Here is a 55885-nt window from a genome sequence, read left to right as displayed (position 1 = left end):
ACTCCTCCGTTAGCCATCGGTATGGCGACTTGTTGTTGGCGAGGCGTCGCTTGCAGCATTTCTTCTTGGATAGCCTCCCAGATATACAGGATTTTCCGACGCCCAAAGGGGCGGATGTAATGGGTGCCTTCAATGAGCACGCTGTCTTTGAGTTGCTGGCGGATAGTGCGCGCATCGTATTTGATACGTGAGGCTAGTTCTTCCGTTGTTAGAAAAGTACAGTCCATGAGATTATCTCCTCATGTAGTGATCATTTGATAATATTTTTAATCGCTCGATTAGAAATATATACAATCAAATGATTATTTCAAGTGCTTTTTGATAATTTTTATGATCAATAATAGAGAAGACGATGATTCGGTATCACTTAAAAGAGTTGATTGCAGAGAAGGAATTTGCCGAGCGGCGCAGAATTACGATCGGGGAGATAGCGAAAGAAACGGGCATCAACCGGATGACGTTATCGAAAATTATCAATCACCCAGGCCACAGCACGGTGACAGATAATCTAGATAGGCTTTGCTACTACTTTGATTGTGAGATCGAACAGCTAGTGACTCACATCAAGGATGTCTAGTCCAGAACCTGCACCTCAACTCGGTAGGAAAGAAGAAGATGCTGAATAAATTGTTCGGTACCTGAAGGTCGCCGCCTTTTTCACCTACCGATAGGCATTTTTAAAAATGGGCACGGTGTGGGCACAATTTGGGCACAGCGCTTTTTGGAATGACAGACAACAAAAAAGGCAGATCAGTTAATAACTGATCTGCCTTTCAAAATATTGGTAGCGGGGACCGGATTTGAACCGATGACCTTCGGGTTATGAGCCCGACGAGCTACCAGACTGCTCCACCCCGCATCAACGTGAGGCGTATTCTACGGGTTTTTTTAGATAAGTCAACCCTCGCTAGAAAACTACTCACATAAGACTGATATTCATACTGCTGCAATATACAAAGAGTAAAGCTATGCTTTCAAAAGCCATAACAAAAAGCTTACTGTCAGTAGGTCGTCTGATAGGTAAAGCGACGTGCTGTTAGTGATACAAGCGCTTAGCGCTTATTCGAAATGGTTTGCGACACCATAACAGTGCTTACAGTCCAAGCCATTTGTCATATCAGGGAGGTAGTCAATGGCCAATCAAGCCCCCGTCGCCTGGGTAACTGGTGGAACTGGTGGAATCGGTACGGCAATTTGCCATTCGTTGGCGGATGCGGGTTATTGGGTGGTAGCGGGGTATAACAATCCCGAAAAAGCCAAAACCTGGCTGGAAACCCAGCAAGCTGCCGGTTATGAAAATATTACAACGTTAGGGGTTGATCTATCTGACCATAATGCATGTCTGGAAGCCGCGCGTGAGATCCACGAAAAATACGGCCCTATCAGCGTGTTGGTTAACTGTGCCGGCATTACCCGCGATGGCACAATGAAGAAGATGGCCTACGATCAGTGGTACCAGGTCATCGATACCAATCTTAACAGCGTCTTTAATACCTGCCGCAGCGTGATCGAGATGATGCTCGAAAACGGCCATGGTCGAATCATCAATATCTCGTCTATTAATGGTCGTAAAGGTCAGTTTGGTCAGGTTAACTACGCAGCCGCTAAGGCGGGCATGCACGGCTTAACCATGTCGCTGGCGCAGGAAACTGCGACCAAAGGCATCACGGTAAACACCATATCGCCGGGCTATATTGCGACCGATATGATTATGCAAATTCCAGAAACGGTACGCGAAGCCATTCGCGAAACGATCCCGGTAAAACGCTATGGTAAGCCTGAGGAAATTGGCCGGTTAGTGTCCTTCCTGGCCGATAAAGAGTCTGGATTTATCACTGGCGCCAATATCGATATCAACGGTGGCCAGTTTATGGGATAGGCCATCACGCCTATGGATTTACTGGATAAATGCTTTCTCATAAGGAGAGCATGAAAACGGGAGGCCAATGGCCTCCCGTTGCGCTGTTGCTGAAACACGTCGCTGAATTCTACTTCACGCTAGGGTGGGGGAACCCTCGCCAAGTCACTGAGTAAGTTATCTAGCTCCTTTACTTCGCGCTCCCACTGCTCTGCGGATATCGGCCCAAGCGCAAGTAGTGCTGCAAGCACGTCGATAATTTCTTCTGGGCGACTGCGCTCTTGCCGAATCCCTTCATTTAAACGCTCTACCTGGATCGCCAGGCGCAACGGTTCATCGGTCTGGCGTACGCTGCCGCTGGTTAATAAGGTAAGGTGTACCCGCAGGCGGGAAACCGAGTCCGCCAGCGCCGCTTTATCTTCTGCCGATAACGGTAGGGGGGTTGTATGGCGCTGACGATTGCGGGTGTGGTGTGCCGCGATAAATGCAGCGGGGAGCGGCGTGCTGATCACCTCCGTTGCGTTGACGGTTTCTGCGGCTTCCCCGGCCAGATAGCGCTGGTCGGCTGCCAGGTGAGCATTGACGAGCGGCAGGATCAGATGCCACTGCTCAACCGTGTCGGCAATTTCCAGGCGACTTAAGCGCTCGCGTTTGGCCCGCACGATGCCACTCAAACGTCGCTGCATACCTTCGCTGCGACGGTTTCTTGGCAGCGGTTCAAGTCCGTTGACCTGGCTTAGGAAGTCTTCCAGCACGCTCGCTTCCCGGGCAGTAGTGGGTTGCCAGCTATCCATTTGGTCAATCAGCACCTGCATCGCATCAAGTTGCTGTTGCTGGCGGGCGGCCTGCTCGTTTTTATGTGCATCACGTTGAGCAAATAGCTGATCGCACTCATGCCGAAAGGCTTTCCAAAGCGACTGCTCTGCACCTTTGGGGGCTCTCCCTAACTGGCGCCAGCGTTGCTGTAGCTGCTTGGTTTGGGAAATGCGCTGAGCCAAGGGTTGCTGCTCATCGCTGCGCAAAGCCTTCACTTCTTCAATCAAAGCGTGTTTTTGTGAGGCGATTTGCTCTGCTCGCTGATCGATCAGCGTCTGAAGCTGATGACGAATTTTACCAAACCGCTGGCCTACCGCTTCAGAGCGCTCGCGGGGGACCGGTGAATAGTGACGCCATTGATGACGTGCTTTATCGCGAATTTCACGCAGCACGTCAGGGTCGGCATTCTCGGCCGGTTGAGCAAGCAGGGTTTCAAGCTGTTCGCATAGCTGTTCCCGGGCGCTCAGATTCGCTTCACGCTCCTGGCTAAGCTGATCACGCCACGGACCGAGCCGTTCATGAATACGCTCCGACGCCGCACGAAAGCGTGTTGACTGTTCGCGGTTTGCCGCTGCATCGCCCAGTGATTTCCACTCTTTTACCAACTGGCGGTGGTGGCGGTCCAGCGCGGCTTCAGCCATATGCTGGTCATTAGCCAGTGCATCGATACTGGCGCATAGCTGCTCACGCTTTGGCCCAGCAACAAAACCGCGCCAATCGCGTAGTTCGGCCAGGCGCGCACCCAGTTGTTTCAGTCGTGCTTTCAGCGGCTTGGCATCGGCTGTTTTCAAACCTTCAATTTGCGGCTTTAAGCGCTGATGAAGCTGGCTGGCGCTTTTAAAGGCTCCCCGCTCCAGCAGGTGCTCAAAGCTATCAAGCTCCGCTTCAAGCGTGCTTAGCGAGACGGAGGCCTGATGGCTGTCGTCAATTTCTTTTGACTCAGTGGCAAGCGTTGCCTGGGCGCGCTGTATGAGTGCAGGCGGCGTAAGCGTTTCAGGCCAGGCGCACGCTTTTAACAAGCGCTTCATGGCGCTGTAGTCGTTATTCGTCAGAGCCTGCTCAAGCGTGACGCTGATATCCTGCCAGCGGTGCCAGGCGTCCAGGCACTGCTCGTACTGAACGATCGCCTGGGTGTAGCGCTGCCGGGCCAGCTCGCTAGGAGTATGCAAATCAGAAAGCGCTTGCCAGCGCTGGCTAAACAGTTGCCGCTGGGCGCGCAGGCTATCGATATCCTGCTCGGTGATTTCCGTTGCGTGGTGTAAGCCTTCAAGCGTCTCCTCCAGCCCATCCAGAAGCTGGTTGCGGGTCCGTTCCGCTTCGTCTCGGCGGGCAAGGCTTTGCTGGCGGGCCTGCTCTTGGGTTTCATGATCATGCAAGGTTCTACGACAGCCCAGCATAGCGTGATGAAAACGCTGCTCCTGCTCGGCGCTAGGTGGGTGCGCAAGGCCCTTCCATTCGCGCTCCAAATGGCGCAGTCGGCCACCGTAAAGCGGCTCCCACGGGACACGCGCCTGCTGCTCAAGCTGCTGAAGTAGCTGTTCACGCTGCTGTTGCTGTTGGGCAAGCCACTCTGCATCGGTGCGCTTCTGGCCGAGCTTTTCACGGGCAAGACGCACGACGTGACGGTCACGGCGAGCCTCTTTGAGCAGGCGCTTTAAGCTCTCTTCGTCTTCTATGCGCTCGGCCGCGCGATGGCGCACGGTGGCTACGCCGTTGTGACACGCCTGGGTAATAAGATCGTTATCATCGGTGAGCCGGGCAAGCGCCGTTAGGCGGAGATTAAGATTATCTCCTTGAAGAGCAATCGCATTCAGCAGTCGCGATTCATCTAACTGCTCTACAAGTGCTTGGCGCTGATGAAGGTCGGTATTACCTTCAAGACCACCGAGCCGCTGGCACATGGCATTAAACCATGCCTCTTGCTGGCGGTGATCGGAGTAAGCATCGAACAGGCCTTGTATGTCATCCAGCGCTAATAGAGCCGCCAGGCGGATGTCGCTTTCGCTATCGTGAGCGAGTGCTTGCAGCGCTTCACGCTGCTCTGTCTGGCTCGGGTCCAGGCGTGCGAGGGCCTGTCGACGTACCTCGGGGTCGGGGTGTTGCCACCGAGGAGCGAACAGGCGTCTTAACAGTCCGTACATGGATCATCCTGCGTAGAGGTGCGTGGCATAAAAAAATCAGCCATTGTTGAACAGGCGGTTGCAGTCACCGGCGCTGTCGCTTAGCTTTGCCTTATCAGGGTGTAATAGAAATTGATTCTTCACACCGAAAGGCGCCAAATTGCGCTACCTTTATCTTACCTGAACATGACATGGAGTTCGGCTATGAGCCTCAACGCCGATAGTGCCAACGTGGCGTTTACCTTTAAAGGCGGCATGCTGCCGATGACCGTCATGGAGCTAAGTAGCGCCGATCCTGAGCATATCCGGCGGCAGCTGGCCGGTAAACTATCTCAATCTCCGGCATTCTTTCAGCATACACCGGTTGTGCTTAGCGTGGAAAAGCTTGATGAACCCCACTTAGCCCTGGAGCGGATATGCGCCGTTTGTCGGGACCACAAGCTTTTGCCGGTAGCCGTACGCGGTGGCTCAGAGCCGGTGCGTCAATCAGCCTGGGCATTGGGTCTTGGCTGGTTCGCGCCCGTAGAAGAGGGGCGGGCTAGATCGCTTGAGAGCGTTAGCCGAACGCCAGAAATGGCGCCTGTCGCTTCCAGCACGCAGCCTGATGTTGAAAATCTGGAAGCGCCTAGCGCTGCCACGCGCCTGTTTCGCGGTACCGTTCGCTCAGGCCAGCAAGTTAGTGCGTCAGACGGGGATTTAGTCGTCATTGGCGCGGTCAATGCGGGCGCTGAGGTATTGGCTGCGGGGAGCATTCATGTTTACGGTGCTTTGCGCGGGCGAGCTTTGGCAGGTATACACGGCAATACTCAGGCGGGTATTTACTGTCGTGAACTTGAAGCCGAGCTGATTTCTGTCGCAGGAAACTATAAACGTCTTGAAGATATTGATTCACAGCTTTTAGGCTGTGCTGCAGAAGTTCATTTTATAAAAGAGCAACTTGAAATTAAGCCGCTAAGTTAATGGCGTAAGCGCGGGGTGTATCCATGCTTAATGCTTAGCGACGCTGCCTTGCCTATCCGTTACAGTATGGCATCCTACATAACATTGACGTTTCCGTTATTCGTTCTGCGTCATGCGCTCGCGATGAACGACTTCAAGAAGGAAGTTAATCTTGGCTAAAATTATTGTTGTGACCTCAGGTAAAGGGGGGGTCGGTAAAACTACCAGCGCTGCGGCAATCTCTACGGGGCTTGCGCTGCGCGGTAAAAAAACCGTAGTTATCGATTTTGATGTGGGGCTGCGTAACCTTGACCTGATCATGGGCTGCGAGCGCCGGGTGGTATATGACCTGGTGAATGTTATCCAGGGGGAAGCAGGCCTCAATCAGGCGCTGATCCGTGATAAGCGCGTTGAGAATTTATATATTTTGCCCGCCTCACAAACCCGCGATAAAGATGCGCTGACCCAGGAAGGGGTGGCGGAAATACTGGACAAGCTCAAAGAAGAGTTCGATTTTATTATCTGTGATTCACCTGCCGGTATTGAGCGTGGTGCGCAGCTTGCCATGTATTTTGCCGACGAAGCGATTGTAGTAACCAATCCTGAAGTCTCCTCGGTGCGTGACTCTGACCGTATCTTGGGACTTTTAGCATCAAAAACCCGGCGTGCTGAGCAAGGCGGCGATCCGATTAAAGAGCATCTGCTCGTTACCCGCTACAACCCCGAGCGCGTGACTACGGGCGATATGCTTACCCTTGAAGATATTCGTGAAATTTTAGCGGTTCATCTGTTGGGCCTTATTCCTGAGTCTGAAGCTGTGCTTCGTGCCTCTAACCAAGGTGTGCCGGTCACTCATGATGCATCAAGCGATGCAGGCCAGGCGTATAGCGATACGGTATCGCGTCTGCTGGGTGAAGAGATTCCGTTACGTTTTCATGAAGTGCAGCGTAAGAGCCTGCTCAGCCGCATGTTTGGAGGTAACCGTCGATGAAACTACTGGAGTTCTTGAAGCGTGAGCGCAAGAAATCCGCCTCGGTGGCCAAAGAACGGTTACAAATCATCGTGGCGCATCAGCGCAGCCAACGTGGTCAACCTGACTACATGCCGTTGCTTGAGCGCGAACTATTAGAAGTTATCCGTCGCTATGTGCATGTAGACGATAACGCTATCCAGATTTCTTTGGATAGCGAAGATAACTGCTCGGTGCTTGAGCTGAACGTAACGTTGCCTAAAAGCTAAGAGCAATCCTGTCGAGAAGAGTCAGCGCCGTGATAGGGGCGAAGGGCGAGATAGGTTTGGTGAGATAGGTTTGGTGAGATAGGTTTGGCGAAATAGGTTAGCGGCGAGATAGGCAAAGGGTGTGCTAGGCTTGGTGTTTTGCCCTGCGGAGTGCTTGTTCATGGCGCCATCCAATGCCGCCCCTGCCAGTTTTTTGTGGCATGACTATGAAACGTTCGGGGCCGATCCACGCCGAGATCGGCCTGCCCAATTTGCTGCGCTGCGTACCGACGCGGACTTAAACGAGATTGGCGAGCCGGTCGAGCTTTACTGTAAGCCGGCAGACGACTATCTGCCGCACCCTGCCGCCTGCCTGATTACCGGTATTACTCCGCAAAAAGCCCAGCGCCACGGCTTGCCTGAAGCGCAGTTCGCCAGTGAAGTGCAGCGCCATATGAGCGAGCCAGGCACCTGTGTCGCGGGCTATAACAGCCTGCGCTTTGATGACGAAGTCTCCCGCCATCTGTTCTATCGTAACCTGATCGATCCTTACGCTCGCGAGTGGCAAAACGGCAATTCCCGCTGGGACTTGATTGATGTCGTGCGGGCGTTTTACGCACTGCGCCCGGACGGCATCGAGTGGCCCCTGCGCGAAGATGGCGCGCCAAGCTTTAAGCTTGAGCACTTGACCAAAGCCAATGGTATTGACCACGAAGGCGCCCACGACGCGGTAGCCGACGTGCGGGCCACTATTGCCCTGGCTCGACTGCTCAAGGAGCGTAATCCCAAGCTGTTTGATTACCTGCTTGGCCTGCGTGGCAAGCGCGCGGTTGCCCAACAGCTAGACCTGCCTAACGCCAAGCCGCTTCTGCATATCTCACGCCGCTACCCGGCCAGCCGTGGTTGCAGTGCCCTGGTGATGCCGCTGGCTGAACATCCCACCAACCCCAATGGGATGATCGTTTACGATTTAAGCGTTGACCCTGGTGATCTTCTAACGCTCAGCGCTGAAGAGATCCGCGAGCGCGTTTTTGTCAGCCAGCAGGATCTTTCGGAAGGCGAGGCGCGTATTCCGCTGAAAGTCATTCATATCAATCGCTGCCCGGTTATCTTTCCGGCCAGCGTGCTTAAAGATATTGATGGGCCGCAAAAGGGGGCTTACGGCGCGATTGTTGAGCGCCTGGGCTTGGATATTGTTACCTGTCGCCAGCACTGGAAAACCCTACGCAGCGCCCAGGGCGTGGCGCAGAAAGTCGCCGATGTATTTAAAGCAGGTTTTGATGAGCCGGTTCAAGACCCTGATTTAATGCTTTATTCAGGCAGCTTCTTTTCCGCCGCTGACCGTCAGCAGATGGAGCGGGTGCGCGAAATGGATCCCTGGGATTTAGTCGGGCAGCGGTTTGCCTTTCAGGACCCGCGCCTGGAAGAAATGCTGTTCCGCTATCGGGCGCGTAGCTACCCCGATACGTTGGAAGGTGAGGAGCGCGAGCAGTGGGAAGCGTTTCGCTGGATGCGTATCAACGATCCGGCCATTTCAGGATTTACACTTAAAGCGTTTGCCCGGGAAATTGAGCGCTATAACCAGCAAACGCTCAGCGACCGTGAGCGGCAGGTGCTGGAGGAGCTGGTAATGTTCGTCGAGGCGATGATGCCCGCCCAGGCCTTTGATGCCTGAGCGGGTCATGTGGCTTACTGCTGGCTTTGTTTGCTAAACGGCGTTAACGCTTCACGATAGGGTGTCACGTCGCTGGGTGTATCGCCTGGGTTGAAGCGTACATCCAGCTGGTGGGTAAGCAGCTCAGGCCATGCGGCCTGTATATCGGCTGGGCTTACCTCAAGTGCCAGATTGGCCAGCTCCTCGCGGCGATCAAAGCGGATTTCATCCAGCGCGGTGGCCTGCCAGTATCGGCTGGCCATACCGCTCAGGCTGGTATCGCGCTGTTTGAGCCGGTCATGAACCGCCTGACGGTAAGGGGCGAGTGTCTCATCGTCTAGTTGCTCAAGCTGCTGGCTGGCGTCATCCAAAAACGTATCCATATGCTCAGCCACGGTTTCGCTGTCCACATCGGGCGATTGAACGAGCAGCGCAATACCGGGCGCTTCAAGCAGCGGCGAATAACCGGCATTTACGATATAGCCTAGCTGCTCCTCGGTACGCAGCTTCTGATAAAACGGCGTTTCCAGCCATTGCGCAATCACGCTGGTTACTGCCTGCTCCTTGGCGGTTTGATTGCGGGCCTGTAAATAGCGCAACACCAACGACTCTTCACGCGTGCTGTGGGGGCGAAGCACGCTGGGCGTCTCGCTGACAGCCTGTGGCGTTAGCTTAGGAATATCGTCACGGGTTAAGCGCGGGCGTAGCTTGTTACGCATTATGTCGGCCTGCTCGCGGGCCAGGTCTGCATCCAGGTTGCCGACCGCCATGGCGTCAGCATAAAGCCCGCCTAAAAAGCGCTTGCGGAAGTTTTCCAGATGGCTGCGTTCCAGGCGCTGACTGGCGGCAAGAAGCTCGGTAGTCGACCATTGAGGGGCTAGCAGCGCCTCACCTAGCGTGCGGCTAGCCTGGCCTGGAAGTGATGACTGCGGCGCATTGCGCCATTCCCGCTGCAGCTGATAGCGTACGCGCTCAAAGGTGCTGTCGCTGATTTCGGCCATTTTAAGCTGATCAATGGCTTGCTCAATGAGCGGCGTCTGGCCATCACGCCAGCCTGAGAACGAAAGCGTCATGCCGCGCGCATGCGGATAGGCGCTAAACGCTTGGCCCGCCAGCCACGCCGGATACAGTGACTCATTGAGGCTGTCGTTTAACCACCCGGCCAGCAGTTGAGTCAGCACCACTTCTTCAGGTGAGTAGCTGGCGTCCGGGTATTGCAGGCTCAGGCGCCACTCAACGCTTGGCGTATTGAACCGGGCATCCTGCATATGCCACGCGTGAAACGAGGGTGTATCGATTAGTATGCTGGGGCGCTCATCCTGACCTTCCAGGAGCGTCAGATCGCTGGCAATAAACGGATTCGGCTCAGGGAGTGTCAGTTCACCCAGTACCTGGCCTGCCTGGGAAGGCTGCTGCTCCCGCCACTGGGTATTGAACCAAGGCGACACGGTGTCACTTTCAATGTCCGGTGCGGAATAAAAGCGCAGCATGTTGTCAGGCGTTAACGCATCTAAATACACCTCTTGGCGTTCAGCGTCCGGCGCATCCATTCGGTAGGCGGCGTACTGTACATCTTCCACCGGATGGCGGGACAGGCTCATTGAAAGACGAGTGGCTTCCTGCTGCGGCGCACCGTGCTGCTGAAAACGAAAGGCCTGCTCGCGAAGGTCGCGTTGCTCTGCGTAGCGCCAGTCGGCGAGCCCCTTGGTACGGATCTTCTCAATGGCGGCAAACAGCGTGGCTTGAATATCATCCAGCCGCTCAGCCCCTGCAGGCGTTAAGCTGATGGATACGGTAAATAAAGCATTCTCGCCATCGCCTCGGCCAACGCCTGCCGACAGTCCATCGGCCAAGCCTGCATCGCGCAGTACGGCTAAAAGACTGCCGTCGCCCTCATCACCTAACAGGTGTGAAATCACCTGGGTGGGTTTGGTGCGATACTCATCGGTGGGATCGGGGATCGGAAAGTAAAAACGCAGCTGGCGACGGTCCTGCAGCGATTGACGCTCGATATAGCGCGGCAGAGTGGACGCATCTACCAGTGGCGCATCAATCGCCGGAACGCTGAGGTCATTGTCGGGGATATCGGCAAAGCGTTCTGCCACCCAGTCTTCGAGAGTATCCAGCGGCTGTGGGGCAACCACGGCCAGGTTCATAACGTTGGCATCGTAATGCTGATGGTAAAAGTCCATCACCCGCTCGCGCAGCGTCGCCTCGCCTTCAGGCGGGTTGGCGAGGGTTTCGCGGCTGCCTACGGCAAAGCTGGTGGTGGCGTTGTCAGGATTCAATAGCTGATTGAGCACGTCGTTTTCACGGCGTGACTCATCGCGAATACGCGCCATGTATTCCGAGTGAACAATATTGCGCTCGCTCGCCAGGTGATCGGCATTAAACAGCGGCGATAAGAAAAACTCGCTAAACCGGTCAAGTGCTTCCGGCAGGGCTGACGGCTCGATATCAAAAAAGTAGTTGGTGTCCTGCTGGCCGGTAAAAGCGTTGTGAGAGCCCGCATGGTCTGAAATAAACCGCTGATAGGCATCTGAAGCGGGGTAGGGCTCAGTGCCCAAGAACAGCATATGCTCAAGAAAGTGAGCAAGCCCCATTAGGTCGTCCGGATCCTGAGCGCTGCCCACTCGAACGTTCATCGAGGCCGCGGCCTTGTCGGCTTCCGGGTCGCTTACCAGCAAAACGTTTAAGCCATTCTCGAGGGTCAATACGCGATAGTCGCGGCTATCGAAAGGGCTGGTGGTGGGTGTTACCACTTCGTCGACCGGATGATCGCTTGCCGCCAGTAAGTGGGGGGAGAACCATAAAGCGCCTAGCATCACAATCAAGCTAATACGCGGATAGGGCACGCGTTCGGGGACTATACTCATCGGCTGTAACATTATGGCTCCTGTGCGGTGGCCCACTGCAGCATTGGCCCTATGGGGTGGGCGCAGACCGCAGATTGATAGGCAGGATTATTAACATGCTTTGATACCGGAAAAGCGCCCAACAGTTCCAAAGGCGCGGGCATTAATAATTCTTTGACGGTGTCGAGAAGGCTGTCTGGGTCAAGCCATGTGTCTAGAGCATGAGGCGGAATAACCACCGGCAGACGGTCGCTCAATGGTGCAAGACACGCATTGGCGGGCACGCTAATCAGCGCGGTTGAGTCGGTAAACGCGCTAAGCGTTGTATGATAACGACACCATAATGCCCCCAGCAGCAGGGGCGCACGGGTTACGTGAGTGACCAAATAGGGCTGTTTGCTTCGCGGCAGCGCTTTCCAGATATAAAAACCGCTTACCGGAATAACGCAGCGCCTGGCCTGAAAAGCCTCATAAAACATGGCCTTTGAGCTAAGGGTCTCGGCCCTGGCGCAGTGGGGAGCGTGATCCAGCACCGTCAGCCACGGCGGCGTAAGCCCCCAGAACAGCGACTCAAGCTGATACTCACCTTGCGCTAAACGAATAGCCGAAACCGGCTGGCGCGGCGCCAGATTGGGCGATTCCACAAGCGCTGAGTGCGCCTTAAGCGAGGGCAAAAGACGCGTAAGCGCTAAGTTTTGCACGTGTAGGCGTCCCGTCATGCCTTTCTCCTTAAGCCAAATCGACGCAATCATGTCATGGGAGAGCGAAAGACGCATAAGAATGCAGTAAATGTAATGTTTTAGTGTCGAAAACAGTGTTCGATGTAAGGTATCCTATATTACCCCTTGCTCACGCTAAAGCGCGGTGAGGCATTCTTATTTGTTTGCCGTTGACCTGAAGAGATCGCCATGGCCCGTCCTAGACAGCATGCGCCCGATGCCCTCCATGCGCAGGTCATGAACGTTTGTGATGAGTGGTTGGCTGAAAAGCCAGTCCATGGTTTGTCACTGCGTGCCCTGGCTAGAGAGGTTGGCTGCGCACCCAGTACGCTGCTCAAACTGTATGGCAGCTTTAACAACTTACTGCAGAACGTCAACGTTGAAACGTTGGCAGGATTGCAGCATACCATTACGTCATTAGCCGAGGACGCCCCCGAGCCGTGGCTGCGTTCGCTTGCTCATGCGTACTGGCATTTCGCCGAGCAGGACTGTTACCGCTGGCAGCTTTTGTTTGATTACCCCTTGGCTCAGGAGGGTGAGCTGGATCAGCGTCAAGGCGCTTTGATTGAAGCGCTGTTTACTCAGGTTGAGTCTGCCCTTAAAAAGTATCAGCCCACGCTTGATGATTTAGAGGCGCGCCGTTTAGGACGCACCCTATGGGGTAGTGTGCACGGACTTGTACAGCTAGGCTTAAATGAGCGGCTAGGTTATTGGCAAGGGCAGCAGCTCAAAGTGGATGAATTACTTGATCAGTTAGTAAGCACCGTACTGTCAGGGCTCCGGCATCGGGGGCCTGCAGCGTGAGATGTTGGATGAACGGTGTTCGCCAGGTATTACGTAGCCTGATCTATCTGGCTATGCGCCTGTGCTACCGTTTGCATGTTCATGGACGCTACCACCTGCCCAGGCAGGGTGGCGCGCTCGTGGTGTGTAATCACGTAAGCTTTATGGACGCTTTGGTGTTGGGCGGCGGCAGCCCTCGGCCGCTGCGGTTCGTCATGGATCAGCCGATTTTCGATTCGCCTTGGCTCAAGTGGTGGTTTCAGCTGGTTGGCGCCATTCCCATTGAATCTGAGCGGCGTAGCCCCGGCGCCTTGCGGCGTACGCTGGATGAAATCAGCCGGGCGCTACATCGTGGTGAAGTGGTCATGGTATTTCCGGAAGGGCGGTTAACTCCCGACGGTGAAATTCATACCTTTCGACGTGGCCTGGAAACCATTTTGGCGCGCGATAACGTGCCTGTGATTCCGGCAGGGCTTGCCGGGCTTTGGGGGTCATGGACATCTCACTACAATGGTAAAGCGCTTAAGAAGTGGCCAAGCCGCTTTCGGGCGCCGGTTAGCCTGCATTTCGGTCCGCCGATTAATGCCCAGGAAGTCAATGACGTGGCGCTACGCAGCTATCTGGAAGCGCGAGTAAGAGGGCTTAAAGCGGCCGCCGATAAAGATCTTGGTCACCGCTAATCGGCTCTTTAAATTGCTCTTTTCGAGCGCTCTTTACCTCTCTAGCGCTACTTCTTTATAGAGCTGTTTCTGCCTAGAAGTATCTTTTCTTTTCCAAACGCTATCCGCCACGCCGGGGCAGGCGAACTTTTTGCCAGCAGCGGGCCGATGTAATCAAATTGTCGCGAATCTCCAGGATTTCCATGCGGGTATTGCCAATCTGTAGGCTGGCAGGGCCTTCTGGAAACGCCTCCAGGTGTTCCAATATCAGTCCGTTCAATGTCTTGGGGCCATCGGTTGGCAAGTGCCAGCCAAGCATCTTGTTGATTTCACGGATATTGGCCGTGCCTTCAATTACATGACTGCCATCATCCTGCTGATGAATCTCTTCGTCTTCAGATACATCCGTGGTGAACTCGCCCACAATCTCTTCCAGAATATCTTCAAGGGTGACTAGCCCTTCGACATCGCCATACTCGTCTACCACCACACCAATGCGGCGTTTCTGCTTTTGGAAGTTAAGCAGCTGGGTATGTAGCGGAGTGGATTCGGGAATAAAGTAGGGTTCGCGGGCTTCTTGCACGATCGCTGCTTTGGTGACTTCGCTGCGCGATAAAAACCGCGCGGCATTGCGTAAGTGCAGCATGCCGATGATGTTATTGATATCGCCTTTATAAACCGGCAGGCGGGTATGCTGGCTGGTGCGAATCTGAGTCAGAATATCTTCCAGCGAGTCGTCTAAATCGATCCCCAGCACCTCGTGGCGCGGCACCATGATGTCGTTTACCGTGACGTTCTCAAGATCCAGAATCGACAGCAGCATGGCGCGGTGACGGTAAGGAATCAGCGTGCCCGCTTCATGCACCACGGTGCGCAGCTCATCGCGGGTCAGGCTGTCACCACCGTTCTCCACGCTTTTCACGCCGAGTATTCGCAGCAACCCGTTGGAGATCATGTTGACCAGCCACACCAGAGGGTACAGCAGCTTTAGCAGCGGCTCTAGCGCCATTGAGGTTGGGTAGGCAATGCGTTCAGGCTTGATCGCCGCGTAGGTCTTGGGCGTGACTTCGGCAAAAATCAAAATGGTAATGGTTAAAAGCGCGGTAGAAATCGCCGGGCCCGAGACGTCGCCGAAGAAATGGATGGCAATAATAGTGGCAATGGACGCCGCCAGGTTATTGACGAAGTTATTACCAATCAGAATGACGCCGATGAGGCGGTCGGGCCGGGTAAGCAGGCGCATGACCCGTTTGGCGCGCCGGTCACCGCTGTTGGCCTGATGGCTCAGGCGGTAGCGGTTGATCGACATCATGCCGGTTTCAGAGCTGGAGAAGAAGGCAGACAGTACTATCAGTAAGCCTAGTAGGCCGAACAGTAACCCCAGAGGGAAGTCGTCGCTCAAGTCGAAAGTTCCTTTATGACGTATTAGGCTCGATTTGTAGAAGGTAGGGGATGGTGTGTCAAGATAACCATGGCCGCCTAAGTCTGCCTAGCGATTAAGCAGTATTTCAAGTACAAACTTGCTGCCAAAGTAGGCCAGTACCAATAGCGTACAGCCACCCAGCGTCCAGCGTACCGCACGCATGCCTCGCCAGCCAAAACGATAGCGGCCAATAAGTAGTGTGGTAAAGATTATCCACGCCCCCAACGATAATACGGTTTTATGTAATAAGTGCTGGGCAAAAATATTATCTAAAAAGATAAAGCCGCTAATGATGGAGAGGGTAAGCAGCAAAATACCTGCCCACACCAGCTCAAACAGCACGCGCTCCATGGTGGTTAATGGCGGAAGTGACTGCACGATACCGCGAATATGATGATGGCGCAGCGCCTGATTCTGCAGGCCGACGAGTATCGCCTGCACTGCCGCAATGGCCAGCATGGCAAAGGCCAGTGCCGAGCTAATAGCATGTAGCAGGATGCCCGGTGTGAGGCCTGCATGGCTGCCGTGGCTGGGGAGCCAAGTAGCGGTAATCAGCGCGACACCGGCGAGCGGAAATAAAACAATGCTGACGTTAAGGACCGGCTTGAAAAGGCTGGCTATCAGCAGCACGTTAACCGCGACGGCCATAAATAGCGTCGCGCTGGTGGTGAACCCCGGCAGTAAACCGGGCGCCTGATTCACAAGCTGCACGACCACCGGAATGTGCAGGAGTAGCCCCAAGGCACCGAGAAGGCGCACCATACCCTGGCGGGGCGGTACGCGGCGAAAAAGAGTCATGCCCTGCCAGATAGCAGCGGCGACATAAAATACAAAAGCGATCGTGGCGAGAGGCAGCGCCTGCATGATGCTATCCGTGCGCGCGTTTCGCGCGTTGCAGTGAAAAACAGTCGAACTAAAGTGTACTGACTACTATAACCAATCGAAACCGTATCGCACAGCCATCGTTAGTCGGCGCTGACAGCCATGGAGACTCAGGGCATGAGCGCGTATAATCCATGTACATCAGTCTAGGGCCGTAGGTGCCCGGCGACAGCGACGGAGGCAGAGAGGCCCCATGTTCCAGAATCTCAGTGAGCGTCTTTCCCAGACGTTGAAGTCGATCAAAGGTCAGGCACGCCTGACCGACGACAATATTAAAGACACCCTGCGCGAAGTACGCAAAGCGCTGCTCGAAGCTGACGTGGCGCTGCCGGTCGTCAAAGCCTTTATCGAGCGTGTGCGCGAGCGGGCGGTTGGCCAGGAAGTGTCCAAAAGCCTGTCACCGGGCCAGCAGTTCGTCAAAATCGTCCAGCAGGAGCTGGAAGCTATTATGGGCGAGGCCAATGAAGGCCTGACCCTGAAAGGCTCCCCGGCGGTCGTGCTGATGGCCGGTTTGCAGGGGGCGGGTAAAACTACCTCGGTTGCCAAACTGGCCCGCTACCTGCGCGAGCGCGAGAAGAAAAAGGTTCTTGTAGTCTCGGCCGACGTCTATCGTCCGGCGGCCATTGATCAGTTGGAGACGCTGGCCAAAGAGGTTGAAGTCGACTTCTTCCCGTCACGCTCTGACCAGAAGCCGGTTGATATTGCCGAAGCGGCGATCAAGCACGCCAAAATCCAGTTCCACGATGTGGTGCTGGTGGATACCGCCGGTCGTTTGGCGATTGATGAAGCCATGATGGCGGAAATCCAGGCGTTGCATAAGGCGATCTCACCGCAAGAGACGCTGTTTGTCGTCGATGCGATGACCGGCCAGGATGCGGTTAATACCGCAAAAGCGTTCCACGATGCGCTGCCGCTAACCGGGGTGATTCTCACCAAGGCCGACGGTGATGCGCGTGGTGGTGCGGCGCTGTCCGTGCGCCATATTACCGGCAAACCCATCAAGTTTATGGGGGTGGGCGAGAAAGTCGACGCCCTTGAGCCTTTCCACCCGGATCGTGTTGCATCACGCATCCTCGGTATGGGCGACATGCTGTCGCTGATCGAGGAAGCCGAGCGCACGGTCGATAAAGACAAAGCCGCCAAGCTTGCCAGCAAGGTCAAAAAAGGCGATGGCTTTGATCTGGAAGACTTCCGTGACCAGCTCCAGCAGCTCAAAAAGATGGGCGGCATGGGTGGTCTTCTGGGCAAGCTGCCCGGCATGGGGCAAATGGCGGAAATGGCCCAAGGTCCCGGTCCTGAAAAGGAGCTGGGTAAGCTTGAAGCGCTGATCAACTCCATGACCCCCAAAGAGCGCCGCACGCCGGATCTGATCAATGGCTCGCGCAAGCGCCGGATCGCGGCGGGTGCTGGCCTGCAGGTGCCGGATCTGAACCGTCTGCTCAAGCAACATAAGCAGATGCAGAAGATGATGAAGAAAGCGGGCAAGAAAGGCGGAATGCAGAAGATGATGCGCGGCATGTCTGGCATGATGGGCGGCGGTGGTGGTCCCGGCGGCCCGGGTGGAATGGGCGGTATGGGTGGTCCCGGTGGCCTACCCTGGCGCTAAGCACATTAGTTTAGGCGCTGCGGCGATGTTGGTAAGGTTGACGGCCTGTGAGTTTTCTGGCTGTCAGGCTTTCCAATCCGGGCGCATTTGCGTAGAATGCGGCCTCTTCATGCGTGGGTGTTGGCAAAATATGCGCAAGCATTGCCGTAACATCCGGTCGTGAAGGCCTTAAAATGATACAAAGCAGACACTTATCTTTGAGTGAGCGGCGTATCAAGAAAACAGTATGATGAGTGTTCTGGTGGCGGTTTGCGCTATTTTCCACTCTCGTAACCTCAACCGAAGGATAGTTATCGTATGGTTACCATTCGTTTGGCACGTGGTGGCGCCAAGAAGCGTCCCTTTTACCACCTGACTGTTACCGACTCGCGTAACGCCCGTGACGGCCGTTTCATCGAGCGTATCGGCTTCTTCAACCCGGTTGCCCGTGGTCAGGAAGAGCGTCTGCGCGTTGATCTAGAGCGTGTGACTCACTGGCAGAGCCAAGGCGCCCAGCTGTCTGGTCGTGTTGCTGAGCTGGTTAAAGAAGCGCGTAAACAGGCATAAGTCTGTTCACGGTAGAATCTGGACTGCTGTACGTTGAGGTCGTCGATGACGCGTTTTGAAACAAGCCATACTGACGACACGCATGTGGTGTTAGGCAAGCTGACTAGCCCTCACGGGGTGCAAGGCTGGCTCAAGGTGTATTCATACACTAGCCCCATGGACAGCATTTTGGATTACCCCGAATGGTGGGTGCGCAAAGGGGAAACCCTGACGCGAATGGCCATTGTTCAGGGACGTCGGCAAGGTAAAGGCCTTGTTGTGCAGCTTAAGGGCGTGGATGACCGCAATGCCGCTGAAGCACTGGCGCAGACGGATATCTTGCTGCCTAAAGATGCACTGCCTGAGCTTTCCGCCGATGAGTATTACTGGCATGAGCTTGAAGGCCTGGCTGTTTTCACTCAAGCCGGCGAGCGGTTGGGACGGATAAGCTATCTGTTTGAAACCGGCGCCAACGATGTCATGGTGGTTCGCGGCGATGACGACGCGATCGACAAACGCGAGCGGTTGATACCGTTTCTGCCTGATGATGTGATTGTCGAAATCAGCCTGGAAGATGACCGTATGGTCGTTAACTGGGATGCTGACTTTTGAGTAGTGACATGACCTGTGATGCGCAAGCACCAGGCTCTGGCAGTAACCTGGATACGCCCGCAATGTGGATCGGTGTGGTGTCGTTGTTTCCCGAAATGTTCGATGCACTCACCCAGCAGGGCGTAGTAGGTCGAGCGATTGAGAAGCAACGTATTGCCCTGGAGTTCTGGAATCCGCGGGATTACGCCACCGATCGCCATCGCAGTGTGGATGACCGTCCTTATGGCGGTGGCCCGGGTATGTTGATGAAAGTCGATACACTCCGTGGCGCTATTCACGATGCCCGCGAGCGGGCACATCAAGCCACTGGCCTGGAGCCTACCGTGATTTATCTTTCGCCCCAGGGGCGCAAGCTGGATCAAAAAGGTGCTCAGGCGTTAGCCGCTGCAGGCCCCCTCGTGGTGGTAGCAGGGCGCTATGAAGGCATTGATGAGCGTGTGGTAGAAAGTGACATTGATGAAGAATGGTCGATTGGCGACTATGTGTTGAGCGGCGGTGAGCTGCCCGCCATGGTGCTGATTGACGCAGCGGCAAGGCTGATTCCCGGTGTTTTGGGGCATCAGGATTCCGCTGTCGAAGACTCGTTTAATGACGGTCTGCTAGACTGCCCGCACTATACCCGTCCAGAAATCATCGACGGGAAGACCGTGCCGGATGTGCTGCTAAGCGGTAATCATGCAGCCATCAAGCGCTGGCGCTTAAAGCAGTCTTTAGGCCGCACATGGCAGCGTCGTCCCGATTTATTAAAGGGGCGCGAGCTTAATGCCGAGCAGCATAAGTTGCTGAACGAGTTTATCGAGGAACACGCTCTGTCCGCCAGGTAGGTTATTTTCAACTACATAGTGCAGAGCGGCGGTGCAGGACGGCAAGGGCGCGTCGTTTATCTATTGACTGCAAGCCTACGTACCTGCGTCACCCATAACGACTCCCGCGAAGCTCGTTTCGAGCGCCGGGATCACGATTTGCCCCTTCCACAACTGCGTGGCAAATCATTCCGTTATTTAGGAGCATGAAGATGAGCAGCAAGAACAAGGTGATCCAGGCGATCGAAAACGAGCAGATGGGCAAAGAGCTTCCTTCTTTTGCACCGGGCGACACCATTGTCGTTCAGGTAAAAGTAAAGGAAGGCACCCGCGAGCGTCTGCAGGCGTTTGAAGGTGTGGTTATCGCTAAGCGTAACCGTGGCCTGAACTCCGCTTTCACCGTACGTAAAATTTCTCACGGTGTTGGCGTTGAGCGTACCTTCCAGACCTACAGCCCGCTGGTTGACTCTCTTGAAGTCAAGCGTCGTGGTGACGTGCGTCAAGCCAAGCTGTACTACCTGCGTGAGCGTAGCGGTAAGTCAGCACGTATCAAAGAAAAGCTGGCGTAAACGCCGCTTTCTCGGGCGTGCCCTGTTCTTGACGTACGTCTTGAGCATGCGTTGTGCCCAGATACCAGGACCCCGTCACCGCTTTGCGGGACGGGGTTTTGTTTATGTACCCGTATCACTCAGGGGCCGTTAACGTATGAGCGTCATTGATGCCTTTTTGGATGCCCTCTGGTTAGAGCAAGGTGCCAGCGATCATACGTTAGCCGCTTATCGGCGCGACTTAACCGCGTGGCAGAATTATCTGGTGGCGCAAGGCGACGATATATTATCCCCCGGCCTTCAGCAGCTTCCCGTATGGCTCGACGCCCGCCGGGAGCAGGGTTATCAGCTGCGCAGTAACGCCCGGCTGTTATCGAGTCTTAGAAGTTTTTATCGCTGGGCGCGCCTGCACGGCCATGTGGCGAGCGACCCGCTGGCTGAAGTGAAATTACCACGCGTTCTTCCCGGGTTGCCCAATACGCTGGAAGAGGCGGAGGTCGAGCGCCTGCTGATGGCGCCAGATATCGAAACCCCGCTTGGCGTGCGTGATCGAACCATGTTGGAATTGCTATATGCCTGCGGATTGCGTGTATCGGAGCTTGTGTCGTTAACCGGAGACGCGGTGAACCTGCGCCAGGGCGTAGTGCGTGTGCGGGGTAAAGGGGATAAGGATCGCCTGGTGCCTATGGGTGAAGAGGCCATCGACTGGCTTGCGCACTATATGAAAACGGCCAGGCCTGCGCTAATGAGTGACCCGACAAAGTCTGCGCTGTTTCCGGGGCGAGGCGATAAAGCCATGACCCGGCAGACCTTTTGGCATCGCATAAAGGTCCATTCGATCACAGCCGGAATTACTCGTCCGCTGTCGCCACACACATTGCGCCATGCTTTTGCGACACATTTATTGAATCATGGGGCCAATTTACGGGTCGTACAGCTGCTGTTAGGCCACAGCGATTTATCCACGACTCAAATTTATACGCATGTTGCCCAGGCTCGCTTGGAAAATCTTCATGCTGAACATCATCCGCGAGGTTGAAGAAAGAATGCGCCAACGTACGGTTACTCCCTCTTTACGCTCTGCATTATTCACACTCGCCATGGCAAGTGTTTTGCCTATCGCTGCCCACGCTGATGCTGCCACCGACCACTTGCGCGAATCACTCAGCGTTAACGGCCAGCAGATGCCGGTTGAGCAGGTAACCGCAACCCCGATAGAAGGCATTTACCATGTGCTTCTGGAAAGCGGTGAATCGTTTTATTCCAACGCCGAGGGCAGCCACTTTTTAGTCGGCGATCTATTCGAAAATGCAGAAACGGGTCTGGTCAATTTAACCGAGCAGGCCAAAAATCAGGATCGCGTAGCTGCCTTGGCATCTGTGCCTGAGTCCGAGCGCATCGTGTTTCGCGGTGTGGACGAGCCCAAAGCAACCGTCGTGGTGTTTACTGACCCGACCTGCCCGTATTGCGAGCGTCTGCACGAAACTGTGCCTGAGCTTAATGAGCGCGGTATTGCGGTACACTATATGGCCTTCCCGCGTGCGGGAATGGGTAGCGCAGCGGCGACCTCGCTACAACAGGCTTGGTGTGCGAGTAATTCAAGCGAAGCCATGACCCGTGCTCAGCAGCGCCAAGCGCTAACTGGCCCGTCTGACTGTGATAATCCGGTCGCCGAGCAGTATGAGTTAGGCATGTCGCTTGGTATTCAGGGCACGCCAGCGATTATTCTGCCTAACGGTCAGCTGGTACCTGGTTTTGTACCGCCAGAAAGGCTTGCTGCCATGTTAGGCTTGGGCGACGCGTAAGCCTATTTAAGTAAGTTCTATCCAGGTAAGTTCTATCCAAGTAAGTTTTATCTAAATAGAATCGTCGTTTATATCACGATGACGCTGAGACACTGATTTAAGACCGGGCGCTTTATGCGCCCTATACGAAAGGGGATGTATTTTGAAACCGGTAAGAGTAGGCATTTGTGGGCTAGGCACGGTTGGTGGCGGCACGTTCAATGTGTTGACGCGCAACGCTGATGATATTGCACGCCGTGCAGGCCGCCCTATTGTTATTGAGCAGGTGGCTCATCGCAGTATCCATCCTGACTGCGATATTACCGGTATTAACACAACCACCGATGTTTTCGAGGTGGCTAATAACCCTAACGTTGATGTGCTGGTCGAATTGATCGGCGGCTACGACATGGCCCGCGAGCTGGTGTTGACCGCGATTGCCAACGGCAAGCACGTAGTGACGGCCAACAAGGCGTTGATTGCCGTTCACGGTAACGAAATCTTCAAGGCCGCCCATGAAAAGGGCGTTATTGTGGCCTTTGAAGCCGCCGTTGCAGGCGGTATCCCTGTGATCAAATCGCTGCGCGAAGGCCTGGGTGCCAACCGTATCGAGTGGGTGGCAGGTATCATTAACGGTACCGGCAACTTTATTTTGACCCATATGCGCGACGAAGGCCGGGCCTTTGAAGACGTGCTTGCCGAAGCGCAGGCACTGGGTTACGCCGAGGCCGACCCCACGTTTGACGTGGAAGGTATCGATGCGGCGCACAAGCTGACCATTCTGGCCTCGATTGCCTATGGCGTGCCGCTTCAGTTCGAGAAAGCCTTCACTGAAGGCATTTCACGGATTACTGCTGAAGATGTTGAGCAGGCCGATAACCTGGGCTACGTCATCAAGCACCTGGGTATTTCCAAACGCACCGATCAGGGGCTTGAGCTGCGCGTTCACCCCACGCTGATCCCCAAAGAGCGTTTGCTGGCCAACGTGCACGGCGTCAAAAACGCCATCGCTATCATGGGCGACGCGGTCGGTCCTACGCTTTATTACGGTGCCGGTGCGGGTGCTGAACCAACAGCTTCTGCCGTGGTTGCCGATCTGCTTGACGTAGCTCGCGATATCTCCACTGACCATCACTACCGCGTGCCGTATCTGGCATTCAGCGGTATTGACGAAGACGTCAGCCAGCTGCCAATTATGCCTATGGAAGACATCATCACGGCGTATTACCTGCGCCTGCTGGCGGTGGATCGTCCCGGCGTGTTGGCGCGCGTAGCCACTATCCTTGCCGAACAAGGCATCTCGATCGAGGCGCTGATCCAGAAAGAGGCGACCGAAGGCGAGCTGGTGCCGATTATTCTGCTGACGCATCGTACTAAAGAGAAGCAGATGAACGAAGCGATCCGCGAAATCGAAGCGATGGCCGATATCGCCGGGCCAGTGACACGCATCCGCGTGGAAAGCCTGAGCGAAGGGGAGTAACCCACTATGCGCTATATCAGTACGCGTGGGCAGGCGCCCGCGCTCTCGTTTGAAGAAGTCGTACTAACCGGTATGGCCAGCGACGGTGGCCTTTACGTGCCGGAAGAGCTGCCCTCTCTCTCGAAAGAAGCGCTGGCCGATATGGCCGGGCTCTCTTACGCTGAGATTGCCTTTCGCGTTATGAAGCCGTTTGTGAACGGCGAGATCGACGACGACACTTTCCGCACCATCGTGACCGAAGCGTACGCCACCTTCACCCACGATGCGGTGGTGCCGCTCAAGCAGCTCGACGCCAATCACTTTCTGCTTGAGCAGTTCCATGGCCCGACGCTGGCGTTTAAAGACGTCGCGCTACAGCTTTTGGGCCGCCTGCTTGATCACTTTTTGAAAAAGCGTGGCGAGCGCGCGGTAATCATGGGTGCCACCTCGGGCGATACCGGGTCAGCCGCCATCGAAGGCTGTCGCCACTGCGACAATCTGGATATCTTCATTCTGCATCCGCACAAGCGGGTGTCTGAAGTGCAGCGCCGTCAGATGACGTCAGTACTGGCCAACAACGTGTTCAACGTGGCCATTGAAGGCAACTTTGACGATGCTCAGGCCATGGTCAAGGCAAGCTTTGCCAATCAGGACTTCCTGAACGGCACGCGCCTGGTGGCGGTCAATTCGATCAACTGGGCGCGCATCATGGCGCAAATCGTTTACTACGTTGCATCAGGTGTCGCGCTGGGTGCTCCGCATCGCGACGTCAGCTTCTGCGTGCCGTCGGCCAACTTCGGCAACGTGTTTGCGGGCTACATGGCGTACAAGATGGGGCTGCCGGTCAAGCAGTTCATCATCGCCACCAACTCCAACGACATTCTGCACCGCACGCTTGCCGCCAACGACTTCTCCAAGAAGGAGCTTGAGGCAACGCTCGCGCCTTCCATGGATATCGTGGTGTCGTCGAACTTCGAGCGTCTTCTGTTTGATGCCTACGACCGTGATGGCATGGCCGTGGCGGCACTGCTGGAGCGCTTTCAGCAAGAGCCCACCGCGCTTGCCGATGCGCCACTTGCCAAGCTGCGTGAGAAGTTCTCAAGCTTTAGTGTGGACGATGACACCATTCTGGAAGTCATTCGCGAAGCGCATCACCGTACCGGCGAAATGCTCGACCCGCATACCGCCACGGGCTACCGCGCTGCTGAACGTGTCCGCGCTGATCAATCAACGCCGATGATAACGCTTGCCACCGCGCATCCGGCCAAGTTTGCTGAAGCGGTGGTAAAAGCAGGCTTCCAGGGCGTACCCCTGCCCACGCATATGGATGATCTACTGGAGCGTGAAGAGCGCTACACGGTACTGCCTGCTGAGCTGAGCGCCGTACAGCAGTTTGTTGCGGATAACCGCCGTTAACGCATGATGACTGCTTTGCCAGATGCCAATCAGCCCGTTACGCCTCAGCACACTACGCAGCTAAAGCTGGAGCCTCGTCCACTGGACGAGGCTGTCTACGCCCGTGCCCAGGCACAAGGCTTGAGCGAGCTTCAGGCGCGCCTTCTGGCCTCACGGCTGCCCGGCTATCAGGGCGAGCTTGCTCCGCTGGTAACGCCCAGCCTGCGCTATCTGGCTCACCCGGAAAAGCTTGCCGATGGGCGCCGTGCCGCCGAACGTATTGCTCAGGCTGTTGCGGAGGGTGAATCCATCGGGATTCTGACCGATTACGATGTGGATGGGATTACCTCTCACGTCGTCATTCGCCGCACGCTGGTTGAGCTGTTTGGTGTGCCCGAGCACAAACTGCACAGCCTGATTGGCCACCGTATTCACGATGGCTACGGCATCAGCTTGCCGTTGGTTGAGCGCACGCTGGCGCTCAAGCCATTCCCGACCCTGGTGATTACTGCCGACTGCGGAAGTAGCGACGAGCCACGTATCGCGCGACTCAAAGCGGCAGGCATTGACGTAGTGGTCAGTGATCACCACGCGCTGCCGTTGGAAGGCCCGCCCGCGTCGGCCTACGCCTGCGTGAATCCGACCCGCCCGGACTGCGCCTACCCGGATAAAACCATCGCCGGGTGCATGGTGGCGTGGCTGTTGATGTCGTTGGCGCGTGGCGTATTGGTGGAGTGGGGCGCACTGCCCAGCGCTACGCCCAAGCTTTCGCCCTGGCTCTCCTATGTGGCGCTGGGCACCGTGGCGGACTGTGTGTCGCTGGGTGGAAGCCCGGCTAACCGCGCCGTAGTGAGCTACGGGTTAACCCTGATCAACCACATGGACGCCGCCTGCTGGCGCGCCATGGCCGCACGTCTGGGCGCAGATAGCGTGCCGTTCAATGCCGAAACCCTGGCTTTTCAGATGGGCCCGCGGATCAATGCGCGCTCGCGGTTGGATGACCCTTACGCCGCACTGCATTTCATGCTGGCCGAAAGCGACGCCGTCGCTAACCGTCAGCTCGAAGTGCTGGACCAGGATAACCAGTCGCGTAAGGCGATTGAGGCGGATATGGCCGAAGAGGCGCGGGCGCTGGCCGCCAGTGCGTTGATCGCCGATGAGCCTGCCGTGGTGGTATTTCTGGAAGATGGTCACCCCGGCGTTCAAGGCATTGTGGCCTCCCGGCTGGTGCAGTCTTACGGGCGCCCTGCGCTGGTGCTGACACAGGCGGCGGCGCCCAATATGCTCACCGGCTCCGGGCGCTCAATCGATGGTTTGCACTTGCGCGATGCGCTGCAGCGTACCTTTGAACTGGCCCCAGAGGCGCTACCACGCTTTGGTGGGCACAGCGGTGCTGCCGGAGTGGGTGTCCCTCGCGAATACTTGGACGTGTTTAAACAAGCGTTTCTCAAGGCCGTGGCGGAACAGCTGGAGGGGCGTTCGCTCTATCCCAGGCTATGGACGGACGGCGAGCTTTCCACCGCGCAGCTTTCGCTGGCAACGCTTGAAGAAATTGACGCTCTGGGCCCCTATGGGCGTGAATTTGACGCACCGCTCTTTGAAGGGCGTTTTATCGTCGAGGCGCTTCGCCCGGTGGGTGCTGATGGCGCGCACTTGATGCTCGAACTCTCCATGGGCGCCATCACCTGCAAAGCGATCTGGTTTCGCGCCCTGACTCCAGGCGAGCTGCCCGCGTTCGCCATCGGCGATACGCTGCACTGCGCTTACAAGCTTAACCGTAACCGCTGGCGGGGCCGGGAGTCGTTGCAGTTGATGGTTGAACACGCCAGCACAGTTTAAAACTCGTACATCACCCCGGTTCATCACTCCGTCACACTTCATAAGGGCGTTTTAATGCGCATGGAAGATTTACCCAACGACCCGCACCGCCTATATGAGGATGTGATGGCGATGCTGCTGGGCACGTTTTTCGTGGCACTCGGCGTTACTTTTTATACCCAAGCGGTGCTGCTAACGGGCAGCACTGCGGGCTTGGCGCTGCTGCTTAATTACGTGACGCAGTGGGGGTTTGGGCTGTGGTTTTTTGCCATCAACCTGCCGTTTTACTACCTGGCGATCAAGCGTATGGGGTGGAGCTTTACGCTGCGCACGTTTATCGCCATTGGCCTGGTATCGCTATTTTCTGAATTAACCCAGGGCTGGGTGCAGTTTGAAAGCGTGCCTTCGCTCTACGCGGCACTCATGGGCGGGGCATTGATGGGCATTGGCATGCTGATGCTGTTTCGCCACCGTACAAGCCTTGGCGGCATTAACATTCTGGCGCTCTACCTGCAGGACCGCCACGGCCTGAGAGCGGGCTATGTGCAGCTAGGCATCGACGGGGTGATTTTGCTGGTGGCGCTTACCCAGCTACCGTTAGACCGCGTTGGCTACTCGGTGCTGGGGGCGCTGACACTGAACTTGATCATCGCCCTGAACCATAAGCCGGGGCGGTATATCGGCGTGAGTTGAATGGCCGCTTTAATTGGCAATCACCACTCTTCAAGCTGCCTATTGGGGCGCGTCGGGCAAGCGTTTTTCATCGTCTATCACGCAGACCTTAGTAGGCACCTGGTGCGACCATTTCCAGAAAACGATATTAACATCTCGGTTGGTTGCCCCCTTCGCTTGTGAGGGCACACGAATGCCAGTGAAGCCCATGTTGATCAACCGCTCAGCGATTTCCCAGGCAATAACGGGGTCGCGTCTTATCTTCTTATCTAACCAGGCTTCTTGTATCCAGGTCGCTGGGTGGGCGCGCACGCGCGCTTGAATAGCTGAGTCACACAGGTCGAGAATCGGGCCGCAATCTACCTCGTAGCTACAGAGCGTTAGCGGCTGCGTTTTGAAGGGGAAGCCTTGCTGTGCTTCAAGCCAAGCCGTTTCAAAACGTTCGCTGGTATAAAGCGCGGGCAGGCCAGCAGGGTTCCAGCGGCCTCCATTGCGAGCAGCGCCTTCTCCTGATGCTGGCGCATGCTGCCACCTTGGATTATGACCTCGGTAGACGATCCCTTGGTATTGAAAGCCGAATTCCCGCAGGCTCACGCATAACCCCCCTCGGCAATGTGCGAGAGATAAGTACGAACATCATTCGCCCGACCGTGGCTGACCAGTTCTTCTGCGGTGAGGTCGCCCAAGGGCGCAATGGGGTGGGTGCGGTACCAGGACCATGCAGCGCTTATCGACCCTGCCCAAGGCTCAATGCGTTTGAGGATTTCCATCGTTTGGCGTAAGCGTTGCTGAGTAGAAACGGCATGCAGGCGATCCTTGCGGATGATAGCGCTGTGGCTCAGCCCAATCGCATGTGCGAACTCACGCTTAGTGATATGCAGCTCATAAAGAAGCGCGTCGGCGATGATAAAGCCTTCACGATTGACGATGCTGCTTATTTCAAAACTCATCACTGTCACCCATAGAGACATATGTTTATGTCATTATGGGTGACGTCTTAAGATTTGTAAAAAAATCGTTTTGGATAAAAAAGGCGCTTACCGCTAGGTAGGCGCGTTGGCGCAAGCCGTTAACTTAGCCAGAACCACCAGACGACCAGGGCAATTAGCCCAAAGCCCGCTGCGTTAACTAGTAAGCTCATGAGGCCTCCTGTTGAGTGGGCTTCCAGAACCGCAGGCGGTTGGCGTTACTCACCACGGTGATAGAGGAGAGTGACATGGCGACCCCGGCGATAATCGGTGAAAGCAGCATGCCGGTCACCGGGTAGAGCAAGCCTGCCGCAATTGGGATGCACAGCACGTTATAGCCAAAGGCGCCGACCAGGTTCTGCTTGATGTTGGCAAGCGTGGCACGGCTGATTTCAATCGCTGAGGCCACGCCATGAAGTGACCCACGCATGAGGGTGATCCCCGCGCTTTCCATGGCAATATCCGTCCCCTGACCAATCGCAAAGCCAACGTTGGCACGCGCCAGCGCCGGGGCATCGTTAATGCCGTCGCCCACCATGCCTACGATTTCTCCCGCCTGCTGTAAACGCTCAATCTCGGCGTGCTTGTCCTCGGGTGTCAGGCCCGCTTTGAACGTCGTAATACCCACTTCGCGGGCAATCGCCGCGGCGCTATGCTGATTATCACCGGTCAGCATGACCACGTTCAGGCCATCCTGCTGCAGGCGTTTAACCGCCGCGACGGCATCGTGGCGTAACGGGTCGCTAATTCCGAATAGCGCCGCTAGCTGATTATCCACTGCCAGATACACCAGCGTACGCGCCTTGTTTTGCAGTGCGTGGACGTCTTGCTGAGCAGGCGAAAGATCGACGCCGCTACCTTCAAGCAGGCGCGCATTGCCCAGCAGCAGCGCTTTGCCATCGCGAGTTTCGGCTTTTACGCCACCGCCCGTAACGCTTTCAAACCCTTGAATCTCGGCAGGCGCGGCGCCCTGCGCTTCCGCGTAAGCGATAAGGGCTGTTGCCAGCGGATGCTCAGAACCGCGCTCCAGGGCATGAACCAGGCCCAGCGCAGTGGTTTTATCCATGCCAAACAGCTGCACCTCGGTGACGCTGGGTTTGCCTTCGGTGAGCGTGCCGGTTTTATCGACTACCAGCGTGGTCAATTTGCTGGCGGTCTGTAGCGCTTCGCCACTTCTTACCAGCACGCCCTGTTCGGCGGCCTTGCCCACGCCAATCATGGTGGAAATGGGGGTAGCCAAGCCCAGTGCGCAGGGGCAGGCAATAATCAGCACGGTGGTGGCCGCCACCAGCATATGAATCACGCGTGGCTCAGGGCCAACGTTAAACCACGCTAGTGCCGCCAGTACGGCAATAATGATGACGGACGGCACGAAGATGCTCGATACCTTATCCGCCAGCTCACCAATCGGCGGACGCGAATTCTGGGCGCTGGCGACCTGCTCGGTGATTTGCCCAAGCCGGGTATCGCGGCCCACACGGGTCGCGCGGTAAACCAGCCCGCCCTGGCCATTGACCGTGCCAGCGCTGACGTCATCGCCGGTTTGCTTACTGACCGCCAGCGGCTCGCCGGTCAGCATGGACTCATCAATATGGCTCTGGCCTTCGGTAACTTCGCCATCGACGGGTAAGCGCTCACCGGGGCGTACGCGGAGTTGGTCGCCTTCACGCACCTCATCCACGTCTACCTCTTGCTCCTGGCCGTCGCGAATGACGCGTGCCGTGCGGCTTTGCAAATCAAGCAGGCGCTTTAACGCATTGCTGGTACGCCCACGAGCGCGAAGCTCCATGGCGTTCCCCAGTAGGATAAGTCCAACCACCATCGCTGAGGCTTCAAAATAAATGCCCTGGGCTATTTCAGGCAGCCAGGGCGCAAACAGCACCACCGCCATGGAGTAGAGCCAAGCGGTACCCGTGCCCATCGCCACCAGCGTATCCATATTGGCCTGATGGCGTTTGAGATTCTTCCACGCGCTAACAAAAAAATGGCGGCCTGGAAACGCGAGCACGCCCAGGGTCAAGACGCCAATTACCAGCCAGTAAACCCTGCCCAGGCCCATGACGTGAGGATGATAGATAAACATGCTGAGCATCAGTGGAATGGCCAGTGCCAGCGCGATGGCGCTGCCTCGCAGCCGCTGGCGATATGTGGCGGCATCCTGCTCGGCGCGAACGCGTTCGGCTTCACGCATATCCACAATGGGCTCAGCCGTGTAGCCAGCTGAGGCGACCGCTTTGATAAGGGCTTGCGCATCGGCACTGCCCACCACTTGGGCAGTGTGGGTCGCGAAGTTGACGCTGGCGGCTTCCACACCTTGAGTATTTTCCAAGGCATTCTGAACGCTTTTAACGCAGCTGGCGCAGGTCATGCCGCTAATCGCCAGGCGTATGTTGGGGCGTTGCCCCGTCGTGGTCGATATATCAGCTGCTTCTGGCGGTGCTTCAGGCGCTGCCGGCGAGGCGGGTTCGCTGCTGGCCGGGTAGCCGGCTTTTTCCAGCGTATCGTTCAGGCGGGTGTCGTCCAGACAGGTGGTAACTTCAAGGCGTTTTTCAGCCGGGGTGCCCACCACCTCAGCCGCTGGATCTTCTGTCTGAATCGCCTCGCGCATACGCTTAACGCAGCCCTGGCAGCTCATGCCGGCAACGGTGCGAAGCGCCACATGGCGCGCATCGGGGGTAACGCTCATAACGCCTCCTGAGTGGCTGACTCTTCGGGGAAGCTTTCGATAAGGCGGCACAGGCTATGCCCATCCGGCGTGCCGTCCGGCATATGCTGCCAACTCACCAGCGCCTGCTCCATGCGCTGGGCCAGCGCTTCAAGTTCGGCAATGCGCGCGCGGATTTGCGGTAGGCGGCTAGCCAGCAGATCGCGCACCAGAGGGCAGGGCGAGTCGCCATGGTCGGCATGCAAAAGAATGTCGCGTATCTCCGCTACGCTAAACCCCAGCTTGCGTGCCCGCTGAATAAAGTGCAGCCGCTCAAGGTCAGTGCTTGAAAAAAGCTGATAGCCGTTATCCGGGTGGCGCTTTGGGGAAAGCAAACCTTCGCGGGTGTAATGACGTACCGTCTCTGCGGTAACACCGCCGTATTTAGCAAGCTCGCTAACTTTCATGGCGCACTCCTCTTGGCATTAATCCCGTGACCGATTAAGCGGTTGGAATAGCATAAGTGTAAAACCTGTGGGTTACACATAGGTCAAGCGGGGTACTTAAAATATTCCCTAAAAAGACTTAAAACGACTAAAACAACGATTTAAAACGCTCGTGCGACTAATGTATAAGCAGAAAACAAAATAAAACGCTCGTTTGCCCCTTGAACCCAAGGTCACTTTAGGCCAAAACTGAGAGGTAAGATCGAGGTATAAAAACGCTAGATACAAAAACCTAGTTACAAAAACAAGTGCAGACAAATAAGCGCAAGCGGATGCGGATGCACCCATCCGCAGGATCATTGGGACAAGAGGCTAACCATGAATAATAAATTTAATAAGCTCACGCTAGCAGCTGCGGTTTCAGCCGCTGCCTTTACAGCTGTATTCGCCAGTACAGCCAACGCCGGCGGCTACCAGGTTAACGAACAGAGCGTTAGTGGTCAGGGCTATGGTCATGCCGGGCGTAGCTCCAATGTGAACGACGCAACGATTGTGTACGGCAACCCGGCGGGTATGTCGTTTCTCGATCGCGCGCAGGTAACGGTAGGTGGCACCTATCTAAACGTTAATACCGATATTGATAATGTCCAGGCGAGCCGCACCCTGGATTCAGGCGTAGCTACTGGCGGTGCGCCGACGGGAACGCAGATACCTGTTGGCGGTATTCCCGGCAGCAGTGATGGCGATATGGTGCCAGGCACTCTGGTGCCGTTTGCCTTCTATGCCCAGCCGGTGACTGACCGATTAGCTTTCGGGTTTGGTGTATATGCCCCATTTGGCTCTAAAACCGAGTATGAAGGCAACTTTCAGGGCCGCTATTTTGGCGACTACACCGAAGTCACGGTCATGTCTGCTCAGCCGACCGTCTCTTACCGCTTAAACGATCAGTGGGCCGTGGGTGCTGGCGTTACTTATAACAAGGTCGACGGCGAGCTGCGCCGTCAGCTGCCTTCCAGTGCCGGATTCAATGCCGCCGGTGATATCGATTCACGCGTCGAGGGCGAAGACGAAGCCTGGGGTTACAATCTAGGCGTGATTTACCAGCCCGTGCCGGAGACCACCTTCGGTTTAACCTACCGCTCGAAAGTCGATTACACCCTGGAAGGTTCCTTTGTTGCCCGTGACCCGGCGGGTAATGTGGTACGCGCTGATGACAGTGCGAGCCTAGATCTCACCACGCCTGAAACGGTCAACTTCTCGCTGACTCAGCAAATGACCGACCGTTTGAAGTTGATGTTTGGCGCCTCCTGGGTGCGCTGGAGCCACTTTGACCAGATTCTAGTGCAGGGCGGCGCAGGCGATACGATTACCCAAGAGCCTCAGAACTACTCCAATGCCTGGGCGTTTGCGACCGGCGGTGAGTATCAGCTGACGCCAACGCTCGCGCTGCGGGCCGGGGTGACGCTGGATTACACACCTACCAACGATGAGGACCGCAGCGTGCGCATCCCCTCGGATGACCGGCGGATATTCTCCCTGGGGGCCGGTTGGAGCCCAACGCCTGATATGACGCTTGATTTCGCCTACTCCTACTTGACCGAGCGTAGTACCTCGCTTGAGCAAGAGCGTAGCGATCTGCTGGCAAGCCCTGCAACCGGTGGTGTGCCGGTGGGCGGCGCAACTTACTCGGCGGACTATAAAAACGAAGCCCATGGCTTTGGTGCCCAGCTAACCTATCGTTTTTAAAACATCGTTTCTAAAACAGCGTTTTTAAACCTGCGCTTTAAGCGTTAATAAGATGATCCCCTTAAACCCGGCAAAAGCCGGGTTTAATCATGGGCGGTATATGGTGATGGATGCGAGAAGCGCCAGGTTTCGTTACAATGCGTTCTCAGAATTTCGCCGCTGTGGTGCTGGCTTGGAACATCCAGCCAAGACGCCATCGCGGCGCATCTTTCTTTTGAACCGTGTCATATTGACCAAGGCCAGGGCGATCCATGTTGGAAACCAACCCGATACATAACCAGATCAAGGACCTGTCTGAGCGGACAGACGTTCTTAGGGGGTATCTTTGACTATGCCGAGCGTAAAGATCGGCTAGAAGAAGTCTCTCGCGAGCTTGAAGACCCGAATGTCTGGAACGACCCAGCCTATGCGCAAAAGCTGGGTAAAGAGCGCTCTTCACTCGAAGCGATCGTTGCCACTATCGACGAACTGGAACAGGGCCTTGGCGATAGCCGTGACCTTTTAGAACTCGCCGAAATGGAAGATGACGAAGGCACGGTTGAAGAAGTGCGCAAAGAGCTTGATGGCCTTCAGACAGCGCTTGAAAAGCTTGAGTTTCGGCGCATGTTTTCCGGCGAGATGGATGAAAACAACGCCTACCTGGACATTCAGTCGGGTTCCGGCGGTACGGAAGCTCAGGACTGGGCCAATATTTTGCTGCGTATGTACCTGCGCTGGGCAGAAAGCCACGGATTCAAGGCTGAAATAACCGAAATTTCCGCCGGTGAAGTGGCGGGTATCAAGTCGGCTTCTCTTCACGTTCAGGGCGACCACGCCTTTGGTTGGCTGCGCACTGAAACCGGCGTGCACCGACTGGTGCGCAAAAGCCCGTTCGACTCCGGCGGCCGCCGTCATACGTCTTTTGCGTCGGTTTTCCTGTCACCGGAAGTCGACGACAGCTTCGAGGTCGAGATCAATCCCTCGGACCTGCGCGTTGATACCTACCGCTCCAGCGGCGCAGGCGGTCAGCACGTTAACACCACCGATTCGGCGGTGCGGATCACCCATGAGCCTACCGGGATTGTAGTGGCGTGTCAGAACCAGCGCAGCCAGCATGCTAACCGTGACTTTGCTATGAAACAGTTAAAGGCGAAGCTCTGGGAGCATGAAATGCAAAAGCGTAATGCCGCCAAGCAAGAGGCAGAAGACTCCAAAGCCGATATCGGTTGGGGCAGCCAGATTCGCTCTTACGTGCTTGATGACCAGCGCATTAAAGATTTGCGCACCGGCGTACAGTCCAGCAACTGCGACAAGGTCCTCGACGGTGATTTAGATCAGTTTATCGTCGCCAGCCTCAAGCAAGGTTTGTAATCTTTTTAGCGTTCGAACATGAATAGGGTGCCCCATGGCTAACCAAGACGCGTCTTCTCCTGAAAACGAAAATCATCTTATTGCCGAGCGTCGCGCCAAGCTCACCGCGCGTCGTGAGCTGGCCGCAGAGCAAGGGAAGAGCGCTTTCCCAAATGACTTTCGCCGCGATAGCCTGACCGTCGAGCTGCAAGACCTGCTGGGCGATAAAGACAAAGCCGAACTGGAGACGCTGGACCACCAGGCGTCGGTGGCGGGGCGTGTTATGCGCCAGCGCGGCCCGTTTATTGTTATTCAGGATGTGGCGGGGCAGATCCAGCTTTACGTGGATAAAAAAGGCCTGCCGGCGGATGTGCTTGAAGACATCAAGGGCTGGGATATCGGTGATATCGTGGCGGCGCGTGGTCCGGTGCATAAATCCGGCAAGGGCGATCTGTACGTGATGATGGTCGATGCCCAGCTTCTGACCAAGAGCCTGCGTCCATTGCCGGATAAATTCCACGGCCTGACGGATCAAGAGGCGCGCTATCGTCAGCGCTATGTCGATCTGATCATGAACCCGCAGTCGCGCAAGGCATTTGAGACACGGGCGGCGGTGATCAGCTCCATGCGCCGTTTCTTTGAAACGCGTGGCTTTATGGAAGTGGAAACGCCTATGCTCCAGGCGATTCCTGGCGGTGCCACGGCGCGCCCCTTTGTTACCCACCACAACGCGCTGGGCATGGACATGTACCTGCGTATTGCGCCGGAGCTTTATCTCAAACGGCTAGTGGTGGGTGGTTTCGAGAAGGTGTTTGAAATCAACCGCAACTTCCGTAACGAAGGGCTTTCGACGCGGCATAACCCTGAATTCACCATGGTCGAATTCTACTGGGCGTATGCCGACTATAACGACCTGATGGACATGACCGAGGCGATGCTGCGTACCGCAGCCGAAGAAGTGCTGGGCACCACAACGCTTGAATATCAGGGCGCAAGCTACGACTTTGGCCAGCCGTTCAAGCGTTTGACGCTCAAGCAGTCGATTCTGGATCATGGCGACGGCATTAGCGATGCGGATCTGGATAGCCTGGAGGCGGCGCGTGCAACCGCCCAGAAACTGGGCATCAAGGTCAAGGACAGCTGGGGACTGGGTAAAGTCCAAACGGAAATTTTTGAAGAAGTAGCCGAGCACAAGCTCGACCAGCCAACCTTCATTACCGAATACCCGGCCGAAGTCAGCCCGTTGGCGCGACGTAACGATGCCAACCCATTTGTCACCGACCGCTTCGAGTTCTTTGTGGGCGGGCGTGAAATTGCCAACGGTTTCTCGGAGCTGAATGACGCCGAGGACCAGGCCGAGCGCTTCCGTGAGCAGGCTGCCGAGAAAGAGGCGGGCGACCTAGAGGCGATGTACTACGATGCAGACTACGTGCGTGCCCTGGAATATGGCATGCCGCCTACGGCGGGTGAGGGCATCGGTATCGACCGACTGGTAATGCTGTTTACCGACAGTGCCTCCATTCGTGATGTGCTGCTGTTTCCGGCGATGCGTCCCGAAGTAGACTAAAAGTTGGTAAGGGCGCGTTTTAGCGCCCATAATGGTCAACGTTTCGACGGCGAGGAGAATCCCATGAAACTGCTTAACCGCTCCGCTCTGAGCGTCAGGCCGACCCAGCCCTTTGTGGACTGGATCAATGCGCTGGAACCCACCATGGGAGACGACGACCTGACACTGGACGACGTCGAACGTGAAAGTACCGTTTATCTTATCCCTGAGATGGACACCCCGGAAGCGCTTGAAACCTTTGTACGTGACCGCTTTGCCGAAATTCTCGAGACCGAGCTGCGCGCTTGGGAAGAGGACGAACGTCAGTGGCCGGAAACGCTTAACTGGGCCCTATTTCAGGAATTTCTGCGCATTGAGCACAGCTATCTCGCCATCGACCTGGATGATGAGACAGCGCTTGAAATTTCTGATGTTGATGATGCGTTGCTGCTCGACAACGACCAGGATTAACGCACGGCGTTAGCTAATGTCGTAACCGCATTCAGGCGGCTGCGTTCATGCACGTTAAAACCGGCTTAGGCCGGTTTTAACGTGTTAGTCGTTTCGTTTTAGGAACATCCCACCCATGCGACTGTTTGAAACCCGTCCTGGAGACGATGGCCTGCCCGGGCCTGAACGTGCGTTAGCGGTGCTGGCACTAATTACCGGTACGCTGATGGCGGTGGTGGATACCACCATGATTAATCTTGCCCTGCCCACTATCGCCGCGGATCTAAACGCATCGGCGTCGCGTGCGGTATGGATCACCAATATGTTTCAGGTGGTGTGCGCGGCGTTTTTGCTGGTATTTGCCGGGATTAGCGAGCTGGTCACTCGCAGGCATATTTACCTGTTTGGATTGACCACCTTCATGCTGGGCGCGCTGGGTGCCGCGCTTTCCCGTAACCTGGAAGCGCTGCTGGTGTTTCGCGCTTTGCAGGGCCTGGGCGCTGCCGCCACGCTCTCGATTGGCCCTGCGCTTTATCGGGCTATCTTTCCCTCGCGTCTGCTGGGCAGCGCCTTGGGATTAAGCGCGCTGGTCGTGGCGGGTGGCTATGCCGCAGGGCCCACGCTTAGCGGGGTAATTCTATCGTTTGCCGATTGGCCGTGGCTGTTTGCGCTCAATCTACCCTTGGGGCTATGTTCGCTATGGTTGGCGAACCGGGCCCTGCCAAAGGACAAGCCTCGCCAAGGCAGCTTCGATTTTTTAGGTGCGCTGCTTTCCATGCTGATGCTGGCAAGCTTCTTTTTGGCCATGGATGCCGTGGGCCACGCGGCGCCTTTCTGGCAAGTGGGTGCCTGGGTGCTGTTGGCGGTAGCAAGCTTTGCAGGTTTTATTGCCCGTCAGCGCCGCGCGCCATATCCGCTGCTGCCGCTTAGCGTGTTTGCTGAAAAGCGCTTCACCCTTGCAGTATCCGCGTCAGGGCTTGCGTTTATTGGTCAGGGCCTGACGTTTGTGGCGCTGTCATTTTTCTATCAGGAGCAAATGGGCTTTACGCCTCTGGAAACCGCCTGGCTGTTTACCCCATGGCCCTTCGCCATTATGGTGGTGGGCCCACTAGCGGGCCGGCTTGCCGATCGCATTAACCCAAGCGTGCTTTCAAGCGCCGGGCTTGGACTGTTGATTGCTGGATTAATCGCGCTGGCGCTGGTGGATGAAACCATGGGCGTGGCGGAAAGCCTTTGGCGCACGGCGCTGTGCGGAATCGGTTTTGGCCTGTTTCAGCCGCCCAATAATCGCGAAATGATGGGCAGTCTGCCCCCTGAGCGTAGCGCCAACGTATCGGGCGTTATGAGTACTATCCGCACGGTGGGTCAGTCGCTGGGGGTTGCCATGGTGGGCGCCGCTTTGGCGCTTGGCTTGGCCGTTCAGGTAACCCTGTGGCTGGGAGCCGCTACGTCTTTTCTGGCGCTGCTGGCAAGCCTTTCAAGAATTTCTGTCGCCCGGCGTGCACTTGTTGAGCGGCGGACGTCGTCTGGCAGCCAGTAAGCGCGTACAATAAAAACGTTAAATACCGAGGAGAGCATGCATGACGGTGCAAGCACAGATCGAGCAGAAGTTAGCGGCGTTAGCGCCTGAAGCAGTGCGTGTGGAAAACGAAAGCCACATGCATAACGTGCCCGCCAACTCCGAAACCCACTTTAAGGTGACGCTGGTAAGCGATATTTTCGACGGCTTAATGCCGGTGAAGCGCCACCAGAAAATCTACGCGCTGCTGGCCGACGAACTGTCCGGACCGGTCCACGCCCTGGCGCTACATCTATATACACCGGTTGAATGGCAGACGCGGGGCGGTGAGCGTCCTGATTCACCTAACTGTCGTGGCGGCGGCCAGTGACACCAGAAGTTGCCCGCCGCTACTACCTCGACGCCATGGGCATTACCGCCTGGGCGTCGCGCTATCAGCTGCCGAATGCACTGCCGACCGAAGCCTGCGAGTGGGACGATACGCCACCGGAAAAAACACCTCCGCGTGATCGCCTACAAGCGGTGCTTGATGACGCACCGCCGCCGCGCAAAGAAGCTAAACCTGATGAGGTAAGCGCACCATCGCCTGAGGCTTCGCCTTTATCAGTGCGGGCCCTGCTTGGGCAGGTCCCGCCGGTCGCTGAGCCGCCCGTTAAAGAAGCAGTATCGCCTGCGCCCAAGCCGACACCCGCAACCTCTGCCAAGCCCCTGCGCTTTGCGCTTTCCTGCATGTGTATTGGCCAGCGCTGGCTGAGTTTGCACCCTGGCAATATCACGCCTAAAGAGCAGCAGCTGCTAAGCAATATCTTGCAGGCTGCCAGCATTCAGCAGGGCGAACTGCCTAGCATCATGCTGTTTGAATGGCCGCCCATGGCCAACGCTTTTGAAGTCGCAGAGCCGCTTGAAGAAGCCCGCGAGGGGCTTTCAGCGTTTATCGAGGGTAGCGCAAGCAGGAAGGGCTGGAAGCTTGAGCGTGTGCTGTGGTGGGGCGAACATGAGACGCAACAGGCCGACGAGATTTGGCAGGTGCTTAACGTTCAGCAAACACACAGCCAAACGCTGGCACTGCCGATATGGCAAGGGCCGTCGCTTGCCGGGTTGATTCAGAATCCGCAGGCCAAGCGGGAACGGTGGCCTGCTTTAAACGTGCTTGGCCAAGAGTGGCAGACGCTTGAGAAAGGCCCAAGCAGTCGTGACTGAGCGCACGATAAACGAGCTTCAGGAGAGCGAGCTTGCCCAGTTGATGGCACTTGAAGCGCAGGCCCAAAGCGGGGCCAGTGATGCTCAGCTTCATGAGGCCTTAACCGATGCGACAACCTGCGTATTAGGGTGTATTCAAGCCGGGGAGCTGGTGGGCTATGCCATCGTCGCGCGCTTACCCTTTGATGCTGAGCTGCAGGCGATTGGCGTACTGCCCGAGCATCGCCACCTTGGGGTGGGCGGTGGGCTGATGAACGCGGTGCTGCAGAAAGCGGCCGAATGGCAAAGTGAGCGTGTGCTGCTTGAGGTGCGTGCGGGTAATGTGGCCGCTATTAGCCTGTATAAGCGCTGGGGGTTTAGCGTGGATGGGCTGCGTAAAGGCTACTACCCGGCAGTGCAGGGAACCGCCGGGTGGGAAGACGCGGTACTGCTGTCACGTACGCTTAGCTAGTGGTGCTCGGCGTATCGCTGGTTTCAAACTTGCTCAACAGACTGTTCAGACGGCGTTCCCACTCTTCACGCTCTTGCTTGAGCTTGGCATTTTCATCGCGCAGCTCTTCGTTTTCCAGCTTCATCATTTCTAGCGCGTCTACCGTATCGGTGACTTTTTGCTCAAGCTGATTGAACAGTTCCAGACTCATGTAAATCTCCAGGTTATAAACACAGGTTATAAAAACAAACGACAGGCTTGCCAACAGGGGCGAATGTGGCGAGCGTAACGCTCGTGGCCATTATCGGCAAGCGCTGTTTAGGGAGTTTGTCGCAGGTAGAGCCGAGCGGTGCTTTCCCCCGCCTGAGTTTCGCGGTGTAACTGCCAATTCGCCGGGATAACCGGCGTGAGGGCGCGTTCGGTTTCCAGATATATCATGGCGTCTTGAGTAAGCCAGCCGCGGCTTTCCAGAGTGCTGCAGCAGTTGGCGGCAAGCCCCTGCTTAAAGGGCGGGTCAAGAAAAACCAGATCAAAAGGTTGTGAAGACTGGTTAAGGAAAGCCTCAGCGTCACGGGTAGTCACATGGCCACGCGTGGCGCCAAGAGTCGCCAGATTTTGGGTAATATAAGCCGCCACGCTGCTGTCACGTTCGATAAAATCAACATGGGCCGCGCCGCGCGAGAGCGCTTCAATACCCAATGCGCCGGTGCCCGCAAACAGGTCCAGCACGCGCTGGCCGTATAGCTGCTGGCCTAGCCAGTTAAACAGCGTTTCGCGCACCCTGTCCGGGGTAGGACGCAGGCCGGGGCGATCAAGCACGGGTAGCTGGCGACGGCGAAAATCACCACCGATAATACGTAGCTTACCGGGCTGTTTGGTGGGCGCACCACGGGAAGCGGTTGAGCGAGTACCTGAATGAGTACTTGAACGAGTGTTTGGGCGAGAGGAGCGTTGTCGTGTCATATAGTGGATTGTAGCGGGCTGCTTATCCAAAGTCTTGGTTGGCGGTGGTAGGATGGTCACAATGTTCACCTTTTAAGTCGGATGACACCCATGTTTGGTTTTTTCAAGCGTAAGAAAAAGCACGACTCCCAACAGGAGCAGCAAAAGCAACTCCCTCAGGAACTCAACGATGATGAGCTGCTTGATGAATCGCCGCAGAAGCCGCTAGCCGACGCTGAAAACACCGCGCCGGAAGCCAAGCAAGAGATTGAGCCAGCGCCTGCTCCGCCTGAGATTAAACCGAAGCCGTCTGAGCCCGAGATCAAGCCGGAGCCGTCTGAGCCTGAGATTAAGCCAGAGCCGTCTGAACCCGAGATCAAGCCGGAGCCGTCTGAGCCCGAGATCAAGCCAGAGCCGTCTGAGCCCGAGATCAAGCCAGAGCCGTCTGAGCCCGAGATCAAGCCGGAGCCGTCTGAGCCCGAGATCAAGCCGGAGCCGTCTGAGCCCGAGATCAAGCCAGAGCCGTCTGAGCCTGAGATTAAACCGGAGCCGCCTGAGCCTGAGATCAAACCGGAGCCTGCGCCAGAAATTAGCCCAGAACCTGCTCCTGAACCTGAAATCGATCCAGTGCAGCCGGAACCTGAGATCCAGCCTGTGCAGAAGCCCGAGCTTCAAGAGAAGCCGGTGGCTGCCAAGAGCGAAAAACAGGGCTGGTTTGCGCGGATTAAATCAGGCCTGGGTAAAACCCGCGCCAATTTAGCCGACGGTATTTCCGATCTGTTTTTGGGTAAAAAACAGATTGATGACGAGCTGCTAGAGGATTTGGAAACTCAGCTATTAATGGCCGATGTGGGCATTGAGGCAACCAGCGAGATTATTGAGCGTCTAGAGAAGCGTGTGTCGCGCAAGGAGCTTAATAACCCTGAAGCGCTTTACCGTGGCTTGCAGGAGGAGTTAGCTGCCATGCTTGGGCCAGTGGCAACGCCGCTTGATCTGGATAAGTCACAGGATGGCCCCTTCGTTATTCTGGTCGTTGGGGTGAACGGCGTGGGTAAAACGACCACGATTGGCAAATTGACTCAGCGCTTTCAGCGTGAAGGCAAAAGCGTGATGCTCGCGGCGGGCGATACCTTCCGTGCGGCGGCGGTTGAACAGCTTAAAGTATGGGGTGAGCGCAATAGCGTGCCGGTGATTGCTCAGCATACCGGCGCCGACAGCGCCTCGGTCATATACGATGCGGTAGCCGCCGCCAAAGCGCGCGGCGTAGATGTGCTAATCGCCGATACGGCAGGGCGCCTGCATAACAAGAGTCACTTGATGGAAGAGCTAAAAAAGGTCCATCGCGTCATGCAAAAGCTTGATGGCACCGCTCCCCACGAAGTGATGCTGGTACTGGACGCTGGCACCGGGCAAAACGCTATCGCCCAGGCGAGTACGTTCAATGAGGCCATTCCCGTGACCGGCATCACGCTGACTAAGCTGGACGGCACCGCGAAGGGCGGGATTATCTTTGCGCTGGCGAAGCAGCTCAAAACCCCTATTCGCTTTATCGGTGTGGGTGAAGGGCTGGATGATCTGCGCCCCTTTGAAGCCAACGACTTTGTTAATGCGCTGTTTGATCGCCAAGGGGATGATGCCAGCGCATGATCGCTTTTGAGCACGTCGGTAAGCGCTACGGAGGACGCTTTGAAGCCCTGGCGCACCTGGATTTTCGTGTGGAGCGCGGTGAAATGGTGTTTTTAACCGGCCATTCCGGCGCGGGTAAAAGCTCCTTGTTACGCCTGATTATGCGCCTTGAAAAGCCCAGCCGTGGTCGAGTTGTCGTGGCAGGGCATGATATCGCGCAGCTTCACTCAAGCCAGGTGCCTTTCTATCGGCGCCAGATAGGCGTGGTCTTCCAGGACCATCAGCTGCTGTTTGATAGAAGCGTGTTTCACAACGTTTCACTGCCGCTGGAAATTCAGGGTATTGAACCACGGGAAACGGCGCGCCGTGTCCGCGCTGCGCTTGATAAGGTTGGCCTGCTCCATCGTGAAAAAGCGTTACCTGTCGAGCTTTCCGGCGGTGAACAGCAACGGGTGGGCATCGCCCGGGCGGTCGTTAATAAGCCTGCCCTGCTGCTTGCCGACGAGCCGACGGGCAACCTGGACCCGCAGCTTTCCGCAGACATCATGGCGCTGTTCGAGGACTTCAACCGCATCGGGACGACGGTCATGATTGCAAGTCACGATCTTGCCTTGATTGCGCGCTTGCGGCACCGTATTTTACGCCTGCGCGATGGGCGCCTGGTCGGCGATGAGGGAGCCGTATGAAGCGTGCCACGACACCTAGGCGTCCAACCGGCGCAGCACCCCGGGCAAAGCGTAGCGCGGCCGTGCCACGCCAGGAGGCGCCCAAACGGCGTGGGGCAAACTCCCAGCAAACCCGGTTTTCAAGCCGCATGCGCGCCTGGGGGCGCCACCACCGGGCGATGAGCTGGGACAGTTTTTATCGGCTGGTGCGCCATCCGGTCGGCAACCTGCTTACCATGCTCGCGATTGCGATTGCGTTGGTGCTTCCCGCCGCGCTATGGCTAACCCTGGACAGCGCTCGATTATTGGATGCAGAGCTTGATGAAAGCGCCACTCTCACCGTCTATCTGGCGACGTCCGTCGATGCGGCTCAGGCGGTAAGAATTGAAGAGGCGGTAAGTGCTGAGCAGGCGGTCCTCGATACGCGTATGATCAGTGCCGAGCAGGGCATGGCCGAGTTCCAGCAGTCTTTGGGGTTGGATGATGTGCTGGCAGGTCTTGATGACAATCCGCTCCCAGCGAGTATTGTGGTTAGGCCCCAGGATGTCGAACCAGCGGCCATGCAACAGCTGGCCATGACACTGGAAGCCCTGACCGGAGTCGATGAAGTCAGGGTTGATTTAGCTTGGGTTGAGCGGTTACGCCATTTGGCAGCGCTTGGGCGGCGGGTGGCGTTAGCGCTAGGCATGCTGTTTGGGCTGGGCGTGCTGCTAGTGGTAGGCAATACGATTCGTCTGGCGGTTGAAAGCCGGCGACGGGAAATCGAAGTGGTAATGCTGATTGGTGCGACCCATGCCTTTGTACGTCGACCATTTTTATACAGTGGCGCCTGGTATGGCTTGGGAGGCGGGATTTTATCGTTAGGTTTACTGGGGTTGGGCAACCACTGGCTATCGCTTCCTGTGGCGGCGCTTGCCGCAAGTTACGGCGCAAGCTTTTCATTACCACAGTTGGATATCACAGGCTCTATAATTTTGCTATCCTGCAGTACGCTACTAGGCTGGCTGGGCGCTTGGCTTGCAGTAACTCGTCATCTTTCCAGCATTCGCCCACGCTAAGGTGATTAGCCGGTGTCCGCTAACCGTAACAATGGTTAATTACCCTGGATACAGTTAGCCCAAGGATGTTGGCGTTAAATGCCAAACGAAACAAGTGAACCTTGCTTTTTCAGTAAGGTCTTAGTTGTTAATTGAGGCGTACGATTTGATTTCAACCACGTAGTGATTTCAACCACGTACGTCAACCACGATAGGTTTGAAGGGAGACCACCTGCACATGAGCACTAGTCTTCTACCGGTGGGACAGCTTTCTCCAGGTCATGACCTGGGCGGCTATATTCGAGCGGTTAACGGCATTTCGGTGCTAACTGTTGAAGAAGAGCGCGAGCTTGCCTTCCGCCTGTATGATGATGGCGATTTAGAGGCAGCACGCCGCTTGGTACTGTCGCATCTACGTTTTGTGGTGCATATCGCGCGCAGTTATTCGGGTTATGGGCTGCCCCAAGCTGACTTGATTCAGGAAGGTAACGTCGGCTTGATGAAAGCCGTCAAGCGCTTTGATCCCAATCAAGGGGTGCGCCTGGTTTCGTTTGCGGTTCACTGGATCAAAGCGGAAATTCACGAGTTTGTGCTGCGTAACTGGCGGATCGTTAAAATCGCCACTACCAAAGCCCAGCGTAAACTGTTCTTTAACTTGCGCAGCGCCAAGAAGCGTCTTGCCTGGTTGAATAACGATGAAGTCGATGCCATCGCCAAAGATCTCGATGTTAAGCCCGAGGTAGTGCGCGATATGGAAGGGCGCCTATCTGCTTATGATGCAGGCTTTGATGCTGCGCCCAACGACGATGAAGAGAGCGCTTACCAGGCGCCGGCTTATTTTCTGGATGATGCCTCAGCGGACCCGGCGACTAAGCTTGAAGACAGCGACTTTGAGGAAGACTCAACGCGCCGTTTACAGCTTGCCTTGAAAGGCCTTGATGAACGCTCGCGGGATATTCTGCAGCGCCGCTGGCTCACCGATAATAAGGCGACATTACATGACTTGGCCGATGTGTACGGCGTAAGCGCCGAGCGTATCCGTCAGCTTGAAAAGAACGCGATGAAAAAGCTGCGCCAAAAAATGGGCGATGCTATCGCGGCGTAAGCCTACATAGTCAGCTTTGCCTCGCCAGAACGTTGCATCGTTTGAAAAAAACCGGCCTCTATCGATTAGAGAGCCGGTTTTTTATGGCCGCCTAGGTGTGCATGGCTATTTTTGGCGCCGCGCTTTGATGTATTTCCACAGCCAGCTGCCCGGCATGATTGACGCCACACAGGCACAGGCGAGAGCCGGGGCCGTGAAATCCAAAAATGAATCCAGCGACCAGTGGTTGAATAAGCCATAAAAGTAGCCAACCTGATTGGCCCCGCCGCCCGCATATTCATGCTGAGCAATCTCACGCCCTAAAAATACCGCCACAATCAACGAGCCCGCCACCCAGCGGCCCACAAACGGCCAAAGCAAGGCTTGAAAGATCAGCGCGATAACCGCGTGTTCAAGGTGGGTAATATTCAAAAGAAGCCTTCCTTTGGCGAGGTGGTTGATATGGCATGGGCGGTATGCCCATCGCCAGCCTCCGAAGTGTGGATGGTTGGGTTGCCTAAGGTCTAAGAGATTAAAGGGAAGTTGATAAGTTCTTAAGAGCAGCTATTGGCGAGTTAGTTCTAGCTTCATTATGTAGTCCGTATCGCAAATATCACCCATCTGAAAATTATGCGAACCGATGACAACAAATCCTCGCGACTGATAAAACATTATCGCTTGTTGATTGTTTTCCCAGACGCCTAGCCACAAATATGTTCTATCAAGCGCTTTGGCAATTTCTCTGGCTTTCTCGAAAAGCCGCTTGCCGAATCCTGCTCCTTTGAACTTGCGCGCGAGATAAATTCTTTCAATTTCTAGCCCTGACTCTTCCTGCATCTCCGTTTGAGCGTTTCCCCAATTTACCTTTAAATAGCCTGCGCATAGGCCCTCGACTTCCAATAGCCAGAACTGGGATTGTGTATGCTTTAATTCATTTTCCAGTTGGCTGACAGAAAATGCTTTGTCTAGATACTTGCTCATAACCGTTTGCGGATAGAAATCAGCAAACGTTTCAATATAAGTCTGACGTCCAATATCAACGAGCCCGTCAGCATCTTCAACAGTCGCCTGTCTAATCGTTAAGTCCATGGATATTCCTGTTACTTCAATTGATAGCTAAAGCAATACTTGAAGAGTTGGGCGACTACAATGTTGTGCTAGGTGGGAGAATGTAAAATGCCTCTCTTCGCCAGCGGCGAGGCAGCGTATAAGCGAAAAAGAGTGGCCAACTGCGCTGTTGGCCACATGCGCAGTTAAGCCGGTTGGGGCACTTCACGCAGTAGTTGGCTGGCTAAAAATGCCCACTGGTCTTCCCAGTGTTCTGTGGGCAGCCGCTTGAAATCGCTACGCACATATTGCGAGATGCGGCCTTCCGCCTGGGTGATTAACAAATTAGCGGCTGCCGGTGCTGGAATGCTCGGGCGGCGGCCTTCGCGCAGTTCCGCTTCGCGAATGATCTGTTTTAGCTGCATTTCCAAGCGTTCAAACAATTGATGAACGCGCTGGCGCAGACGCGCCGTTTCGCCGGTCAGAACGTCGCCGCCCATCACCCGAGCAAGCCCAGGGTTTTTCTCGGCAAAGCCCAGCAATAGCGCCAGAATCGTGCCGCAGCGTGCGGTGGCCTCAGGGACGTCTTCCAGAATCCGCGTAATACGCGCAAAAATACTCTCTTCAATAAAGTCGATTAAGCCTTCAAACATCCGCGCTTTACTGGGAAAGTGGCGATAAAGTGCTGCCTCAGAAACGCCTACCTGGCGCGCCAGGGCGGCCGTAGTAATTCGTTTTCCGCTATCTTCTTCAAGCATTAACGCAAGCGCCTGAAGAATCTGCTCGCGGCGGCGAGGTTTTTGATCGTCGCTCATGACGTTAGCCCTCCGTCGCGGTTAGCTCGCGTCAGTGATGAGAGTGCCGACCCCGGCGTTGGTGAAAATTTCCAGCAACACCGCGTGTGGCACACGCCCATCAATAATGTGCGCGCTGTTAACACCATTTTTCACTGCATCAAGCGCGCAGCGTATTTTGGGCAACATGCCGCCATAGATGGTGCCGTCGGCAATCAGGGCATCTACCTGCAGAGTGCTTAGCCCGGTCAATACCTTGCCTTCGCCATTCATCAATCCCGCTACGTTGGTCAGCAGCATCAGCTTTTCGGCATTTAACGCCTCGGCTAATTTGCCAGCCACCAGGTCGGCGTTAATGTTGTAACTATGGCCTTCGCCATCTACGCCGATCGGGGCGATCACGGGGATGAAATCGCGGGCAGCGAGCATCTCGATCAAATCAGTTGAGATCGACTCAACTTCACCCACGTGACCGATATCGATAATTTCCGGTACGGTCATTTCCGGGCTCTGGTGCTCGACTTTCAGCTGGCGGGCGCGTATCTGAGCGCCATCTTTGCCCGTTAAGCCAATCGCTTTGCCGCCGCTTTGATTGATCAGGTTGACGATGCTTTTATTGACCAAACCGCCCAGCACCATTTCAACGACATCCATGGTTTGCGAGTCAGTCACGCGCATGCCGTTAACAAAGCGCGATTCGATATTGAGCTTTTCCAGCAGGCTACCGATTTGCGGACCGCCGCCGTGGACGACCACGGGATTGATACCTACCTCTTTCATCAGCACGATGTCGCGTGCAAACGAGTTGATCAGGGTATCTTCCGTCATCGCATTGCCGCCGTACTTGACCACGACGGTTTTGCCGGAAAACTGCTGAATATAGGGAAGCGCCTCGGAAAGCACCTCCACAACGACCTGGGGGTCGCGACTGGCTGAATTCATAGTGTTGTCCCTTGCTTACTGTTTTCTTTTGTCCAGTGTTCTTTTGCTTAGATAGTACGTGGTTAACGGCTATTATTATCGTGTTGCGCTTACCAAAGTGCGCTTAAACCGGCGTTTCGGGAATCTTAAGCGTAGGCGCAACGCGTGCTAAGGCGTTGGCAAAGCGTTCCCTTATACGCGCCAGTGCTTCAGCATTTTTCCCCTCAAAGCGCATCACTAACGCCGGAGTGGTATTGGAGGCGCGGCATAACCCCCAGCCATCGGCGTAGTCGATACGAATGCCATCCAGCGTGGTTTTGATACCTTCGCCGAAGTCGCCCGTGCGGGCAAGCGCTTCAATCAGGCCAAATTTCTCTTCATCACTAACGATTATATTGATTTCTGGCGTGCTTAGATCCTGAGGAAAGCGGTCAAAAAAGGCGTCTGCATCTTCGTTATAAAGCGCCAGAATTTCCAGCAGACGTGCGGCGGCGTAAAGACCGTCATCAAAACCATACCAGCGTTCTTTGAAGAAAATATGGCCGCTCATTTCCCCACCCAGCTGAGCGTTGGTTTCCTTCATACGCGCTTTGATCAGCGAGTGACCGGTGCGCCACATCTCAGGCTCGCCGCCAGCCTCGCTAACCACACGGGCAAGATTGCCGGTGCACTTGATATCAAAAATCACCTTGGCGCCCGGGTTGCGCGAAAGCATGTCGGTGGCAAAGGCCATCAACAGATGGTCGGCGTAAATGATTCTGCCGCGCGGGGTGACCACGCCAACCCGGTCACCATCGCCATCAAAGGCAAGCCCGATATCGGCACCGGTTGCCTGAACGCTCTTGATCAGATCCTGCAGGTTTTCAGGCTTGCCGGGGTCAGGGTGGTGGTTAGGAAAGTGGCCATCGATATCGGCAAACAAGGCTGTGGTCTCGACGCCTAGCCGCTCGATCAACTGCGGGCCAAGCTCGCCAGCCACGCCGTTGCCGCAATCCACGACGGCTTTTAAGGGCCGCTTGACGTGCACATCTTCCAGAATGCGCGTGAGATAGAGGGTGCGAATATCGTGCTGACGAACACTGCCCTGGCCAGTGGTTAGCTCGCCGGCTTGAATGCGTTCAAAAAGCGCGGCAATGGCTTCTCCTGACAGGGTTTCCCCGGCCAGAACAATTTTGAAACCGTTATAGTCTGGCGGGTTGTGGCTGCCGGTGACCATTACGCCAGAGCGGCTCTCAGGCAGCGTGTGAGTGGCAAAGTAGAGCGCAGGCGTGGGTACCATGCCGATATCGATAACGTCGCGTCCAGCGGCTGTCAGGCCGCGGATCAGCGCCGCTTGCAGGCGCTCACCGGATAGGCGCCCATCCCGGGCAACGATAACGGTTTGCTCGCCGCGCGCGGCCGCCTCAGCACCCACGGCACGCCCAATCCATTCTGTGGTGGATTCGCTCAGCGTTTTATCGACGATGCCGCGAATATCATAAGCACGAAAAATCGAAGCAGGTACGTCCATTCGCTCTTCCTGTTACTACGTAATGTTAGTGCTACGTAATGTTAGCCGGGCTTGCGCTTGTCGGTGTTGATGGCCAGTACGGTTATTGGCGGCCAGTGCTGCCAAAGCCGCCGCTGCCCCGGGTGGAGTCAGTAAAAGCATCTACAATGGAAAGCTCGGCTTGCACTACGGGCACGAGCACATATTGCGCCAGCCGCTCAAATGGCGACAGCGTAAAGGCGCTCTGGCCTCGGTTCCATACCGATACCATCAGCTCGCCCTGGTAGTCGGAATCGATCAGCCCCACCAGATTGCCCAATACAATGCCATGTTTATGGCCAAGGCCCGAGCGGGGAAGAATCATCCCGGCAAGGCTCGGGTCTTCAATATAGATGGCAAGCCCCGTTCGTACGAGCTGGCATTCACCAGGCTGTAGCGTCAGCGGCTCGTCAAGCAATGCCCGCAGGTCCATGCCGGCGGAGCCTTCGGTCGCATAGTGCGGCATATAGTCATGCAGGCGCTCATCAAGCACTTTGCACTGCAGGCGGGGGCGGGTAGTCATGAACGGCTCCAACATAAAAAAGAGATATTAAAAACAGGTCTTCAAAACAGGTACTAAAAACAGGTGTTAAAAAGAGATATTAAAAAGACAGCAACGCCAGCGCCTGACGAATGATGCCCTGCGCAAGCTGGGTTTTGGGCTGAGGGGCTTCCAGGCGGTGCTCGGTGCCTTGCGCCGTGCGCCAGAGTAGCAGCGCCGCATTGTCGTTGCTGCCAAAGCCCAGGCCTGCCTGAGAGACGTCGTTGGCGATAATCATATCAAGCCCTTTGCGATTAAGCTTATCGTGGGCGTACTGCTCCAGCTGCTGCGTCTCTGCGGCAAAGCCTACGACCATGGGGCGCTTGCCCGCAGGCAGGGCGGCCACATCGGCAATAATGTCCGGGTTTTTGATCAGCGTGAGCGTCAGCGTGTCGCGATCGGCCTGCTTTTTAAGCTTATGCTCGGCAGGCGAGGCCGAGCGGTAGTCGGCAACTGCGGCGCAGCCAATAAATAGCGTGGCCTCAGGGGCCAGGCGCATGGCTTCTTGATGCATCTGCTCGGCGGATTCAACATCAATACGGGTAACGCCAGCAGGCGTGGGAAGCGCTACTGGCCCGCTAATCAACGTCACGCGGGCGCCTTGAGCCACTGCCGCTGCGGCCAGGGCATAGCCCATTTTACCCGAGCTGTGGTTGGAGAGATAACGCACTGGGTCAAGTGCCTCGCGGGTAGGGCCCGCGGTAATCACCACATGCGGACTATTGCTTGTCAGCGGGGTGGCAGAAAAGTGACGCGTAACCGCCTCAAAAATGGCCTCAGGCTCGCTCATGCGCCCTGGGCCGACATCGCCACACGCCTGGTCGCCAGCGGCAGGGCCGATGAGCTGCCAGCCATCGGCGCCCAGCTGCGCTACGTTGCGCTGGGTTGCCGGGTGGCGCCACATGGCCTGGTTCATGGCAGGGGCAATCAGCTTGGGCGCTTCACTGGCCAGACACAGCGTGGTGAGCAAATCATCCGCCATGCCGTGAACCAGCCGGGCAATCAAGTCAGCTGTTGCGGGGGCGATCAGCACGATATCCGCCCAGCGGGCGAGTTCAATATGCCCCATCCCGGCTTCTGCTTCCGGGTCAAGGAGCGACGTGCGCACCGGCTCGCCGGATAACGCCTGTAGCGTCAGCGGGGTAATAAATGCCTGGGCGCCGCTGGTCATTACCACGCGCACTTCACAGCCGGCCTGCTTGAGCAGCCGCACGATCAGCGCACTTTTATACGCTGCAATGCCCGCGCTAATGCCCAGGAGAATGCGTTTACCAGCAAGCGTCGATACCGTCGTCGGGGTAACAGAACCAGTAACAGAAACAGAAACCATGGCAAAGGGTCCACATGAGCGTTCTTGGGGAGGCTTACCATATCATCCGTCTTACTAATTTGGCATGTTAGCGCTGATAACGTGTAGGCTAGGTTTACTGAGCTTTTGGGCGCGTGTATTTGGGCGGACAGGGAAATGGGGGATGAATGGGGATCAATCACTGGCCGGAGGGCGAGCGGCCGCGGGAAAAGCTGTTAACCATGGGTGCGCAGACGCTTTCAGACGCGGAACTGCTGGCGATTTTCTTGAGGGTAGGGGTGCAGGGCCGCTCGGCGGTCGATTTAGCGCGTGATCTGCTTACAGCGTTTGGCGGTCTGCGCCCGCTATTGGAAGCCGACCAGGCAAGCTTTTGCGCCGCCCACGGTTTGGGCAGCGCGAAATTCGCTCAGCTACAGGCCACCCTTGAGATTTCAAAGCGTCATTTAGCCAGTCAGCTGGCGCGCGGCAACGCGCTGACGTCGCCTGAACTGGTGCGCCATTATCTGAGTTCTCAGCTGCGCCATTTGGGCCATGAGGAGTTCGCGGTAATTTTTTTGGACACACAGCACCGAATTATTCGCTATGAATCCCTGTTTCGCGGTACCCTAGACAGCGCATCCGTTTACCCCCGCGAAGTTGCCAAGCGCGCATTAGAACTTAGCGCTGGCGCCGTCATCCTGGCCCACAATCACCCCTCCGGTGTGGCTGAGCCAAGCGATGCTGATCGTCGTATCACCGAACGCTTAAAAGAGGCCCTTGGCCTCTTTGACGTGCGCGTACTGGATCATTTCGTGGTGGGAGATGGAGACGTGGTCTCTTTTGCCGAGCGTGGCTGGCTATAAGCAGTAGATGAAGAGCAGGCGTATCGCGCTGGCTTTACAGATAAATTACGCCAAAAACGGCTTTTTTTAGCCTTTTCGGGCGGTTTTGCTTGTCGTTGGTCGGGTGCTCTGGTATAAAGTGCCACCTTTAAACTTGGGTTGAATAACGGATTTGGGCACAGCTAGGCGGTTAACGGCGTCGACTCCCTCTCTTCCGGTTTGCCCGACAGTTTTGAACACTCAGGCTTATACCCTGGCCAAGCGGTTGGAGGCTCTCATGTCCAAAGTATGTCAGGTTACCGGCAAGCGTCCGGTAACTGGTAATAACGTTTCACACTCCCAGCGTAAGACACGTCGTCGTTTCTTGCCGAACCTGCACACCCATCGTTTTTGGGTTGAAGCCGAAAACCGCTTCGTCAAGCTGCGCGTTTCCTCTAAGGGCATGCGCATCATCGACAAGAAAGGTATCGAGACGGTTCTGGCTGATATCCGTAAGCGCGGCGACGCCATCTAAGACAGCATTTTTGGGAGAGTAAAACCATGCGCGATAAGATCAAGCTGGTGTCCAGTGCCGGTACAGGCCACTTCTACACCACTGATAAGAACAAGCGGAACACGCCGGATAAGTTCGAATTCAAGAAATACGACCCGGTTGTCCGTAAGCACGTTATCTACAAGGAAGCCAAGATCAAGTAATCGCGCAAGCGATGATGATCGGCTTCCACTGCAGGCGAACGCCTGTTGAAAAACCCGGCCCAATGCCGGGTTTTTGCATGCATGGCGTTTATCGGTGCTTATTGCGACAATACGCTCTCGCGTGTGAACCGATATCGTAACTAGGTCCTCTTCATGCCCGAACTGCCCGAAGTTGAAACCACCAAACGCGGCATTGCACCCTATCTTGAAGGTCAGGAAATTACTGAGGTGCTTGTTCGTCAGCCGCGCTTGCGTGTTCCTGTGCCTGACGACCTGCCTGAGCGGTTGATCGGTGCGCGCATTGGTACCCTGACCCGGCGCGCCAAGTACCTGCAAATCCCCATACAGCAGTCGCCAAATGCGGCAACGCTGCTATGGCACCTGGGGATGTCGGGCAGTTTGCGTATTGCCCAGGTGGGCGACATCCCTAAAAAGCATGACCATGTCGATGTCGTCACCGCCAGTGGACATGTGCTGCGTTATCATGACCCGCGCCGCTTCGGTTTTGTCGATTGGCAGCTGGGCGACGGCACGGCGGATAGGCGCTTGGTTCACCTGGGCCCCGAACCGTTTGATGAGATGTTTAACGGCGAATGGCTGTATAAACTGTCGCGCAATAAACGCGTGGCGGTGAAGCCCTTTTTAATGGATAACCGCATCGTGGTTGGCGCGGGTAATATTTACGCTACTGAAGCGCTGTTTATGGCCGGCATCGACCCCCGCCGTGCGGCCGGACGTATTTCCCTTGCGCGCTACAAGCTGCTGGCCGCCGCCGTCAAAGAGGTATTGGCAGCCGCGATTACCCAGGGCGGGACGACGCTACGCGATTTTGTCAGCGGTCAGGGTGAGCCTGGCTATTTTGCTCAGCGGCTAAATGTATACGGGCGCCAGGGCCAGCCCTGTTTACGCTGCGGCGCTGAACTTCAGCGTATTACGCTTGGCCAGCGTGCCAGCGTTTTTTGCCCTGGCTGTCAGCGTTAAACGCTGGCCTACCCTTTGCTACTTTGTTATCTACGCTTTTGGAGACTGTTGTGACCCAACGCCTGCGCTTGAATAAAAACGCCGATCGCCGCTTGAAAGCAGGCCATCTGTGGATCTACTCCAACGAAGTGGATATTAAAGAAACGCCGCTTAAAAATTTCACTGCTGGCGAAACCGCACTGGTCGAGGCCTCCAATGGTAAAGTCCTGGGTGTAGCGTATATCAACCCGCACTCGCTGATTGCGGGCCGCGTGATGTCCCGTGACCCGGATATGCGCCTGGATCGCTCGCTGTTTGTACACCGCTTTAATCAGGCGCTGTCACTGCGTCAGCGTGTCTATGACAAGCCGTTTTACCGCCTGATTCATGGCGAAGGCGATTTGCTGCCTGGGCTGGTCATCGACCGGTTTGGCGATGTGCTGGTGGTGCAGCTGAATACCGCAGGCATGCAGGCACTGGCTGATGAAATTGTTGATGCACTTGAAAAAGTGGTTAAGCCTGAAGTGATTGTGTTCCGTAACGATACCGGCGGACGTCGTCAGGAAGGCCTGGAAGCCCACGTTGATGTGGTAAAAGGCACGCTGCCCGACGAAGTGTTGATCGAAGAGAACGGCACGCGCTTTGTCGTACCTGTGCTTAATGGCCAGAAAACCGGCTGGTTCTTTGATCACCGCGAAAACCGCGCTTGGCTCAATAGCCAGGTGGCCGGTAAGCGCGTACTCGACGTGTTCAGCTATATAGGTGGCTGGGGCGTTCAGGCGGCGGCAAATGGCGCCTCTGAAGTGCTGTGTATCGATGCCTCTGGCCCGGCGCTTGAGCAAGTGGCGCGTAATGCCGAGCTCAATGGCGTTCAGGAACAGGTAGCAATCGGCGAAGGCGACGCCTTTGAAGCCCTGGCGGCGCTCAAAGCCGACGGCGAGCAGTTTGACGTGATCATTCTGGATCCACCCGCGTTCATCAAGAAGCGTAAAGATATCCCTAACGGCGAGCGGGCGTACGCGCGCTTGAACCGTGAAGCGATGCGTTTGCTGGGCCGTGACGGCCTGCTGCTGTCGGCGTCGTGCTCCATGCACCTGGCGACAGATCGCCTGGTAGATGTGGTTCGCGGCGCGGTACGCCATCAGGATCGCCATGGTCAGGTGATTTTCCAAGGCCACCAGGGCCCCGATCATCCGGTACACCCGGCGATCCCGGAAACGTCTTACCTGAAAGCGTTAGGCGTACGGGTATTTCGCGATTAATGGTGAGCGTTGAGTTTTGGGGCGAGTAAGGCGCTAAGCACAGGCAGCATAAGGGGCAACGTGATGGAGTGGGCGCTACCTGATCCTTTTGTGATCGATATTCACGTGAGCGAAGAGGCGATAGACGCCTATCAACACGTGAATAACAGCGAATACCTACGCTGGGTCGAGCAGATTAGCTGGGCCCACTCCGAGGCGCTTGGCCTGTCTCTGGAGCGCTACCGCGAGTTAGATCGCGCCATGGCGGTACATCGCCATGAGCTGGACTACCTTGCCCCCGCGTTTGCAGGCGATGAGCTGGCGCTGGCTACTTGGATTGTAGAGTGCGATGGCCGTTTTAGCCTGACCCGGCGTTTTCAGCTTAAACGCCAGCGGGATGCAAAAACGCTATTAAACGCGCGTACCCGGTTTGCGTGCATTGCGCTTTCCAGCGGGCGGCCCAAACGGCTGCCCGATGAATATCAGGGAATCTATGGCGCGGCGCTGGTCGACGAGTGACGTTAAATTTCTGGTATAAAACCGGATAACGCTAGAATTTTCTCCTATAAAACGCCTTAACCGGCGTTTTTTTTGTTTTTAAATCGGGCGATGGTGGCAGGCTTAAGCTGTGCTGTAATTGAAGAGAGACAGTATCGGTCCGCTTACACTAGGAGAGATCCAATGAACGTTGCCGTCCCGAAGGAAATTAAAAATCATGAGTACCGCGTAGCGCTGACGCCCACGGGCGCGCGTGAACTTACCAGCCGCGGCCATACGGTTTACGTGCAGGCTGGCGCGGGTGAGGGTGCAGGGTTTAACGACAGCGACTACGCAGCCGCAGGCGCACAGATTGAGCCCGATGTGGCCACTCTTTGGCAAAGCGCTGAGCTTATTTTAAAAGTTAAAGAGCCTCAAAAAGACGAAGTCGCACGGCTTACTTCCCAGCACACGCTTTTTACCTACCTGCACTTGGCGGCCGAAGAGGCATTAACGCGTGGCTTGATGGAGAGTGGGGCGACCTGCATTGCCTACGAAACGATTACCGATGCCCACGGCGGACTGCCGCTCCTCGCCCCGATGAGCACCGTGGCCGGGCGTATGGCCGTTCAGGCGGGCGCGCATAGCCTGGAAAAAGCCCAGGGTGGTGCTGGCGTGCTGCTGCCCGGCGTACCGGGCGTGGCACCGGGTAAGGTCACCGTGATTGGCGGCGGCGTGGTGGGTGAAAACGCTGCACGCATGGCGCTGGG

The 55885-nt window shown here is 56.1% G+C and carries 57 protein-coding genes and 1 tRNA gene (2 of these 58 only partly in view); 38 read left to right on the top strand and 20 right to left on the bottom strand.

Going from position 1 to position 55885, the window contains the following annotated elements:
* Window positions 1-227, bottom strand: the 5' portion of a protein-coding gene (locus tag ACT3XD_RS06140) for a hypothetical protein (RefSeq protein ID WP_030074449.1). Its footprint begins 13 nt before the window's first position; 227 of the gene's 240 nt are visible here — the first part of the coding sequence; its start codon is at window positions 225-227; the stop codon falls past the left edge of the window.
* Window positions 228-352: 125 nt separating this feature from the next.
* Here ACT3XD_RS06140 and ACT3XD_RS06135 point away from each other — a divergent pair, with 125 nt between their 5' ends.
* Window positions 353-577 carry a helix-turn-helix domain-containing protein gene (locus ACT3XD_RS06135; protein WP_192538740.1) on the top strand — a complete coding sequence of 75 codons (225 nt, stop codon included), beginning with the start codon at window positions 353-355 and terminating at the stop codon, window positions 575-577.
* 205 nt (window positions 578-782) lie between these two features.
* Here the strand turns inward: ACT3XD_RS06135 and ACT3XD_RS06130 are convergent.
* Window positions 783-859 (bottom strand) — tRNA-Met (locus tag ACT3XD_RS06130).
* A 273-nt stretch (window positions 860-1132) separates the two neighbouring features.
* Here ACT3XD_RS06130 and phbB point away from each other — a divergent pair.
* Window positions 1133-1879, top strand: a complete 747-nt coding sequence (phbB, locus tag ACT3XD_RS06125; RefSeq protein WP_192538739.1) for an acetoacetyl-CoA reductase — start codon at window positions 1133-1135, stop codon at window positions 1877-1879.
* A gap of 119 nt (window positions 1880-1998) precedes the next feature.
* Here the strand turns inward: phbB and ACT3XD_RS06120 are convergent, their stop codons facing one another.
* Window positions 1999-4815, bottom strand: coding sequence for a DUF349 domain-containing protein (locus ACT3XD_RS06120; RefSeq protein ID WP_192538738.1), 2817 nt, complete (start codon window positions 4813-4815; stop codon window positions 1999-2001).
* Between the two features lie 183 nt (window positions 4816-4998).
* On the opposite strand from ACT3XD_RS06120, the gene minC reads away from it, so the two are divergent.
* The 4 genes from minC to sbcB all read left to right on the top strand — a co-directional run bounded on the left by minC (window position 4999) and on the right by sbcB (window position 8626).
* Complete coding sequence (gene minC / locus ACT3XD_RS06115) at window positions 4999-5754, top strand: septum site-determining protein MinC (protein WP_192538737.1); 756 nt, start codon at window positions 4999-5001, stop codon at window positions 5752-5754.
* A 151-nt stretch (window positions 5755-5905) separates the two neighbouring features.
* Window positions 5906-6724 (top strand): septum site-determining protein MinD, encoded by an 819-nt coding sequence (minD, locus tag ACT3XD_RS06110; RefSeq protein WP_192538736.1) that lies wholly within the window; start codon window positions 5906-5908, stop codon window positions 6722-6724.
* Window positions 6721-6972, top strand: a complete 252-nt coding sequence (gene minE / locus ACT3XD_RS06105; RefSeq protein ID WP_018918334.1) for a cell division topological specificity factor MinE — start codon at window positions 6721-6723, stop codon at window positions 6970-6972. Before minD ends, minE begins: the two co-directional genes overlap by 4 nt.
* A gap of 160 nt (window positions 6973-7132) precedes the next feature.
* Window positions 7133-8626, top strand: coding sequence for an exodeoxyribonuclease I (gene sbcB, locus ACT3XD_RS06100; protein ID WP_192538735.1), 1494 nt, complete (start codon window positions 7133-7135; stop codon window positions 8624-8626).
* 14 nt (window positions 8627-8640) lie between these two features.
* Here the strand turns inward: sbcB and ACT3XD_RS06095 are convergent, their stop codons facing one another.
* Complete coding sequence (locus tag ACT3XD_RS06095; protein ID WP_192538734.1) at window positions 8641-11493, bottom strand: insulinase family protein; 2853 nt, start codon at window positions 11491-11493, stop codon at window positions 8641-8643.
* On the bottom strand, window positions 11493-12179 hold the full coding sequence (locus tag ACT3XD_RS06090) for an SOS response-associated peptidase (protein WP_192538733.1): 687 nt from the start codon (window positions 12177-12179) through the stop codon (window positions 11493-11495). The genes ACT3XD_RS06095 and ACT3XD_RS06090 overlap by 1 nt, the downstream gene beginning before the upstream one ends.
* Window positions 12180-12368: 189 nt before the next feature.
* On the opposite strand from ACT3XD_RS06090, the gene ACT3XD_RS06085 reads away from it, so the two are divergent.
* Window positions 12369-12983: a TetR/AcrR family transcriptional regulator gene (locus tag ACT3XD_RS06085; RefSeq protein ID WP_192538732.1), complete on the top strand. Its 615-nt coding sequence runs from the start codon at window positions 12369-12371 to the stop codon at window positions 12981-12983.
* Window positions 12984-12991: 8 nt separating this feature from the next.
* Window positions 12992-13642: a 1-acyl-sn-glycerol-3-phosphate acyltransferase gene (locus ACT3XD_RS06080; protein ID WP_192538731.1), complete on the top strand. Its 651-nt coding sequence runs from the start codon at window positions 12992-12994 to the stop codon at window positions 13640-13642.
* A 100-nt stretch (window positions 13643-13742) separates the two neighbouring features.
* Here the strand turns inward: ACT3XD_RS06080 and ACT3XD_RS06075 are convergent, their stop codons facing one another.
* Together ACT3XD_RS06075 and ACT3XD_RS06070 are read right to left on the bottom strand one after the other, a co-directional pair.
* On the bottom strand, window positions 13743-15023 hold the full coding sequence (locus ACT3XD_RS06075; protein WP_192538730.1) for an HlyC/CorC family transporter: 1281 nt from the start codon (window positions 15021-15023) through the stop codon (window positions 13743-13745).
* A gap of 87 nt (window positions 15024-15110) precedes the next feature.
* Complete coding sequence (locus tag ACT3XD_RS06070; RefSeq protein WP_018918327.1) at window positions 15111-15908, bottom strand: cytochrome C assembly family protein; 798 nt, start codon at window positions 15906-15908, stop codon at window positions 15111-15113.
* Between the two features lie 211 nt (window positions 15909-16119).
* On the opposite strand from ACT3XD_RS06070, the gene ffh reads away from it, so the two are divergent.
* The 11 genes from ffh to ACT3XD_RS06015 all read left to right on the top strand — a co-directional run bounded on the left by ffh (window position 16120) and on the right by ACT3XD_RS06015 (window position 27169).
* On the top strand, window positions 16120-17532 hold the full coding sequence (gene ffh, locus ACT3XD_RS06065; RefSeq protein ID WP_192538729.1) for a signal recognition particle protein: 1413 nt from the start codon (window positions 16120-16122) through the stop codon (window positions 17530-17532).
* 297 nt (window positions 17533-17829) lie between these two features.
* Complete coding sequence (gene rpsP, locus ACT3XD_RS06060) at window positions 17830-18078, top strand: 30S ribosomal protein S16 (RefSeq protein WP_009724081.1); 249 nt, start codon at window positions 17830-17832, stop codon at window positions 18076-18078.
* A 45-nt stretch (window positions 18079-18123) separates the two neighbouring features.
* Entirely contained in the window at window positions 18124-18669 is a 546-nt protein-coding gene (gene rimM, locus ACT3XD_RS06055; protein ID WP_018918319.1) for a ribosome maturation factor RimM, read from the top strand.
* Between the two features lie 62 nt (window positions 18670-18731).
* The gene (gene trmD / locus ACT3XD_RS06050; RefSeq protein WP_192538752.1) at window positions 18732-19493 is read left to right on the top strand and encodes a tRNA (guanosine(37)-N1)-methyltransferase TrmD; all 762 of its coding nucleotides are present in this window, start codon (window positions 18732-18734) and stop codon (window positions 19491-19493) included.
* 191 nt (window positions 19494-19684) lie between these two features.
* On the top strand, window positions 19685-20041 hold the full coding sequence (gene rplS, locus ACT3XD_RS06045; protein ID WP_192538728.1) for a 50S ribosomal protein L19: 357 nt from the start codon (window positions 19685-19687) through the stop codon (window positions 20039-20041).
* Between the two features lie 136 nt (window positions 20042-20177).
* On the top strand, window positions 20178-21059 hold the full coding sequence (gene xerD, locus ACT3XD_RS06040; RefSeq protein WP_192538727.1) for a site-specific tyrosine recombinase XerD: 882 nt from the start codon (window positions 20178-20180) through the stop codon (window positions 21057-21059).
* A complete protein-coding gene (locus ACT3XD_RS06035; protein WP_192538726.1) occupies window positions 21034-21825 on the top strand; it encodes a DsbC family protein in 792 nt (263 codons plus the stop codon). Before xerD ends, ACT3XD_RS06035 begins: the two co-directional genes overlap by 26 nt.
* Before the next feature lie 142 nt (window positions 21826-21967).
* Window positions 21968-23284 carry a homoserine dehydrogenase gene (locus ACT3XD_RS06030; protein ID WP_192538725.1) on the top strand — a complete coding sequence of 439 codons (1317 nt, stop codon included), beginning with the start codon at window positions 21968-21970 and terminating at the stop codon, window positions 23282-23284.
* 6 nt (window positions 23285-23290) lie between these two features.
* Complete coding sequence (gene thrC, locus ACT3XD_RS06025) at window positions 23291-24679, top strand: threonine synthase (RefSeq protein WP_192538724.1); 1389 nt, start codon at window positions 23291-23293, stop codon at window positions 24677-24679.
* Window positions 24680-24685: 6 nt separating this feature from the next.
* Window positions 24686-26497 carry a single-stranded-DNA-specific exonuclease RecJ gene (locus tag ACT3XD_RS06020; protein ID WP_225736227.1) on the top strand — a complete coding sequence of 604 codons (1812 nt, stop codon included), beginning with the start codon at window positions 24686-24688 and terminating at the stop codon, window positions 26495-26497.
* A gap of 54 nt (window positions 26498-26551) precedes the next feature.
* On the top strand, window positions 26552-27169 hold the full coding sequence (locus ACT3XD_RS06015) for a YitT family protein (RefSeq protein ID WP_192538722.1): 618 nt from the start codon (window positions 26552-26554) through the stop codon (window positions 27167-27169).
* Window positions 27170-27208: 39 nt separating this feature from the next.
* Here ACT3XD_RS06015 and ACT3XD_RS06010 read toward each other — a convergent pair whose 3' ends face one another.
* The 4 genes from ACT3XD_RS06010 to ACT3XD_RS05995 all read right to left on the bottom strand — a co-directional run bounded on the left by ACT3XD_RS06010 (window position 27209) and on the right by ACT3XD_RS05995 (window position 31227).
* Window positions 27209-27742: an RES family NAD+ phosphorylase gene (locus tag ACT3XD_RS06010; RefSeq protein WP_318782769.1), complete on the bottom strand. Its 534-nt coding sequence runs from the start codon at window positions 27740-27742 to the stop codon at window positions 27209-27211.
* Window positions 27739-28098, bottom strand: coding sequence for an XRE family transcriptional regulator (locus tag ACT3XD_RS06005; protein WP_192538721.1), 360 nt, complete (start codon window positions 28096-28098; stop codon window positions 27739-27741). Before ACT3XD_RS06005 ends, ACT3XD_RS06010 begins: the two co-directional genes overlap by 4 nt.
* 187 nt (window positions 28099-28285) lie before the next feature.
* Entirely contained in the window at window positions 28286-30802 is a 2517-nt protein-coding gene (locus ACT3XD_RS06000) for a heavy metal translocating P-type ATPase (protein ID WP_192538720.1), read from the bottom strand.
* On the bottom strand, window positions 30799-31227 hold the full coding sequence (locus ACT3XD_RS05995; protein WP_192538719.1) for a MerR family transcriptional regulator: 429 nt from the start codon (window positions 31225-31227) through the stop codon (window positions 30799-30801). The genes ACT3XD_RS06000 and ACT3XD_RS05995 overlap by 4 nt, the downstream gene beginning before the upstream one ends.
* 357 nt (window positions 31228-31584) lie before the next feature.
* Here ACT3XD_RS05995 and ACT3XD_RS05990 point away from each other — a divergent pair, with 357 nt between their 5' ends.
* From ACT3XD_RS05990 to rimI, 8 genes are all read left to right on the top strand, one after another.
* Window positions 31585-32952, top strand: a complete 1368-nt coding sequence (locus tag ACT3XD_RS05990; RefSeq protein ID WP_192538718.1) for an OmpP1/FadL family transporter — start codon at window positions 31585-31587, stop codon at window positions 32950-32952.
* A 251-nt stretch (window positions 32953-33203) separates the two neighbouring features.
* A protein-coding gene (gene prfB, locus ACT3XD_RS05985) for a peptide chain release factor 2 (RefSeq protein WP_192538717.1) occupies window positions 33204-34302 on the top strand; the annotation gives its coding sequence in 2 pieces (ribosomal slippage) (window positions 33204-33278 and window positions 33280-34302; 1098 coding nt in all).
* A gap of 34 nt (window positions 34303-34336) precedes the next feature.
* Window positions 34337-35848: a lysine--tRNA ligase gene (gene lysS / locus ACT3XD_RS05980; protein ID WP_192538716.1), complete on the top strand. Its 1512-nt coding sequence runs from the start codon at window positions 34337-34339 to the stop codon at window positions 35846-35848.
* Window positions 35849-35911: 63 nt separating this feature from the next.
* Entirely contained in the window at window positions 35912-36298 is a 387-nt protein-coding gene (locus ACT3XD_RS05975; RefSeq protein WP_018918305.1) for a hypothetical protein, read from the top strand.
* A 115-nt stretch (window positions 36299-36413) separates the two neighbouring features.
* The gene (locus ACT3XD_RS05970) at window positions 36414-37817 is read left to right on the top strand and encodes an MFS transporter (protein ID WP_192538715.1); all 1404 of its coding nucleotides are present in this window, start codon (window positions 36414-36416) and stop codon (window positions 37815-37817) included.
* Between the two features lie 40 nt (window positions 37818-37857).
* Complete coding sequence (locus ACT3XD_RS05965; protein WP_192538714.1) at window positions 37858-38166, top strand: BolA family protein; 309 nt, start codon at window positions 37858-37860, stop codon at window positions 38164-38166.
* Complete coding sequence (locus ACT3XD_RS05960) at window positions 38163-38996, top strand: hypothetical protein (protein ID WP_192538713.1); 834 nt, start codon at window positions 38163-38165, stop codon at window positions 38994-38996. The genes ACT3XD_RS05965 and ACT3XD_RS05960 overlap by 4 nt, the downstream gene beginning before the upstream one ends.
* Complete coding sequence (gene rimI, locus ACT3XD_RS05955; RefSeq protein ID WP_318782768.1) at window positions 38989-39447, top strand: ribosomal protein S18-alanine N-acetyltransferase; 459 nt, start codon at window positions 38989-38991, stop codon at window positions 39445-39447. Before ACT3XD_RS05960 ends, rimI begins: the two co-directional genes overlap by 8 nt.
* Here rimI and ACT3XD_RS05950 read toward each other — a convergent pair.
* Window positions 39440-39637 carry a cell division protein ZapB gene (locus ACT3XD_RS05950; RefSeq protein WP_018918300.1) on the bottom strand — a complete coding sequence of 66 codons (198 nt, stop codon included), beginning with the start codon at window positions 39635-39637 and terminating at the stop codon, window positions 39440-39442. The two genes, rimI and ACT3XD_RS05950, sit on opposite strands and share 8 nt — an antisense overlap.
* 107 nt (window positions 39638-39744) lie before the next feature.
* Window positions 39745-40389 (bottom strand): 16S rRNA (guanine(966)-N(2))-methyltransferase RsmD, encoded by a 645-nt coding sequence (gene rsmD, locus ACT3XD_RS05945; RefSeq protein WP_192538749.1) that lies wholly within the window; start codon window positions 40387-40389, stop codon window positions 39745-39747.
* Between the two features lie 90 nt (window positions 40390-40479).
* Here rsmD and ftsY point away from each other — a divergent pair, with 90 nt between their 5' ends.
* From ftsY to rpoH, 4 genes are all read left to right on the top strand, one after another.
* On the top strand, window positions 40480-42015 hold the full coding sequence (gene ftsY / locus ACT3XD_RS05940) for a signal recognition particle-docking protein FtsY (protein ID WP_417421205.1): 1536 nt from the start codon (window positions 40480-40482) through the stop codon (window positions 42013-42015).
* The gene (gene ftsE / locus ACT3XD_RS05935) at window positions 42012-42680 is read left to right on the top strand and encodes a cell division ATP-binding protein FtsE (protein WP_018918297.1); all 669 of its coding nucleotides are present in this window, start codon (window positions 42012-42014) and stop codon (window positions 42678-42680) included. Before ftsY ends, ftsE begins: the two co-directional genes overlap by 4 nt.
* The gene (gene ftsX / locus ACT3XD_RS05930; protein ID WP_192538110.1) at window positions 42677-43717 is read left to right on the top strand and encodes a permease-like cell division protein FtsX; all 1041 of its coding nucleotides are present in this window, start codon (window positions 42677-42679) and stop codon (window positions 43715-43717) included. Before ftsE ends, ftsX begins: the two co-directional genes overlap by 4 nt.
* A 217-nt stretch (window positions 43718-43934) precedes the next feature.
* Window positions 43935-44801 (top strand): RNA polymerase sigma factor RpoH, encoded by an 867-nt coding sequence (gene rpoH / locus ACT3XD_RS05925; RefSeq protein ID WP_018918295.1) that lies wholly within the window; start codon window positions 43935-43937, stop codon window positions 44799-44801.
* Window positions 44802-44906: 105 nt separating this feature from the next.
* On the opposite strand, the gene ACT3XD_RS05920 is transcribed toward rpoH, so the two are convergent.
* From ACT3XD_RS05920 to coaBC, 7 genes are all read right to left on the bottom strand, one after another.
* Window positions 44907-45212: a hypothetical protein gene (locus ACT3XD_RS05920; RefSeq protein WP_192538109.1), complete on the bottom strand. Its 306-nt coding sequence runs from the start codon at window positions 45210-45212 to the stop codon at window positions 44907-44909.
* A 132-nt stretch (window positions 45213-45344) separates the two neighbouring features.
* Window positions 45345-45869 carry a GNAT family N-acetyltransferase gene (locus tag ACT3XD_RS05915; RefSeq protein WP_192538108.1) on the bottom strand — a complete coding sequence of 175 codons (525 nt, stop codon included), beginning with the start codon at window positions 45867-45869 and terminating at the stop codon, window positions 45345-45347.
* Window positions 45870-46033: 164 nt separating this feature from the next.
* Entirely contained in the window at window positions 46034-46642 is a 609-nt protein-coding gene (gene slmA / locus ACT3XD_RS05910; protein WP_192538107.1) for a nucleoid occlusion factor SlmA, read from the bottom strand.
* A 21-nt stretch (window positions 46643-46663) separates the two neighbouring features.
* Entirely contained in the window at window positions 46664-47563 is a 900-nt protein-coding gene (argB, locus tag ACT3XD_RS05905) for an acetylglutamate kinase (protein ID WP_192538106.1), read from the bottom strand.
* A gap of 103 nt (window positions 47564-47666) precedes the next feature.
* Window positions 47667-49052, bottom strand: a complete 1386-nt coding sequence (locus ACT3XD_RS05900) for a phosphomannomutase/phosphoglucomutase (protein ID WP_192538105.1) — start codon at window positions 49050-49052, stop codon at window positions 47667-47669.
* A gap of 82 nt (window positions 49053-49134) precedes the next feature.
* Window positions 49135-49593, bottom strand: coding sequence for a dUTP diphosphatase (gene dut / locus ACT3XD_RS05895; protein WP_192538104.1), 459 nt, complete (start codon window positions 49591-49593; stop codon window positions 49135-49137).
* Between the two features lie 79 nt (window positions 49594-49672).
* Window positions 49673-50941 carry a bifunctional phosphopantothenoylcysteine decarboxylase/phosphopantothenate--cysteine ligase CoaBC gene (coaBC, locus tag ACT3XD_RS05890; protein WP_192538103.1) on the bottom strand — a complete coding sequence of 423 codons (1269 nt, stop codon included), beginning with the start codon at window positions 50939-50941 and terminating at the stop codon, window positions 49673-49675.
* Between the two features lie 146 nt (window positions 50942-51087).
* Here coaBC and radC point away from each other — a divergent pair, with 146 nt between their 5' ends.
* The 7 genes from radC to ald form a co-directional block, all read left to right on the top strand.
* The gene (radC, locus tag ACT3XD_RS05885) at window positions 51088-51762 is read left to right on the top strand and encodes a RadC family protein (protein WP_172118509.1); all 675 of its coding nucleotides are present in this window, start codon (window positions 51088-51090) and stop codon (window positions 51760-51762) included.
* A 256-nt stretch (window positions 51763-52018) separates the two neighbouring features.
* Window positions 52019-52255: a 50S ribosomal protein L28 gene (rpmB, locus tag ACT3XD_RS05880; RefSeq protein ID WP_009724126.1), complete on the top strand. Its 237-nt coding sequence runs from the start codon at window positions 52019-52021 to the stop codon at window positions 52253-52255.
* A gap of 26 nt (window positions 52256-52281) precedes the next feature.
* A complete protein-coding gene (rpmG, locus tag ACT3XD_RS05875; protein ID WP_009098622.1) occupies window positions 52282-52437 on the top strand; it encodes a 50S ribosomal protein L33 in 156 nt (51 codons plus the stop codon).
* Window positions 52438-52590: 153 nt separating this feature from the next.
* Window positions 52591-53418, top strand: a complete 828-nt coding sequence (mutM, locus tag ACT3XD_RS05870) for a bifunctional DNA-formamidopyrimidine glycosylase/DNA-(apurinic or apyrimidinic site) lyase (protein ID WP_192538102.1) — start codon at window positions 52591-52593, stop codon at window positions 53416-53418.
* 50 nt (window positions 53419-53468) lie between these two features.
* Entirely contained in the window at window positions 53469-54659 is a 1191-nt protein-coding gene (locus tag ACT3XD_RS05865; protein ID WP_018918286.1) for a class I SAM-dependent rRNA methyltransferase, read from the top strand.
* 63 nt (window positions 54660-54722) lie between these two features.
* Entirely contained in the window at window positions 54723-55157 is a 435-nt protein-coding gene (locus tag ACT3XD_RS05860) for an acyl-CoA thioesterase (RefSeq protein WP_192538101.1), read from the top strand.
* A gap of 162 nt (window positions 55158-55319) precedes the next feature.
* Window positions 55320-55885 carry the 5' portion of an alanine dehydrogenase gene (gene ald / locus ACT3XD_RS05855; RefSeq protein WP_192538100.1) on the top strand. The gene runs 553 nt beyond the window's last position, so only the first 566 of its 1119 coding nucleotides appear in the window; it begins with the start codon at window positions 55320-55322; its stop codon lies off the right edge, out of view.

The organism is Halomonas sp. AOP7-B1-5 (assembly GCF_052353045.1).
GTDB classification, from domain to species: Bacteria; Pseudomonadota; Gammaproteobacteria; order Pseudomonadales; family Halomonadaceae; genus Vreelandella; species Vreelandella colorata.
The sequence above is the reverse complement of the archived record's forward strand: the minus strand, read 5'-3'. Positions and strand labels throughout refer to the sequence as shown.

Bases quoted from the DNA above. Each gene is read 5' to 3' on its own strand.
- ACT3XD_RS06095 (WP_192538734.1), bottom strand. From the start codon at position 11,493: ATGTTACAGCCGATGAGTATAGTCCCCGAACGCGTGCCCTATCCGCGT.
- ACT3XD_RS06120 (WP_192538738.1), bottom strand. From the start codon at position 4,815: ATGTACGGACTGTTAAGACGCCTGTTCGCTCCTCGGTGGCAACACCCC.
- ffh (WP_192538729.1), top strand. From the start codon at position 16,120: ATGTTCCAGAATCTCAGTGAGCGTCTTTCCCAGACGTTGAAGTCGATC.
- rsmD (WP_192538749.1), bottom strand. From the start codon at position 40,389: ATGACACGACAACGCTCCTCTCGCCCAAACACTCGTTCAAGTACTCAT.
- ACT3XD_RS05965 (WP_192538714.1), top strand. From the start codon at position 37,858: ATGACGGTGCAAGCACAGATCGAGCAGAAGTTAGCGGCGTTAGCGCCT.
- rpmB (WP_009724126.1), top strand. From the start codon at position 52,019: ATGTCCAAAGTATGTCAGGTTACCGGCAAGCGTCCGGTAACTGGTAAT.
- ACT3XD_RS05970 (WP_192538715.1), top strand. From the start codon at position 36,414: ATGCGACTGTTTGAAACCCGTCCTGGAGACGATGGCCTGCCCGGGCCT.
- mutM (WP_192538102.1), top strand. From the start codon at position 52,591: ATGCCCGAACTGCCCGAAGTTGAAACCACCAAACGCGGCATTGCACCC.
- dut (WP_192538104.1), bottom strand. From the start codon at position 49,593: ATGACTACCCGCCCCCGCCTGCAGTGCAAAGTGCTTGATGAGCGCCTG.
- ACT3XD_RS06035 (WP_192538726.1), top strand. From the start codon at position 21,034: ATGCTGAACATCATCCGCGAGGTTGAAGAAAGAATGCGCCAACGTACG.
- minC (WP_192538737.1), top strand. From the start codon at position 4,999: ATGAGCCTCAACGCCGATAGTGCCAACGTGGCGTTTACCTTTAAAGGC.
- ACT3XD_RS05950 (WP_018918300.1), bottom strand. From the start codon at position 39,637: ATGAGTCTGGAACTGTTCAATCAGCTTGAGCAAAAAGTCACCGATACG.
- thrC (WP_192538724.1), top strand. From the start codon at position 23,291: ATGCGCTATATCAGTACGCGTGGGCAGGCGCCCGCGCTCTCGTTTGAA.
- argB (WP_192538106.1), bottom strand. From the start codon at position 47,563: ATGAATTCAGCCAGTCGCGACCCCCAGGTCGTTGTGGAGGTGCTTTCC.
- ACT3XD_RS05900 (WP_192538105.1), bottom strand. From the start codon at position 49,052: ATGGACGTACCTGCTTCGATTTTTCGTGCTTATGATATTCGCGGCATC.
- rpsP (WP_009724081.1), top strand. From the start codon at position 17,830: ATGGTTACCATTCGTTTGGCACGTGGTGGCGCCAAGAAGCGTCCCTTT.
- ACT3XD_RS05975 (WP_018918305.1), top strand. From the start codon at position 35,912: ATGAAACTGCTTAACCGCTCCGCTCTGAGCGTCAGGCCGACCCAGCCC.
- rpoH (WP_018918295.1), top strand. From the start codon at position 43,935: ATGAGCACTAGTCTTCTACCGGTGGGACAGCTTTCTCCAGGTCATGAC.
- ACT3XD_RS06090 (WP_192538733.1), bottom strand. From the start codon at position 12,179: ATGACGGGACGCCTACACGTGCAAAACTTAGCGCTTACGCGTCTTTTG.
- ACT3XD_RS06005 (WP_192538721.1), bottom strand. From the start codon at position 28,098: ATGAGTTTTGAAATAAGCAGCATCGTCAATCGTGAAGGCTTTATCATC.
- ACT3XD_RS05995 (WP_192538719.1), bottom strand. From the start codon at position 31,227: ATGAAAGTTAGCGAGCTTGCTAAATACGGCGGTGTTACCGCAGAGACG.
- rpmG (WP_009098622.1), top strand. From the start codon at position 52,282: ATGCGCGATAAGATCAAGCTGGTGTCCAGTGCCGGTACAGGCCACTTC.
- rimM (WP_018918319.1), top strand. From the start codon at position 18,124: ATGACGCGTTTTGAAACAAGCCATACTGACGACACGCATGTGGTGTTA.
- rplS (WP_192538728.1), top strand. From the start codon at position 19,685: ATGAGCAGCAAGAACAAGGTGATCCAGGCGATCGAAAACGAGCAGATG.
- ACT3XD_RS05915 (WP_192538108.1), bottom strand. From the start codon at position 45,869: ATGGACTTAACGATTAGACAGGCGACTGTTGAAGATGCTGACGGGCTC.
- trmD (WP_192538752.1), top strand. From the start codon at position 18,732: ATGTGGATCGGTGTGGTGTCGTTGTTTCCCGAAATGTTCGATGCACTC.
- sbcB (WP_192538735.1), top strand. From the start codon at position 7,133: ATGGCGCCATCCAATGCCGCCCCTGCCAGTTTTTTGTGGCATGACTAT.
- lysS (WP_192538716.1), top strand. From the start codon at position 34,337: ATGGCTAACCAAGACGCGTCTTCTCCTGAAAACGAAAATCATCTTATT.
- ftsE (WP_018918297.1), top strand. From the start codon at position 42,012: ATGATCGCTTTTGAGCACGTCGGTAAGCGCTACGGAGGACGCTTTGAA.
- phbB (WP_192538739.1), top strand. From the start codon at position 1,133: ATGGCCAATCAAGCCCCCGTCGCCTGGGTAACTGGTGGAACTGGTGGA.
- ACT3XD_RS05990 (WP_192538718.1), top strand. From the start codon at position 31,585: ATGAATAATAAATTTAATAAGCTCACGCTAGCAGCTGCGGTTTCAGCC.
- radC (WP_172118509.1), top strand. From the start codon at position 51,088: ATGGGGATCAATCACTGGCCGGAGGGCGAGCGGCCGCGGGAAAAGCTG.
- ACT3XD_RS06000 (WP_192538720.1), bottom strand. From the start codon at position 30,802: ATGAGCGTTACCCCCGATGCGCGCCATGTGGCGCTTCGCACCGTTGCC.
- ftsX (WP_192538110.1), top strand. From the start codon at position 42,677: ATGAAGCGTGCCACGACACCTAGGCGTCCAACCGGCGCAGCACCCCGG.
- coaBC (WP_192538103.1), bottom strand. From the start codon at position 50,941: ATGGTTTCTGTTTCTGTTACTGGTTCTGTTACCCCGACGACGGTATCG.
- ACT3XD_RS06020 (WP_225736227.1), top strand. From the start codon at position 24,686: ATGACTGCTTTGCCAGATGCCAATCAGCCCGTTACGCCTCAGCACACT.
- ACT3XD_RS06080 (WP_192538731.1), top strand. From the start codon at position 12,992: ATGAACGGTGTTCGCCAGGTATTACGTAGCCTGATCTATCTGGCTATG.
- slmA (WP_192538107.1), bottom strand. From the start codon at position 46,642: ATGAGCGACGATCAAAAACCTCGCCGCCGCGAGCAGATTCTTCAGGCG.
- ftsY (WP_417421205.1), top strand. From the start codon at position 40,480: ATGTTTGGTTTTTTCAAGCGTAAGAAAAAGCACGACTCCCAACAGGAG.
- minE (WP_018918334.1), top strand. From the start codon at position 6,721: ATGAAACTACTGGAGTTCTTGAAGCGTGAGCGCAAGAAATCCGCCTCG.
- ACT3XD_RS06070 (WP_018918327.1), bottom strand. From the start codon at position 15,908: ATGCAGGCGCTGCCTCTCGCCACGATCGCTTTTGTATTTTATGTCGCC.
- ACT3XD_RS06085 (WP_192538732.1), top strand. From the start codon at position 12,369: ATGGCCCGTCCTAGACAGCATGCGCCCGATGCCCTCCATGCGCAGGTC.
- ACT3XD_RS06135 (WP_192538740.1), top strand. From the start codon at position 353: ATGATTCGGTATCACTTAAAAGAGTTGATTGCAGAGAAGGAATTTGCC.
- ACT3XD_RS06015 (WP_192538722.1), top strand. From the start codon at position 26,552: ATGCGCATGGAAGATTTACCCAACGACCCGCACCGCCTATATGAGGAT.
- xerD (WP_192538727.1), top strand. From the start codon at position 20,178: ATGAGCGTCATTGATGCCTTTTTGGATGCCCTCTGGTTAGAGCAAGGT.
- ACT3XD_RS05860 (WP_192538101.1), top strand. From the start codon at position 54,723: ATGGAGTGGGCGCTACCTGATCCTTTTGTGATCGATATTCACGTGAGC.